54 protein-coding genes and 2 tRNA genes (2 of these 56 cut by a window edge) are annotated in these 56,288 nt (G+C 66.7%); 20 read left to right on the top strand and 36 right to left on the bottom strand.

Annotated features, from left to right (window positions below; all coding sequences use genetic code 11):
- The 14 genes from HND92_RS07335 to HND92_RS07270 all read right to left on the bottom strand — a co-directional run.
- Positions 1–380, bottom strand: partial view of an enoyl-CoA hydratase/isomerase family protein gene (locus HND92_RS07335; protein WP_172206633.1) — the start only. It extends 712 nt beyond the left edge of the window; the window shows 380 of its 1,092 coding nt (coding positions 1–380); the start codon lies at positions 378–380; the stop codon falls past the left edge of the window.
- On the bottom strand, positions 377–1,261 hold the full coding sequence (locus tag HND92_RS07330) for a DMT family transporter (RefSeq protein WP_088887079.1): 885 nt from the start codon (positions 1,259–1,261) through the stop codon (positions 377–379). Before HND92_RS07330 ends, HND92_RS07335 begins: the two co-directional genes overlap by 4 nt.
- A gap of 208 nt (positions 1,262–1,469) precedes the next feature.
- Entirely contained in the window at positions 1,470–3,299 is a 1,830-nt protein-coding gene (typA, locus tag HND92_RS07325; protein ID WP_011805753.1) for a translational GTPase TypA, read from the bottom strand.
- A complete protein-coding gene (gene truB / locus HND92_RS07320; RefSeq protein WP_011805754.1) occupies positions 3,296–4,297 on the bottom strand; it encodes a tRNA pseudouridine(55) synthase TruB in 1,002 nt (333 codons plus the stop codon). Before truB ends, typA begins: the two co-directional genes overlap by 4 nt.
- Positions 4,294–4,671, bottom strand: a complete 378-nt coding sequence (gene rbfA, locus HND92_RS07315) for a 30S ribosome-binding factor RbfA (protein ID WP_011805755.1) — start codon at positions 4,669–4,671, stop codon at positions 4,294–4,296. Before rbfA ends, truB begins: the two co-directional genes overlap by 4 nt.
- Before the next feature lie 12 nt (positions 4,672–4,683).
- Entirely contained in the window at positions 4,684–7,515 is a 2,832-nt protein-coding gene (gene infB / locus HND92_RS07310; RefSeq protein ID WP_172206632.1) for a translation initiation factor IF-2, read from the bottom strand.
- 24 nt (positions 7,516–7,539) lie between these two features.
- A complete protein-coding gene (nusA, locus tag HND92_RS07305; protein ID WP_172206631.1) occupies positions 7,540–9,024 on the bottom strand; it encodes a transcription termination factor NusA in 1,485 nt (494 codons plus the stop codon).
- A 69-nt stretch (positions 9,025–9,093) separates the two neighbouring features.
- Positions 9,094–9,687 (bottom strand): ribosome maturation factor RimP, encoded by a 594-nt coding sequence (gene rimP / locus HND92_RS07300; protein ID WP_172206630.1) that lies wholly within the window; start codon positions 9,685–9,687, stop codon positions 9,094–9,096.
- Positions 9,688–9,875: 188 nt separating this feature from the next.
- Entirely contained in the window at positions 9,876–10,265 is a 390-nt protein-coding gene (locus HND92_RS07295; protein ID WP_047350596.1) for a thioredoxin domain-containing protein, read from the bottom strand.
- A gap of 10 nt (positions 10,266–10,275) precedes the next feature.
- Positions 10,276–11,550 carry a cytochrome c gene (locus tag HND92_RS07290; protein WP_172206629.1) on the bottom strand — a complete coding sequence of 425 codons (1,275 nt, stop codon included), beginning with the start codon at positions 11,548–11,550 and terminating at the stop codon, positions 10,276–10,278.
- The gene (locus HND92_RS07285) at positions 11,547–12,233 is read right to left on the bottom strand and encodes a cytochrome c4 (protein ID WP_172206628.1); all 687 of its coding nucleotides are present in this window, start codon (positions 12,231–12,233) and stop codon (positions 11,547–11,549) included. The genes HND92_RS07290 and HND92_RS07285 overlap by 4 nt, the downstream gene beginning before the upstream one ends.
- A 43-nt stretch (positions 12,234–12,276) precedes the next feature.
- Positions 12,277–13,032, bottom strand: a complete 756-nt coding sequence (locus tag HND92_RS07280; protein WP_047350557.1) for an SDR family oxidoreductase — start codon at positions 13,030–13,032, stop codon at positions 12,277–12,279.
- A gap of 41 nt (positions 13,033–13,073) precedes the next feature.
- Positions 13,074–15,368: a ribonuclease R gene (rnr, locus tag HND92_RS07275; RefSeq protein ID WP_015912875.1), complete on the bottom strand. Its 2,295-nt coding sequence runs from the start codon at positions 15,366–15,368 to the stop codon at positions 13,074–13,076.
- Positions 15,369–15,414: 46 nt separating this feature from the next.
- The gene (locus HND92_RS07270; protein ID WP_231403305.1) at positions 15,415–16,533 is read right to left on the bottom strand and encodes an IS630 family transposase; all 1,119 of its coding nucleotides are present in this window, start codon (positions 16,531–16,533) and stop codon (positions 15,415–15,417) included.
- Positions 16,534–16,539: 6 nt separating this feature from the next.
- Here HND92_RS07270 and HND92_RS07265 point away from each other — a divergent pair.
- From HND92_RS07265 to HND92_RS07255, 3 genes are all read left to right on the top strand, one after another.
- Positions 16,540–16,638, top strand: a tRNA-Leu gene (locus tag HND92_RS07265).
- 180 nt (positions 16,639–16,818) lie between these two features.
- A tRNA-Leu gene (locus tag HND92_RS07260) sits at positions 16,819–16,903 on the top strand.
- A 117-nt stretch (positions 16,904–17,020) separates the two neighbouring features.
- Entirely contained in the window at positions 17,021–17,395 is a 375-nt protein-coding gene (locus tag HND92_RS07255; protein ID WP_011805764.1) for a hypothetical protein, read from the top strand.
- A 57-nt stretch (positions 17,396–17,452) separates the two neighbouring features.
- Here the strand turns inward: HND92_RS07255 and HND92_RS07250 are convergent, their stop codons facing one another.
- The 16 genes from HND92_RS07250 to rpsB all read right to left on the bottom strand — a co-directional run bounded on the left by HND92_RS07250 (position 17,453) and on the right by rpsB (position 32,628).
- Entirely contained in the window at positions 17,453–18,235 is a 783-nt protein-coding gene (locus HND92_RS07250; RefSeq protein WP_172206627.1) for an RNA methyltransferase, read from the bottom strand.
- 30 nt (positions 18,236–18,265) lie between these two features.
- Positions 18,266–18,895 carry a ribonuclease HII gene (rnhB, locus tag HND92_RS07245; RefSeq protein WP_011805766.1) on the bottom strand — a complete coding sequence of 210 codons (630 nt, stop codon included), beginning with the start codon at positions 18,893–18,895 and terminating at the stop codon, positions 18,266–18,268.
- A complete protein-coding gene (lpxB, locus tag HND92_RS07240; protein ID WP_172206626.1) occupies positions 18,870–20,027 on the bottom strand; it encodes a lipid-A-disaccharide synthase in 1,158 nt (385 codons plus the stop codon). Before lpxB ends, rnhB begins: the two co-directional genes overlap by 26 nt.
- Positions 20,028–20,042: 15 nt before the next feature.
- On the bottom strand, positions 20,043–20,834 hold the full coding sequence (gene lpxA, locus HND92_RS07235) for an acyl-ACP--UDP-N-acetylglucosamine O-acyltransferase (RefSeq protein ID WP_011805768.1): 792 nt from the start codon (positions 20,832–20,834) through the stop codon (positions 20,043–20,045).
- A 17-nt stretch (positions 20,835–20,851) separates the two neighbouring features.
- Entirely contained in the window at positions 20,852–21,292 is a 441-nt protein-coding gene (gene fabZ / locus HND92_RS07230; protein ID WP_011805769.1) for a 3-hydroxyacyl-ACP dehydratase FabZ, read from the bottom strand.
- 15 nt (positions 21,293–21,307) lie between these two features.
- Positions 21,308–22,288 (bottom strand): UDP-3-O-(3-hydroxymyristoyl)glucosamine N-acyltransferase, encoded by a 981-nt coding sequence (gene lpxD / locus HND92_RS07225; protein ID WP_172206625.1) that lies wholly within the window; start codon positions 22,286–22,288, stop codon positions 21,308–21,310.
- 24 nt (positions 22,289–22,312) lie between these two features.
- The gene (locus HND92_RS07220; RefSeq protein WP_015912870.1) at positions 22,313–22,834 is read right to left on the bottom strand and encodes an OmpH family outer membrane protein; all 522 of its coding nucleotides are present in this window, start codon (positions 22,832–22,834) and stop codon (positions 22,313–22,315) included.
- On the bottom strand, positions 22,834–25,131 hold the full coding sequence (gene bamA / locus HND92_RS07215; RefSeq protein WP_011805772.1) for an outer membrane protein assembly factor BamA: 2,298 nt from the start codon (positions 25,129–25,131) through the stop codon (positions 22,834–22,836). The genes HND92_RS07220 and bamA overlap by 1 nt, the downstream gene beginning before the upstream one ends.
- Positions 25,132–25,176: 45 nt before the next feature.
- Entirely contained in the window at positions 25,177–26,541 is a 1,365-nt protein-coding gene (gene rseP / locus HND92_RS07210) for an RIP metalloprotease RseP (protein WP_015912868.1), read from the bottom strand.
- 119 nt (positions 26,542–26,660) lie between these two features.
- Positions 26,661–27,833: a 1-deoxy-D-xylulose-5-phosphate reductoisomerase gene (gene ispC / locus HND92_RS07205; protein ID WP_103738360.1), complete on the bottom strand. Its 1,173-nt coding sequence runs from the start codon at positions 27,831–27,833 to the stop codon at positions 26,661–26,663.
- Positions 27,830–28,684, bottom strand: a complete 855-nt coding sequence (locus HND92_RS07200; RefSeq protein ID WP_103738359.1) for a phosphatidate cytidylyltransferase — start codon at positions 28,682–28,684, stop codon at positions 27,830–27,832. The genes ispC and HND92_RS07200 overlap by 4 nt, the downstream gene beginning before the upstream one ends.
- 33 nt (positions 28,685–28,717) lie before the next feature.
- Positions 28,718–29,452, bottom strand: coding sequence for a polyprenyl diphosphate synthase (gene uppS / locus HND92_RS07195; protein ID WP_172206624.1), 735 nt, complete (start codon positions 29,450–29,452; stop codon positions 28,718–28,720).
- A gap of 28 nt (positions 29,453–29,480) precedes the next feature.
- Positions 29,481–30,041, bottom strand: a complete 561-nt coding sequence (gene frr / locus HND92_RS07190) for a ribosome recycling factor (protein WP_011805777.1) — start codon at positions 30,039–30,041, stop codon at positions 29,481–29,483.
- Positions 30,042–30,089: 48 nt separating this feature from the next.
- Complete coding sequence (gene pyrH, locus HND92_RS07185; RefSeq protein ID WP_011805778.1) at positions 30,090–30,812, bottom strand: UMP kinase; 723 nt, start codon at positions 30,810–30,812, stop codon at positions 30,090–30,092.
- 57 nt (positions 30,813–30,869) lie between these two features.
- Positions 30,870–31,766 (bottom strand): translation elongation factor Ts, encoded by an 897-nt coding sequence (tsf, locus tag HND92_RS07180; protein WP_011805779.1) that lies wholly within the window; start codon positions 31,764–31,766, stop codon positions 30,870–30,872.
- Positions 31,767–31,875: 109 nt separating this feature from the next.
- Positions 31,876–32,628: a 30S ribosomal protein S2 gene (rpsB, locus tag HND92_RS07175; protein ID WP_011805780.1), complete on the bottom strand. Its 753-nt coding sequence runs from the start codon at positions 32,626–32,628 to the stop codon at positions 31,876–31,878.
- Positions 32,629–32,828: 200 nt separating this feature from the next.
- Here rpsB and HND92_RS07170 point away from each other — a divergent pair, with 200 nt between their 5' ends.
- The 4 genes from HND92_RS07170 (at position 32,829) to HND92_RS07155 (ending at position 37,651) form a co-directional block, all read left to right on the top strand.
- Positions 32,829–34,175, top strand: coding sequence for an amidase (locus tag HND92_RS07170; protein WP_172206623.1), 1,347 nt, complete (start codon positions 32,829–32,831; stop codon positions 34,173–34,175).
- Positions 34,176–34,226: 51 nt separating this feature from the next.
- The gene (locus HND92_RS07165) at positions 34,227–35,474 is read left to right on the top strand and encodes an FAD-dependent oxidoreductase (RefSeq protein WP_172206622.1); all 1,248 of its coding nucleotides are present in this window, start codon (positions 34,227–34,229) and stop codon (positions 35,472–35,474) included.
- Between the two features lie 309 nt (positions 35,475–35,783).
- Complete coding sequence (locus tag HND92_RS07160) at positions 35,784–37,301, top strand: NAD(P)H-hydrate dehydratase (protein WP_172206621.1); 1,518 nt, start codon at positions 35,784–35,786, stop codon at positions 37,299–37,301.
- A gap of 176 nt (positions 37,302–37,477) precedes the next feature.
- Positions 37,478–37,651: a hypothetical protein gene (locus HND92_RS07155; protein WP_011805784.1), complete on the top strand. Its 174-nt coding sequence runs from the start codon at positions 37,478–37,480 to the stop codon at positions 37,649–37,651.
- 67 nt (positions 37,652–37,718) lie between these two features.
- On the opposite strand, the gene HND92_RS07150 is transcribed toward HND92_RS07155, so the two are convergent.
- The 4 genes from HND92_RS07150 to HND92_RS07135 all read right to left on the bottom strand — a co-directional run bounded on the left by HND92_RS07150 (position 37,719) and on the right by HND92_RS07135 (position 40,799).
- Positions 37,719–38,399: a hypothetical protein gene (locus HND92_RS07150; protein WP_103738354.1), complete on the bottom strand. Its 681-nt coding sequence runs from the start codon at positions 38,397–38,399 to the stop codon at positions 37,719–37,721.
- Entirely contained in the window at positions 38,396–39,406 is a 1,011-nt protein-coding gene (locus HND92_RS07145) for an MlaD family protein (protein ID WP_172206620.1), read from the bottom strand. The genes HND92_RS07150 and HND92_RS07145 overlap by 4 nt, the downstream gene beginning before the upstream one ends.
- Positions 39,407–39,421: 15 nt before the next feature.
- Complete coding sequence (locus HND92_RS07140; RefSeq protein WP_011805787.1) at positions 39,422–40,231, bottom strand: ABC transporter permease; 810 nt, start codon at positions 40,229–40,231, stop codon at positions 39,422–39,424.
- Positions 40,232–40,340: 109 nt separating this feature from the next.
- Positions 40,341–40,799 carry a MerR family transcriptional regulator gene (locus tag HND92_RS07135; RefSeq protein ID WP_103738352.1) on the bottom strand — a complete coding sequence of 153 codons (459 nt, stop codon included), beginning with the start codon at positions 40,797–40,799 and terminating at the stop codon, positions 40,341–40,343.
- Between the two features lie 40 nt (positions 40,800–40,839).
- Here HND92_RS07135 and HND92_RS07130 point away from each other — a divergent pair, with 40 nt between their 5' ends.
- The 13 genes from HND92_RS07130 to HND92_RS07070 all read left to right on the top strand — a co-directional run bounded on the left by HND92_RS07130 (position 40,840) and on the right by HND92_RS07070 (position 53,910).
- Positions 40,840–42,861 carry a cation-translocating P-type ATPase gene (locus tag HND92_RS07130; RefSeq protein WP_172206619.1) on the top strand — a complete coding sequence of 674 codons (2,022 nt, stop codon included), beginning with the start codon at positions 40,840–40,842 and terminating at the stop codon, positions 42,859–42,861.
- A 2-nt stretch (positions 42,862–42,863) separates the two neighbouring features.
- A complete protein-coding gene (locus tag HND92_RS07125) occupies positions 42,864–43,277 on the top strand; it encodes a DUF3703 domain-containing protein (protein ID WP_371814872.1) in 414 nt (137 codons plus the stop codon).
- Positions 43,278–43,424: 147 nt separating this feature from the next.
- The gene (locus HND92_RS07120; protein WP_011805791.1) at positions 43,425–44,051 is read left to right on the top strand and encodes a YitT family protein; all 627 of its coding nucleotides are present in this window, start codon (positions 43,425–43,427) and stop codon (positions 44,049–44,051) included.
- 75 nt (positions 44,052–44,126) lie between these two features.
- Positions 44,127–44,528: a hypothetical protein gene (locus HND92_RS07115; RefSeq protein WP_172206617.1), complete on the top strand. Its 402-nt coding sequence runs from the start codon at positions 44,127–44,129 to the stop codon at positions 44,526–44,528.
- A gap of 103 nt (positions 44,529–44,631) precedes the next feature.
- Complete coding sequence (locus tag HND92_RS07110; RefSeq protein ID WP_172206616.1) at positions 44,632–44,979, top strand: hypothetical protein; 348 nt, start codon at positions 44,632–44,634, stop codon at positions 44,977–44,979.
- On the top strand, positions 44,976–46,409 hold the full coding sequence (locus HND92_RS07105) for a TolC family protein (RefSeq protein WP_172206615.1): 1,434 nt from the start codon (positions 44,976–44,978) through the stop codon (positions 46,407–46,409). Before HND92_RS07110 ends, HND92_RS07105 begins: the two co-directional genes overlap by 4 nt.
- A gap of 1 nt (position 46,410) precedes the next feature.
- On the top strand, positions 46,411–47,799 hold the full coding sequence (locus tag HND92_RS07100) for a multicopper oxidase family protein (protein WP_172206614.1): 1,389 nt from the start codon (positions 46,411–46,413) through the stop codon (positions 47,797–47,799).
- Positions 47,800–47,816: 17 nt separating this feature from the next.
- Positions 47,817–48,299, top strand: a complete 483-nt coding sequence (locus HND92_RS07095) for a plastocyanin/azurin family copper-binding protein (RefSeq protein WP_172206613.1) — start codon at positions 47,817–47,819, stop codon at positions 48,297–48,299.
- 67 nt (positions 48,300–48,366) lie between these two features.
- Positions 48,367–48,828 (top strand): DUF411 domain-containing protein, encoded by a 462-nt coding sequence (locus HND92_RS07090; RefSeq protein WP_172209192.1) that lies wholly within the window; start codon positions 48,367–48,369, stop codon positions 48,826–48,828.
- 23 nt (positions 48,829–48,851) lie between these two features.
- Positions 48,852–49,235 carry a copper-binding protein gene (locus tag HND92_RS07085; RefSeq protein ID WP_041836328.1) on the top strand — a complete coding sequence of 128 codons (384 nt, stop codon included), beginning with the start codon at positions 48,852–48,854 and terminating at the stop codon, positions 49,233–49,235.
- A gap of 55 nt (positions 49,236–49,290) precedes the next feature.
- A complete protein-coding gene (locus HND92_RS07080; protein WP_172206612.1) occupies positions 49,291–51,501 on the top strand; it encodes a copper-translocating P-type ATPase in 2,211 nt (736 codons plus the stop codon).
- 55 nt (positions 51,502–51,556) lie between these two features.
- Positions 51,557–52,570 carry a P1 family peptidase gene (locus tag HND92_RS07075; RefSeq protein WP_011805800.1) on the top strand — a complete coding sequence of 338 codons (1,014 nt, stop codon included), beginning with the start codon at positions 51,557–51,559 and terminating at the stop codon, positions 52,568–52,570.
- A gap of 2 nt (positions 52,571–52,572) precedes the next feature.
- On the top strand, positions 52,573–53,910 hold the full coding sequence (locus tag HND92_RS07070) for a TAXI family TRAP transporter solute-binding subunit (protein ID WP_123676556.1): 1,338 nt from the start codon (positions 52,573–52,575) through the stop codon (positions 53,908–53,910).
- 29 nt (positions 53,911–53,939) lie between these two features.
- Here the strand turns inward: HND92_RS07070 and HND92_RS07065 are convergent, their stop codons facing one another.
- Entirely contained in the window at positions 53,940–56,168 is a 2,229-nt protein-coding gene (locus tag HND92_RS07065) for a DUF1631 family protein (RefSeq protein ID WP_172206611.1), read from the bottom strand.
- Between the two features lie 57 nt (positions 56,169–56,225).
- On the bottom strand, positions 56,226–56,288 hold the 3' portion of the coding sequence (gene ettA, locus HND92_RS07060) for an energy-dependent translational throttle protein EttA (RefSeq protein WP_015912846.1). Its footprint extends 1,599 nt past the window's final position; 63 of the gene's 1,662 nt are visible here — the last part of the coding sequence; its start codon lies beyond the right edge, outside the window; the stop codon is at positions 56,226–56,228.

Raw genomic sequence — 56,288 nt, 5'->3', positions numbered from 1 at the left:
CCCTGGCTGATGCCCATGCCGCCCCCCATGACGATGCCGTCCATGAAGGCGATGTAGGGCTTGCCGAAGGTGTGGATCAGATGGTTGAGGGCGTATTCCTCGGTGAAGAAGTCCTCCAGTTGCGGATTGCCCGTGCTGCCCGCGGCGTGCAAAAAGCGGATGTCGCCGCCCGCGCAGAAGGCGCCGAAGGGCCCTTCGCGGCCGTTGCCGCGGATCGCCACGGCCAGTACCTTGTCGTCATGCTGCCAGGCCAGCAGCGCCGCCATCAGGTCGCGCACCATGCCCAGCGACAAGGCATTCAGCGCCTTCGGGCGGTTCAGCGTGATGCAGCCGACCTGGCCGCGCACCTCGGTCACGACTTCCGCCGTCATCTCCGTCATTGTTGCTCCTTCCATCCAAGCAGTTCATTGAAAACGAGCGCGCCGATCACCAGCGCGCCTCCCATCAGCACGGCCGGGGCTGGGCGCTCTCCAGCGCCCACCCAGGCCAGCAGAATGCCAAAGATCACTTCCAGCAGGCCCAGCAGCGCAATCTCAGGCGCCTTGAGCACGCGCGCGCAGTACACCACCAGCACGCAGGGGATCGCCAATTGGACCAGACCCAGCAGGGCCAGAAGGGACAAATCACGCGCCGTGGCCTGGAACGGCCACGCAAGCGGCAGCGTGGCCAGGGCGGACAGCGCCGCCCCCAGCAGCACGGCGGGCACCAGGTCCACCGCATGGCCCTGGCGCTGCGAGTGCTGCACCACCACCCAGTTCACGGCCGCCGCGACCGGCACGCACAAGGCAACAAGCACGCCCACCACGGACAGGCCGGAGATGCCCGAGCCATACATCCACCCGATGCCTGCGCCCGCCAATGCAATCGCGCACCAGGTGCGCGGCGCGATGTGGTGGCCAATGAAGGCCCGCGCCAGCAATGCCGTGAGCAGCGGTCCGATGGCCATGGTGACCAATACGCTGGCCACGGGGATGAGCAATATGGCGATCATGAAGGCCGTGAACATCACGCTCCAGCACACGCCAGAGATCCACACCGCCCGCCCCCCGCGCCGCAGATTGGCCAGCAACGCCCTGCCCTGCAGCACCGGCAGGATCACGCACAGCGACAGCAGCATGAAGAAGCTGCGCCAGAAGGTCACTTCAAAGCTGCGCGCCTGGTCCAGATGGCGCGTGACGACGCCCGCGATGGACCACATGAAGGTGACGGCCACCATCAGCCAGACCGCCCGCGCGTGGCCGGGCAAGGCATTCGCGGTCATCGCTGTCTCCTCCCTGTGGATTTCTTGTGTCGTCGGCATGTGCTACCCACGCATGCCGTGAGGCCCGCATGTTAGCGGCTGGCGCCATACCGCGCTGCCTCAGATGCGCGAAGGGCGAACCCTCCTAGCGGATGGGCTCACCCTTCGTCGGCTCGCAGCGCCTTGGCTGCCGCAGCCAAGCCGGTTCAGGCAGAACAGGCCTTGCCGATCACGCGCCTTCGCGGCTGGCGCGCTTGCGCTCGTGCTCCTTGAGGTGGCGCTTGCGCAGGCGAATGCTCTTGGGCGTGATCTCCACCAGTTCATCGTCCTCGATGAACTCCACACCGTACTCCAGCGTGAGGTCGATCGGGGGCGTGATCTTGATCGCGTCTTCCTTGCCGCTCACGCGGAAGTTGGTGAGCTGCTTGGTACGCGTGGCGTTCACCACCAGGTCGTTGTCGCGGTTGTGCACGCCGACGATCATGCCTTCGTACACCGGGTCGCCTGCCTTCACGAACATGCGGCCACGGTCGTCGAGCTTGCCCAGGGCGTAGGTGAAAATTTCACCATCGTCCATGGAAATCAGAACGCCGTTCTTGCGGCCGCCAATGTCGCCCTTATGCGGCTCATAGCTGTCGAAGATGTTGCTGATGAGGCCCGAGCCGCGCGTCAGGTTCAGGAATTCGTTGGTGAAACCGATCAGGCCACGGGCCGGGATGCGGTACTCCAGGCGCACGCGGCCACGGCCGTCAGGCTCCATGTTCACCAGTTCACCCTTGCGCTCGCCGAGGGCCTGCATCACACCGCCTTGGTGCCCTTCCTCGATATCAGCGGTCACCAGTTCGATAGGCTCGCAGCGCTCGCCGTCGATGTCGCGGTACACCACACGCGGCTTGGAGACGGCCAACTCGTAGCCTTCACGGCGCATTTCTTCCAGCAGGATGGTCAGGTGCAGTTCGCCGCGGCCGGACACCTCGAAGATGCCGTCCTCGTCGGTTTCCTTGACGCGCAGGGCCACGTTGGAACGCAGCTCCTTCTGCAGACGGTCCCAGATCTGGCGGCTGGTCACGAACTTGCCTTCACGGCCCGCCAGCGGCGAGGTGTTCACGCAGAAGTTCATCGTCAGCGTGGGCTCGTCGATCTTCAGCATGGGCAGCGGCTGGGGGTTGGCGGGGTCGGTGAGGGTCTCGCCGATACCCACGTTCTCGATGCCGTTGATGAGCACGATCTCGCTGGGGCCGGCTTCGCTCACCTGCACGCGGTCCAGGCCCTGGAACTGGTGGATCTGGTTCACGCGGCCCTTGTAGCTGGCGCCATCGGGGCCAGCCATGACCAGCACGTCCTGCCCGGCCTTGAGCGTACCCTGGGTGATGCGACCCACGCCAATGCGGCCCACGAAGGTGGAATAGTCCAGCGCCGATACCTGCATCTGCAGGGGTGCCGTGGCGTCACCCTTCACGGACGGCACATGCTTGAGGATGGTCTCGAACAGCGCCGACATGTCGGGGCCCCATTGCTCGCCGGGGTTGCCCTGCTCCAGGGAGCTCCAGCCGTTGATGCCCGAGGCGTAGACCACGGGAAAGTCCAGTTGCTCGTCGGTGGCGCCCAGCTTGTCGAACAGATCGAAAGCGGCGTTCACCACGTAGTCGGGGCGCGCGCCGGGCTTGTCCACCTTGTTGACCACCACGATGGGCTTGAGGCCCAGCGCCAACGCCTTCTTGGTCACGAAGCGCGTCTGGGGCATGGGGCCTTCCTGCGCGTCGATCAGCAGCACCACGCCGTCCACCATCGACAGTGCACGCTCCACCTCGCCGCCGAAGTCCGCGTGGCCGGGCGTGTCCAGGATGTTGATGTGCGTGCCGTTCCAGCTCACGGCGCAGTTCTTCGCCAGGATGGTGATGCCGCGCTCGCGCTCGATGGCGTTGCTGTCCATCACGGTGTCCACGACCTTCTCGTGCTCGGCGAAGGTGCCGGACTGGCGCAGCAGTTGGTCCACCATCGTGGTCTTGCCATGGTCGACGTGGGCGATGATGGCGATGTTGCGGATTTGTTTGCTCATAGCGTAGTTGCTTCCAATGTGCCGCGTTCAGCCCGCGGCGAGCTCTCCAGAATCTGTTGAATTTCAAGGGGGCTGAGCAGCCGGTCTGGAATCAGCTCTCCTCCCCGCACATGCCCGACCCCCAGCAGCACGCGCGGGCGCGCCCCGAACACGGCCACGGCGGGCGCGTCGGGCCAGGGGCCGCGCCGGCGCATGCCCGAGAGGAAACGCCCGGCATTGTCATCGTCCAGCGTGACAGCCGTGTGCTGCGCCAGCAAGGTCTCCACCGGGTGCACGCAGGCCATGCGCGCATCCTCGTCCATGGCCTGCAGCGCCTCCAGCGTCACGCATCGCTCCACGCCGATACCGCCCGTGTCGATACGGCGCAGGAACGTGAGATGCGCGCCGCAGCCCAGCGCCTGGCCGATGTCTTCGCCCAGGGTGCGGATGTAGGTACCTTTGCTGCAGGTCACTACTATTTTAATAGCTGGTTGCGCTTGCTCCGTATGCGTTAGCGCCAGTTTCAATGCATGGATCGTGACATCACGCGCCTCGCGCTCCACGGCAATGCCGGCACGCGCGTACTCGTACAGCGCCTTGCCGTCTTTCTTGAGCGCGCTGTGCATGGGCGGCACCTGGCGGATGGGGCCAGTGAACTGCGCCTGTACCGCCGCCAGCCGCTCGGGTGTGAGCATGGCCGGATCGACCGCGCACTGCGCCAGCACCTGACCCTCGGCGTCACCGGTGGTTGTGGTGGTACCCAACAGTGCGACGGCTTCATAGGTCTTGGGCGCTTCCAGCTGCAACTGGCTGAACTTGGTGGCGGCACCAAAGCACAGCGGCAGCACACCACTGGCCAGCGGGTCCAGCGTGCCCGTGTGGCCAGCCTTCTCGGCGCGCAGCAGCCACTTCACCTTCTGCAAGGCGTCATTGCTGGACAGGCCCAGGGGTTTGTCGAGCAGCAGCACTCCGTGCACCGGGCGCCGCTGCACCCGGATGCGGGGAGCGCGTTCGGTCATGCTGCGTCGTCGTCTTTGGAACGAGAGGCCACCGCGCGCGCGATCAGCGCATTCATGTCGGCCGCCTTCTCGGTGGTGCGGTCGTACACGAAGTGCAGCGTGGGCACGGTGTGGATGTGCAGGCGCTTGAACAGGCCGTTGCGTAGAAAGCCAGCCGCCTGGTTCAAGGCCTCCTCGGAGGCCTCACCATCACCGATGAGCACACTGAAGAACACCTTGGCGTGCGCATAGTCCGGCGTCACCTCGACCCCTTGCAGCGTCACCATGCCGATCCGCGGATCCTTGAGATCGCGGATCAGCTCGGTGAGGTCGCGCTGGATCTGATCCGCGACCTTGAAGCCGCGGTTGGGGGAAGAGGATTTCTTGGCAGCCATGTCGTGCGGACCTTACAGCGTGCGTGCGATTTCCTTGATCTCGAAGAACTCCAGCTGATCACCTTCCTTGATGTCGTTGTAGTTCTTGAGCTTGATACCGCACTCGAAGCCTTCCTTGACTTCCTTGACGTCGTCCTTCATGCGGCGCACCGATTCCACATCGCCCGTGTAGATGACGATGTTGTCGCGCAGCAGGCGGAACTTGCAGTTGCGCGTGACCTGGCCCGACGTGATGTACGAACCCGCCACGGTACCGATCTTGGAGGCCACGAACACGGTACGGATCTCGGCCGTGCCGATGGCTTCTTCGCGCTGTTCGGGCGCCAGCATGCCGGACATCGCTGCCTTCACTTCATCCACGGCGTCGTAGATGATGTTGTAGTAGCGGATGTCCACGTCGTTGCCTTCGGCCGTTTTGCGGGCCTGCGCATCGGCGCGCACGTTGAAGCCAATAACGATGGCCTTGGAGGCGATCGCCAGGTTGACGTCCGACTCGCTGATGCCGCCCACGCCGGAGTACACGATCTGCACGCGGATCTCTTCGGTGGAGAGCTTGAGCAGCGAAGCCGCCAGCGCCTCTTGGGAGCCCTGCACGTCCGCCTTGATGATCAGCGGCAGGGTCTGCACCTCGCCCGCCCCCATCTCGGCAAACATGTTCTCCAGCTTGGCCGCCTGTTGCTTGGCCAGCTTGGTGTTGCGGAACTTGCCAGCGCGGTACGTCGCGATCTCGCGGGCGCGGCGTTCGTCCTGCAGCACCATGAAGTCGTCGCCCGCCTGGGGCACTTCGTTCAGGCCTTGGATCTCCACCGGGATCGACGGGCCGGCTTCCTTGGTCTGCTTGCCGTCTTCGTCCAGCATGGCGCGCACGCGGCCGAAAGTCTGGCCTGCCAGCACCACATCGCCCACCTTGAGCGTACCGGACTGCACCAGCACGGTGGCCACGGACCCGCGGCCCTTGTCCAGCTGGGCCTCGATGACGATACCCTTGGCAGCCGCATCGACGGGAGCCTTGAGTTCCAGCACCTCGGCCTGCAGCAGAACCTGCTCCAGCAGAGCATCAATGCCCATTCCCGTCTTGGACGACACGGCCACGAACGGCGAATCGCCGCCATATTCTTCAGGCACCACCTGCTCGCCCACCAGTTCCTGCTTGACGCGCTCGATGTTGGCCTCGGGCTTGTCTGCCTTGGTAAGCGCCACCACGATGGGAACACCAGCCGCCTTCGCGTGCTTGATGGCTTCCTTGGTCTGGGGCATCACGCCGTCGTCTGCCGCACACACCAGAATCACGATGTCGGTGGCCTGGGCGCCGCGCGCACGCATGGCCGTGAAGGCCTCGTGGCCCGGCGTGTCCAGGAACGTGACGATACCGCGTGGCGTCTCCACATGGTAGGCGCCGATGTGCTGGGTAATGCCGCCAGCTTCGCCAGAGGCTACCTTGCTGCGCCGGATGTAGTCCAGCAGCGAGGTCTTGCCGTGGTCCACGTGGCCCATCACCGTCACCACGGGGGCGCGGGACAGTTGTTCGGCATCCTGGCTGGACACTTCCTCGGCGGTGAAGGCTTCCGGATCATCCAGAGCGGCCACCTTCGCGGTGTGGCCCATTTCCTCCACCACGATCATGGCGGTGTCCTGGTCCAGCGGCTGGTTGATGGTGACCATCTGGCCCATCTTCATGAGCGACTTGATCACTTCGGAAGCCTTGATGGCCATCTTGTGCGCCAACTCGGCCACCGTGATGGTCTCGGGCACATAGACCTCGAGCACGCGGAACTCTGTGGCTGCCTGCTGCTGGCGCTGGTCGTCGCGGTCATTGCCGCGGCGGCCGCGGGGGCCGCCACGCCAGTTGTTGCGCCCCACGCCGCCACTGCTGTCGCCGCGGGTCTTGATTTCCTTCTTCTTGGTCGTGTCGTTGGCCCAGCTGGACGACAGCTTGGCCGACTTGACCTCCTTGCCCGCCCCGCCTGGCGCCGATGGCGCAGCGGTGCGCGCGCCCGTGCCGGAACCGGTGGCGGGTTTGTGCAGCGTACCCTTCTTGGCTTCCCCGGAAGCTCCCGCCTTGGCGGCAGGCTTGGGTTCCTCGGGCTTCTTCGCCACGAGCACCTTCTTGGGGGCAGCCATCATTGCGCGAATGGCCTCGGCCTCGGCAAGCGCCTTGCGGCGGCGCTCGTCCAGGTCGGCCGCACGCGCGGTTTCTTCCGCCGCGCGTGCCTTGGATTCTTCATCGGCCTTTGCCCGGGCATCGGCCTGCGCCTTCGCACGTTCTTCGGCCTCCACGGCAGCTTCGCGCTGCGCCTCGGCACGCTCCGCAGACTCCTGCGCCTTCTTTTCCGCCTGCTGGGCGGCATAGGCGGCAGCGCGTTCTTCGGCTTCGCGCTCGCGGCGCTCGCGCTCTTCACGCTCGCGGCGTGTCAAGGCCAACTCTTCCTCCTGGCGGCGAATCAGCTCTGCCTGACGGCGCGCCTCTTCCTCGCGGCGCACGAGCTCGAGATCCTCCGCCGAAGGAGCGGATTCAGTCGCATCGGAAGGCGCGTCGACACTGTCGTCACGCTTGATGAAAGTACGCTTCTTACGCACTTCGACCTGGATCGTGCGTGCCTTGCCAGAAGCGTCGGCCTGCTTGATCTCGCTGGTGGACTTCTTGACCAGGGTGATCTTTTTGCGGTCACCCCCCGCAGTGCCATGACTGGCCTGCAGGTGGGCCAGCAGCTTTTGCTTGTCGGCTTCGTTTAGAACGTCCGACGGCGACGCCTTGACCACACCGGCGGACTTCAGCTGGTCCAGCAAGGTTTCAGGCGATTTCTTGAGCTCTGCAGCGAACTCAGCAACAGTGTTACTCGACATATTGTGTTCGAACCTCCCTGACCCTTACTCTTGCCCCGTGAACCAGTGCTCGCGCGCCTTCATGATCAAGGCGGTCGCATCTTCGGCAGACTGGCCGGTCAGCTCGGTCAGTTCGTCAATGGCCAAATCGGCCAGGTCGTCACGCGTATGCACGCCGCCTTCCGCCAACTTGGCGATCAGTTCGGGCGTCAGACCTTCGAGGTCACGCAGGTCTTGCGATACGCTTTCCACGCTTTCTTCACGAACGATTTCCATGGTGAGCAGCGCATCCTTGGCACGTGCGCGCAGCTCGTTCACCGTGTCCTCGTCGAAGCTCTCGATCTCCAGCATTTCCTGCAGCGGCACATAGGCCACTTCCTCGAGGCTGGCAAAGCCCTCCTCGATCAGGATGTTGGCGATCTCCTCATCCACATCCAGCTTCTCCATGAACAGGCGACGCGCGGCATCGGTTTCATTGGCCTGCTTCTGCGCGGATTCGGCCGCATCCATGATGTTGATCTTCCAGCCCGTGAGGTCGGACGCCAGGCGCACGTTCTGGCCGCCGCGTCCGATGGCGATGGCGAGGTTTTCCTCGTCCACCACGACGTCCATGGCATGCTTCTCTTCGTCGACCACGATGGAGGTCACGTTGGCCGGAGCAAGCGCGCCGATCACGAACTGCGCAGGGTCGTCGGACCACAGCACGATGTCCACGCGCTCCCCCGCCAGTTCGTTGGTCACGGCGTTCACACGCGTTCCGCGCACGCCCACGCAGGTGCCGATGGGGTCCACGCGCTTGTCATGGCTGAGCACAGCGATCTTCGCGCGGCTGCCGGGGTCACGGGCACAGCTTTTGATCTCCAGCAGGCCCTGCTCGATCTCGGGCACCTCGTTGCGGAACAACTCGATCATGAACTCCGGCGCGGAGCGCGAGAGGATGATGGGTGCTCCGCGCAGCGTGAGGTCCACCTCCATGATCAGGGCGCGCACACGGTCTCCATTGCGCAGGTTTTCCTTCGGGATCATCTCGCCGCGACGCAGGCGCCCTTCCACCCGGCCGCTCTCGACGATGATGTCGCCCTTGTCCATGCGTTTCACCGTGCCGGTGAAAATTTTCTCGCCGCGTGACATGAAATCGTTGAGCAGCATCTCGCGTTCGACATCGCGGATCTTCTGCAGGATCACCTGCTTGGCCGCCATGGCCCCGATGCGGCCGATCGGCACCGACTCGACGGCTTCCTCGATGTACTCCCCCACCTCGATATCGGCCACCCGTTCGCGGGCATCCATCAGCAGCTCTTCGGCGTCGGGGTTCTGCAATCCGGCATCGTCGGGCACCACCAGCCAACGACGGAAAGTCTCGTATTCGCCGCTGTCGCGATCAATCGACACGCGGATGTCCACTTCACCCTGGTAGAGCTTCTTCGTGGCCTGTGCCAGAGCAGACTCCACAGCGCCCAGGACCACATCGCGCTCCACGTTCTTTTCGCGCGAAATGGCTTCTACCAACATCAACAACTCGCGATTCATGCGACGGCTCTCCTGTTTCTCAATTCCTGACGAACTGCCCGTTCAGAGGACAGTCCGGTTATGCAACCTTCAGCCCGGCTCCCCAGGCTTGGTCCCTCGTCCTTTGAAATCCACGATCGGCGCAAGCCGCGCCTCGCGCAACTCATCCAAAGTGAAACCAAGGGCCTGCAAAGGCGCTGGCACGCGCTTCTTGCTGATGCGCTGCCCCGGCTTCACGGGCGGCTCATCGCTCCAGACAATCTGCCAACCGCCCGAATCGGCACGCTCGAGTGCTCCCCGGAATTTCTTGCGGTTGGCATGCACTTGCCCTCCCGCCGCAGCGCCCATGGGCTGCTTGAGGGTGATGTCGATCACCTCGCCCTCGAAACGCTTGAAGTCCGCCTCGTTGCGCAACAAGCGGTCGATCCCAGGAGATGAGACTTCCAACCGCGTGTAGTCCACCCCTTCCACCTCCAGCGCGAACTGCAACTGACGGGTGACCTTTTCACAATCCTCTACGGTAATGAATTGCTCGACGCCTACGACAGCGGACACCTCATCCGTGGGCGGCACCCAAACCAGGTCAATGGTAATGCGCAGCAACCCTCCGGCGGAGCGCTCAATCTCCACCAGGTCATAGCCCAGCCCGGCCACGGTTTGTTCAACGATTTGCTGCAATGCCACGTGCGTGCGCTCTATCCAATTCCAAGTGAAGGCCCCGCCGGGGCCGGCAAGGCTGCAAAAACCAAAATCAAACGCCCAAAAAAAAGGGCGGTAAGTACCCGCCCGTTTTGGTCGTGAAGCCAGTATTGTAGCCAATATGCGAGGCACCTGCAAAGATCAAAGGCACGTATCTTGCGTTCGGGCGGGAATCAACCCTGGCGGCTTGACCGTATTCTCTCAAAAAGGTCCTGCGCTGCGCTGTCCATCGTGGCTACTTGGGAAGCCTGCTGCATGCTTTGAAGCATGCGCCCCAACACTGTGGCCTGAGGCAATAGGGGTCCCAGAAACCGTGCAGCCCTGCCATCGGCAATCAAGACAGTAGGAAAAGTCTCTACATCCAGGTCGCCGACCACTTCTTCCTCATCCTCCACATCCACCCATTCAAAGCGCATTTGCGGCCAAGCGCGCGCAGTTTGGTCGAAGGCTTGACGGTATTCACGGCATACACCGCACCATTGTGCGCACAGGCACACAACCCACCACTGCGGCGTTGCGCTGGCATGTGAAGCAGCATCCGGCAAAAAGGCTTCGGAGTCCATGAGAAGTTCCTTAAGAATCACGCCCCTCACGGGTCCGATGGACATCGATCGTATCGACCCTGGAAGCCGCATTACCCCAGGCGTTACGAATATATGAAAGCACATCCGCCACTTCTGCGTCACTCAAACGCTGCAGGAATGGCGGCATGCCATGGGGTTGCGGATTACCGCCGGTGGCTGGCAGATACCCGCCCCGCAGCACCATATGCACCAGATTGACAGGATTTTCCAGCATCACCGCCCGATTGCCTGCCAGCGGAGGAAAGGCCTCAGGATCGCCCTGGCCCTCGCCTCCATGGCACTGCATGCATTGACGCTCGTACGTGGCCCGCCCACGCTGCATCGACGCAGGTGAAGGGGGCCGCCGAGGCGCGGCGACCTTGTCCGTTGGCGGCAGCGCTTGCAGATAGTCCGCCATCGCTTGCAGATCGGCATCGCTCAAATACTGAAGGCTGTGGTAGACCACCTCCGCCATGGGGCCGGATACCGCGGCCCGGGGTGAGCGCCCCGCCCCCAGAAGCATGACCACATCCTGCCTGGGCCATTCCGCCACACCTCCTTCATTCGAGGTGGTGAGCGCTGGGGCGTACCAGCCTGCCGCCATCCCCCCGCTCAAACGCCCGTCTGTAGATACCGCCCCCATCGCGTTGCGCGGCGAATGGCATGCAGCACAGTGCCCGAGCCCCTGCACGAGATAGGCGCCTCGATTCCATTCCGCAGAGCGGGACGGTACGGGCTCGAATACACCAGGCCGAAAATACAACGCTCGCCACACTGCCAATGCCGCTTGGGTATTGAACGGGAAGCGCATGCGCGACGGCACGCTGGGTTGCACCACCGGCGGCAAGCTTTGCAAGAAGGCAAAGATGGCATCCGAGTCTTCACGGGTGACGCGCGTATAGCTGGGATAAGGAAAGGCCGGCGAAAGCAGCCTGCCATCGCGCGAACGGCCATTGTGCAGGGCACGCCAGAATTCCGATGCAGACCACGCTCCGATACCCGTTTCCCGGTCGGGTGTCAGGTTGGGGGCGTAAATCACGCCAAAAGGCGTCTCTATCCCACGGCCCCCTGCGAATGCCACGCCTCCTTGCCGGGTGTGGCAGGCGAGGCAGTTACCAGCACGTGCCAAGTACCGGCCTCTGGCAATGTCGAGAGAGGCCGTGGTGGTCACGCGTTCGGCGTGCGGCAGCGGAGCCTCATCCAGCCGGTTCAATACCCAGATCCCTCCCGCAACCAGCGCTACGGAAAGCCCCGCCGTCGCAAGCCTTTTGCGCCAAGCACTCATTGCACCTGCTCCGCGCCAGCCCGCAACGCCGGAGAATCCATGCCGCCACAGGGTATTGGCAGCGGCGCCTTGATTGCCGGCGCCGGTGTGAACCTTGAGGGAACAGGACGGGAGGACAGCCACGCCGCGATGGAACTTATATCGGCAGCGGTCAGTTTGCTGGCGATGCGCGCCATGCAATCTGGCGCATGGGCGCGCCGCAGACCGGTCTGCCAGGCCCCCAACTGGGCGCTCACATAATCGCGAGACAGTCCCAGCAACCCTGGAATGAAAGGCGCGACGCCCGCCAGAGCATCGCCATGGCACTGCACGCAGGCCGGCAATTGGCGGCTCGCATCCCCCCACAGCACAAGCCTCTCTCCCTGCGCCAGTGTGGCTGCTGATACAGCTGCAGCCACCGGTGGCGCATAAGGCAGGTCCAATCTTGCGAAGTAGTCCGCCATCTCCCGGAGATAGTCGTCCGTCAGATGCTGCAGCAAGTACGCCATCTGCGGATAGCTGCGCCGGCCATCCCGGAAATTGAGCAGTTGGTTGTGCAGATATCCCGCCGGCTTTCCCGCGATGCGAGGGAAATAACCGTCAGGAGTGGCACGCCCCTGCTTGCCATGGCACGCGGTGCAGGCCTGCACACGCGGCGCCATATCCACGGCCGGCGCGGCGGCCACCGAGGCAGCGAGCAGCATGCACAGCGCCCCTGCCGCGTGCAGCAAGGCGCGTATGAATTTCTCAACCACGTCCGACAAAAGGCATTTTGGTCGCCATGACGGTATGGAACAACACATTGGCCTCCAGCGGAAGATTGGCCATGTAAAGCACGGACTGCCCCACGATGTCCACGTCCATCAGAGGTTCCGCCGCAATCTGGCCATTGGCCTGTTGCACGCCCTGCGTCATGCGCTGGGCCAGCTCGGTCTGGGCGTTGCCGACATCGATTTGTCCCACCGCAATATCGTACTTGCGCCCATCGAGAGCCGCTGTCTTTGTCAGGCCCATCACCGCATGCTTGGTGGCGGTGTAGGCAATGGAGTTGGGCCGCGGGGCGTGCGCTGAAATCGAGCCGTTATTGATGATGCGCCCGCCCCGTGGCGACTGCGTCTTCATGACCCGAAAAGCGTTCTGCATGCAAAAGAACATGCCATTGAGGTTGACGTCGACCACCTGCCGCCACTGCTCCACCGCCAGATCCTCCAGCGGCACGGCGGGAGCACTCACGCCCGCATTGTTAAACAACAGATCCACGCGCCCGAACTGAAGCACAGCCCGGTCAAACAGCGTGCGCACCGCAGCGGGGTCGGACACATCGGTGGGAACGGCGAGCGCACGCACCCCACCCTCGGATTCGCCCACGACATCCTGCAATAGCGACTCACGCCGCCCAGCGAGAACAACGCTCCATCCATCGCGCAGCAGCGCCAAAGCCGCCGCCTTGCCAATCCCTGACCCAGCCCCCGTAACGATGGCCACCTTCGATGCTTTAACCATATGCGACGCTTGTCTCCTGTCCTTCTTACCCATCAATCTACTCAACCGCGGGATTTGCGGCCCTTAGAAGGGTTCTTGCCACCTGCCGCTTTTTTGCCGGCCAAGGCCTGCTTATGCGGGCGCCGCCGGCTCCCCTCCTCTCTGCTTTCCCGGGCCGTGGGCACCGAGGCGGATCGACCATCCAAGGCCGCTGCCGAGGAACCGCGTTTCGCGCCATCCCTGGACTTGGGGCCTTTGGTGGAGAAACCGTCGCCGGCTTCGTGCACCAGCCGGAAGTCGATCTTGCGGCCATCGAGGTCGACGCGGCTGACCTGAACACGCACGCGTGCACCAATCGCATAGCGGATACCCGTGCGCTCCCCCCGCAGTTCTTGCCGCGCCTCATCGAACTTGAAGTACTCCCCACCCAGTTCCGTGATGTGCACCAGCCCTTCCACATAGAGGGCATCAAGCGTCACGAAGATGCCGAAGCTCGTCACCGCGCTGACGACACCGCTGTACTCCTCACCCAGATGCTCACGCATGTACTGGCATTTGAGCCATGCTTCCACGTCACGACTGGCCTCGTCCGCACGGCGTTCGTTCGCACTGCAGTGCAGTCCCGCGGCCTCCCACGCCTGCGTCTCCCGGACGCTGATAACGCCACCCGTCTTGGAAGGGCGTGCAGAGGATTCCCCCCCCTTGGAAGCCAGACGCTTGGCCAGCTTGAACTGAGCCTCCCCCGGCGTCGGCAGCGCGGGCAGCACATATTTTGTGCCGCTCAAGATGGACTTGATCACGCGATGCACCAGCAGATCCGGGTAGCGGCGAATAGGACTGGTGAAGTGTGTATAGGCTTCGAATGCCAAACCGAAGTGACCGCTGTTGACAGGCGTGTAGATCGCCTGCTGCATCGAACGCAGCAGCATGGTGTGGATCTGCTGCGCATCCACCCGGTCCTTGGTGGCCTCGGCAATCGCCTGGAATTCTGCCGGCCGCGGGTCGTCCCCGATCGACATGCCAACACCCATGGCTTTGAGATATGCACGCAGGATCTCTTGCTTCTCCGGCGTAGGCCCCTCATGAACGCGATACAGCCCCGCCCGGCCGGCATGACCGATGAAATCGGCGCTGCAGACGTTGGCGGCGAGCATCGCCTCCTCAATCAGGCGGTGCGCCTCGGTGCGTACACGCGGGACGATTTTCTCGATACGGCCATTGTCATCACAGACGATTTGCGTCTCGGTCGTCTCGAAGTCCACGGCGCCGCGCGCCTGCCGCGCGGCCAGCAATGCGCGGTAGACCTCGTAGAGATTGAGCAGGTTGCCCACGCGCTCTTGATGCTTCAGCGCTTCCGGGCCGCGCGTATTGGCCAGCACCGCAGCCACCTCGGTATAGGTAAGCCGCGCGTGGCTGAGCATGACCGCAGGATAGAACTGATAGGCGTGAATTTCACCTTTGGCGGTAACCATCATGTCGCACACCATGCACAGGCGCTCGACATGGGGGTTCAGCGAGCACAGCCCGTTGGAGAGCTTCTCCGGCAGCATGGGGATAACGCGCCGCGGGAAATAAACGCTGGTCGCCCGGTCGTAGGCGTCAATATCGATGGCGTTGCCCGTCTCCACATAGTGGCTCACGTCCGCGATGGCCACGAGCAGGCGCCACCCCTTGGCGCGCCCGATCTTGGCGGGCTCGCAATACACCGCGTCGTCGAAGTCGCGCGCGTCTTCACCATCGATGGTGACCAGGGGGACATCTGTCAGATCAACGCGTCGACGCTTGTCCTGAGCGCGCACCTTGTCCGGCAGCGCCTTCGCCTGGTCAAGGCACGCTTCGGAGAATTCGTGCGGAACCCCGTATTTGCGCACGGCAATTTCCACCTCCATCCCGGGGTCATCTACCTCCCCCAGCACTTCGACCACCCGCCCCACGGGTTGCCCAAACAAAGCCGGCGGCTCGGTCAGTTCCACCACCACGACCTGTCCCGTCGCAGCAGCCCCCGTAGCACCCTTGGGAATCAGCACGTCCTGGCCGTACCGTTTGTCCTCAGGAGCGACCAGCCAGACACCGCTCTCCTGAAGAAGGCGCCCGATGATGGGTTGGGGCGGGCGCTCCAGAATCTCAACCACGCGGCCTTCAGGCCGGCCGCGCCGGTCCTGGCGCGCGATGCGCACGCGCACCCGGTCCTTGTGCAATACCGCCCGCATTTCATTGGCAGGAAGGTAGATGTCAGGCTGGCCGTCATCGCGCAGGACGAAGCCATGCCCGTCGCGGTGTCCCTGGACGGTGCCTTCGATCTCGTCCAGTGAAACTTTGGCGACGGATGATTCAGAGTGATTTTTTTTGATATACAATCTATGACTTTCCTGAAATGCCCAGGTGGCGGAATTGGTAGACGCACTAGTGTAGTGTTGCATTCTGTTTGGAACTTAATCGGCTATTGGCGCGGATGACCTTTTGCAGGATGTCGCGAGCGTTCTTGGTCCAGATGAACGGCTTGGGGTTGGTGTTGTGATGCGCGATGTACTCATCGATGGCCGAGACGAGTTCGGGCACGCTGGTGAACACCCCGCGGCGTAGCCGGTTCTCGGAGATGTCGCGAAAGAAGCGCTCGACCATGTTCAGCCACGATGCCGAGGTCGGCGTGAAGTGCATGTTGAATCTGGGGTGCTTGGCCAGCCACTCCTGCACAGCTGGATGCTTGTGCGTGGCGTAGTTGTCGGCGATCAGATGCAGCGTCTTGTCCTTGGGCGTCTCCCGATTGATTTGACGCAGGAACTTCAGCCACTCGATGTGGGTGTGGCGCTGCTGGCACTGGCCGATGACCTGACCGTTGAGCACGTTGAGCGCAGCGAACAAGGTGGTTGTGCCGTTGCGCTTGTAGTCGTGCGTCATGGTGGCCGCGCGCCCCTTCTTGAGCGGCAGCCCGGGCTGCGTTCGGTCCAGCGCCTGCACCTGGCTCTTTTCGTCGCAGCACAGCACCAGCGCATGCTCGGGCGGCGACATGTAAAGCCCCACGATGTCTTCGAGCTTTTGCACGAACTGCGGATCGCGCGAGACCTTGAAGCCGCGCACGATGTGAGGCTTGAGACCGTGGGCCTGCCAATGGCGCATCACGGTGCTGGCGCTGACGCCCAACTCAGCGGCCATCGTGCGCGTGCTCCAGTGCGTGGCCGCCTCGGGCTTGGTCTGTGTGGTTAGCTTCACAAGCTTGGCCACATCCACCTTCACCGGCGGTGCGCCGCGCGGCAAGTCGCGCTCGATACCTTGCAGCCCCAATTGCAGGTAGCGTTCACGCCAGCGCGCCACCTGCACGCGCCCAATGCCAAGCTGCTCGGCAATATCCTTGTTTTGCAGCCCCTGCGCGGCCAGCAGCACGATCTGGGCGCGCTGGGCCAATCTGACGCTGGTGCGCTTGGAGCGCGCCAGCCGGCTCAGCTCGCTTTCCTCTTCATCCGTCAACACAATCGTCGGGGCAACTCGCAATTTTTCACTCCAATGCAAACCGTAGTAGAGCATTGGAGCGTGGTTGCTCAATTAAGTTTCATTAAGAATCAAACACTACACTAGTTTCAGGTACTAGCGAGTAACATCGTGGAGGTTCGAGTCCTCTCCTGGGCACCAAGTTTAACGAGAACCCGCCAGGGTTCTGACAGCAAAGGCCGCTTCATTTGAAGTGGCCTTTTTTGTTATCTGCGTCTCAACAATGTGGGCATGTTGGAGCAGCGCGAGGGATACATAAAATTTTTGGAAATGCCGTTCAGGCGATCAAAAAGGCTCCTATAATCTGAGCTTCCCTGAAATGCCCAGGTGGCGGAATTGGTAGACGCACTAGTTTCAGGTACTAGCGAGTAACATCGTGGAGGTTCGAGTCCTCTCCTGGGCACCAAAGACAAGCAAAAGCCGCTGATTTTTTCAGCGGCTTTTTTGTTTGTAACGCCCCTGCAGGCCCGAGATTCAGTGCTGGCACAGCGAGCCACACAATAAACATTACCGGAGGAGAATCATGAAGCGACCCACTTTCGCCCTGCTGGGACTGATGCTCACACTGAGCGCTCCACATGCCCTGGCCCAAGATGCCGTGATCGGCCGGTATGGCCATCATGTGTATGTGATGGTGCCGACCGACAAGGCGGGCAACCGCGCCTATGTGCAGCGCGCCGCGGCCAATGCCTGCGAAGGCAAGAGCCTGTGCCATGCCTCCGTGTGGGCCGAGAGCCTGGACCGCCCCGAAGGCGCGCCGCCCCATCCGCGCTACGAAGAGAACAAGCTGGCGGCATTTCAACGCAACCGCAACGCCGGCGTGGAAGCAAGCCACTCGATCAATTGCCGGCTGTTCGCGCGCGACATCAATGTGCCCTGTCTCGCGGGCACTGAGTAGGCTCTCCCACCGATTCGCCCTACCGCCGGCGGACGTGCGGCCAGGGCCGTGAACGCCTCAGCCAGCCGAGTCGCGCGCCGCAGCGCTGGCATGGAGGCAGATGGCCGCGGCGGCCCCCACGTTGAGCGACTCCTCGCCCCCGGGCTGCGCAATGCGGATGTGGCGCCTCGCACGCTGCTGCAGGGCGGGCGAGACGCCCTGCCCTTCGTGGCCCATGATCCAGCCACACGGCCAGGGCAAGGCTGCGCGATGGAGGAAGTCGCCCTCGTGCGAGCTGGTTGCCAGCAACGGGACCTCCAGCCGGTCGATGTCTACGGGCGCCAACCCCTCGACCAGCCGCAGGGCGAAATGGGCGCCCATGCCCGCGCGCAGCACCTTGCCACTCCAGAGCGCAGCGGTGCCTTTCAGCGCCGCCACTTGAGTGAACCCGAATGCCGATGCGCTGCGCAGGATGGAGCCCACGTTACCCGCATCCTGCAGGCGGTCGAGCACGACAGTCGGCATCCTGCCGTCCAACCCCTCCGCTTCAGGCAGCGGCAACACAAACCCCATGGGCGCCGGAGATTCCAGAGCGCTGATGTCACTCCAGAGCACATCAGCGATCACTACATTTTTCGTAGCTGCTCGCGCATATTCAGCGGGCGCTTGGGGCCAAAATGACTCCGAAAACACCGCTACCGCTGGCTTTTGTCCACGCGCCAGCGCAGCGCTGCACAGATGATCTCCCTCCAGCCACACACGGCCCTGCTTGCGGTATGCGGAACTGTCCTGCGACAGGCGGCGCAACTCCTTGAGCAGTGCGTTGTCGCGCGATTGGATGAAAGCAGGCGTGGCGTGCATAGGAAACGCAAAGGGGGATAGCGATCTGACTCAGGCGGCGACGGGCGCCTGCAAGGCGCGCGCCACCGGCGCGAACGAGCGCCGGTGCTGGGGACAGGCCCCATGCACTTCCAGCGCGGCCAGGTGCTCTGCCGTGCCGTAGCCCTTATGGCCGGCAAAGCCATACACCGGGTATTGCTGGTGCAATTGCGCGCACCAGCGGTCGCGCGTGACCTTTGCAAGGATGGAGGCGGCTGAGATCGACGCGACCAGCGCATCGCCCTTGACGATGGCCTCCGCCGGAACGTCCAGCGGCGGCAAGCGATTGCCATCCACCAACACCCGCACCGGCTTCAGCCGCAGCCCCAGCACCGCACGGCGCATGGCCAGCATCGTGGCTTGCAGGATGTTGTGTTGATCGATCTCCTCCACCGATGCTTCCGCAATGCTGCAGCACAGCGCCTTGGCGCGGATCTCGTCGTAGAGTTTCTCGCGCCGTGCGGCCGTAAGCACCTTGGAGTCGGCCAGGCCGGCGATGGGCTGCAGGTCGTCCAGGATCACCGCAGCCGCCACCACGGGGCCGGCCAAGGGCCCGCGCCCGGCCTCATCCACGCCGGCGACGAGGCCGGGCGGATGCCAGTCCAGGGCGGCCTGTTCAAGCAAGGAGGTTCTGGATCGCATGGGCAGCCAGTCGCGGGGTATCGCGCTGCAGATCGTCGTGCAATGCCGTGAAGCGCTGTTCCAGCCGTTGGATACGGCCCGGATCCTGCAACCGCGCGTCCAGCCAGTCCTGGACCGCGGTGGCCAGTGCGTCGGGCGTCGCGGCGTCCTGCAACAGCTCGGGCACCACGAACTCCCTGCACAGGATGTTGGGCAAGCCCACCCAGGGCTGCAACTGCTTGCGGCGCATGAGGCGCCAACTGATCGGATGCATGTGGTAGGAGATGACCATCGGCCGCTTGAACAGCGCGGCCTCCAGCGTGGCAGTGCCACTGGCGATCAGCGTCACGTCGCAGGCCGCGAGCACCAGGTGCGATTGGCCCGTGACGATGGTCAGCGCATCCAGCACCCCGCATTCGCGCGCGATCTGCTCGATACGAGCCCTCAGGGCAGGCACCGCGGGTACTACTATTTTTATAGCTGGTCGCGCTTTTTTGATAAGCGCTGCAGCCTGAAAGAACGGCTTGGCAATGTAGGCCACCTCCGCCGAGCGACTGCCCGGCAGGATGGCCAGCACTTCATCGTGTACCGCCAGGCCCAGCTGTGCGCGTGCAGCCGCCTTGTCGGGCACCCGGGGGATGACACTGGCCAATGGGTGGCCGACATAGGTGGCGGCGATGCCCTGGCGCGCGAGCAGTTCCGGCTCAAACGGAAAGATGCACAGGACATGGTCCGCGCTGGCACGAATCTTCTCGACCCGATCGGCGCGCCACGCCCAGATCGAAGGGCAGACGAAGTGCACCGTCTTTATGCCGGCGGCACGCAGGTCCGCCTCCAACCCCAGGTTGAAATCGGGCGCATCCACGCCGATGAAGACGTCGGGCTTGTCCGCCAGCAATCTGGCACGCAGCTGCCGGCGAATCCGCAGAATGCCCAGCAGGCGCCGCACCAGCTCGACGCTGTAGCCGTGCACGGCCAGCCGTTCGCTGGGCCACCAGGCCTGAAAGCCCCGTTCCTGCATGCGGGGCCCGCCGATGCCCATGCTGGCCACGGCGGGCCACCGCGCACGCAGGCCGTCCAGTAGCAGGCCGGCCAGCAGGTCGCCGGAGGTTTCGCCAGCCACCATTGCGACGCGGGGAGACTCAGCCACCATGGCGCCAGTGGCGTCTCAGCGCGCGATACCGCGCTGCGACGCGATCACGAAATCACGCAGCAGGGCGATATCGCCTTCCGCCTCGGGATGCGAATGCGGCACGTCGGCCATGGCCGACAGCGCGGCCTCCAGCGTGAGGCCCTGGCGGTACAGCAGGCGGTAGGCCTGCTTGATGCCCGCCATGCGCTGCGCGGAAAAACCCCTCCGGCGCAGCCCTTCCAGGTTCAGCCCGCGCACGGCCAGCGGATTGCCGTCCACCATCATGAAGGGCGGAACATCTTGCGAGATGCGGCTGGCAAAGCCCGCCATGACGTGGGCGCCGATGCGTGAAAACTGGTGCACGCCGGTCAAGCCGCCGATGATGGCCTGGTCACCCACCTGCACATGTCCGGCCAGCGTGGCGTTGTTGGCCAGGATGGTCTGGTTGCCCACCACGCAGTCGTGCGCGATGTGCACATAGGCCATGATCCAGTTGTCGTCCCCGATGGTGGTGACGCCCCGGTCCTGCACGGTGCCGACGTTGAAGGTGCAGAACTCGCGGATGGTGTTGCGGTGGCCGATCTCCAAACGCGTGGGCTCGCCCGCGTATTTCTTGTCCTGCGGAGCTGCTCCCAGCGAACTGAACTGGAAGATGCGGTTGTCTTCGCCAATGCGCGTATGGCCCTCGATCACGCAGTGCGCGCCAATCGACGTGCGCGCGCCGATTTGCACGTGGGGGCCGATAACCGCATACGGCCCCACCGTAACAGTAGGGTCCAACTGCGCGGCCGCATCAACGAGGGCCGTGGAATGGATGTTGGGCGCCAAGCGAAATCCTCGGCCCGTCAGGCCACCGTGCGCATGGTGCACATGATCTCGGCCTCGCACGCGACGCTGTCGCCCACGCGCGCGACGCCCTTGAACTTGTAGATGCCGCCCTTGATGCGGTCCAGTTCCACGTCGAGGATGAGCTGATCGCCTGGCTCCACGGGGCGCTTGAAGCGCGCACCATCGATCCCGACGAAGTAAAAAACCTTGTCGTCGCCCGGCGCCTCACCCATCATGTCGAACGACAGCAAGCCCGCCGCCTGCGCGAGTGCTTCGAGAATCAACACCCCCGGCATCACCGGGCGTGCGGGGAAGTGCCCCGTGAAAAACGGCTCGTTGATGGTCACGTTCTTGATGGCCAGGATGCGCTTGCCGCGTTCGAGCTCATTCACCCGATCCACCAGCAGGAACGGATAGCGGTGGGGCAGGAGTTTGAGAATTTGGTGGATATCCATCATTTTTCTGTGAGCGGCCTAGCCGTCTTTTCGTGTTTGTTCGAGAGCCTTGATGCGTTCACGCAGCCGGTACAGCTGCCGCAGCGTGGCCGCGTTCTTTTCCCACTTCGCATTGTCGTCCATGGGAAACACCCCGGTGTACTGCCCCGGTTGCGTGATCGAGTGCGTCACCACCGTGTTGGTGGAGATGTGCACATTGTCCGCCAACTGCAGGTGCCCCACGATGGACGCGGCCCCTGCAATCGTGCAGTGCGCGCCGATGCGGGTGCTGCCCGCCACCGCGGAACAGCCCGCCATGGCGGTGTGGCGGCCGATGTGCACGTTGTGCGCAATCTGGATCAGGTTGTCGAGCTTGACGCCGTCTTCGATGACCGTGTCGTCGAGCGCTCCGCGGTCGATGCAGGTGTTCGCACCGATCTCCACATCGTTGCCGATGCGCACCGCGCCCAGTTGCTCGATCTTGATCCATTCGCCGCGCTGCTGCGCAAAGCCGAAGCCGTCGGCCCCGATGACCACGCCAGGGTGCAGGATGCAGCGCTCGCCAACCGTGCAACGCTCGCCGACCGTCACCCGCGACTTGAGCACCGTGTGCGCTCCAATCACTGCGCCGCGCTCGACCACGCACAGGGGACCGATGGAGGCCGTCGGGGCCACCCGGGCTTGAGGATCAACCACGGCGCTGGGGTGAATGCCCGCAGGCGCACCTTGGCCATGCGCGCGCACCCACAGCTGCGTCACGTGTGCAAAGTACGTGTAGGGCTGCTCCACAACGATGCAAGCGCCGCGCTCCAAGGCTGCATTGCGCATCGCGGGGGCCACAATGACACAGGCCGCCTGGGAGGCGGCCAGTTGTGACTGGTAGCGCGGATTGCTCAGGAAGGACAGGTCACCCGGGCCGGAGGATTCCAGCGGGGCGATGCGGAGGATTTCGGTATCCCTGTCCCCTCCTTCCAGGCTGCCCCCAAGTGCATCGACGATCTGCCCGAGTCGCAAGCTCACGCGCTACTGCCTCGTGCCGGTGCTTTACTTGCCGCCGTTGGCAGCGTTCATCGCCTTGATCACCTTGTCGGTGATGTCGTGCTTGGGATTGATGTAGACGGCCTCCTGCAGGATCACGTCGTACTTCTCCTGCTCGGCCACCTGCTTGACGACGCGGTTCGCACGCTCGAGCACCTGGCCCAGTTCCTCGTTCTTGCGCGCGCCCAGGTCCTCCTGGAATTCGCGGCGCTTGCGCTGGAATTCGCGGTCCTGGTCCACCAACTGGCGTTGCCGTGCGGTGCGCTGGCTCTCGGCCATCGTGGGCGCCTCACGCTCGAACTTCTCGGTGGCGGACTTGAGCGAATTGCCCATGTCCACCAGTTCTTTCTCCCGGCGGGAGAACTCCTGCTCCAGCTTGGCCTGCGCCGCCTTGGCGGTGTTGGCTTCGCGGAAGATGCGGTCGGTATTCACAAAGCCGGCCCTGAACTCCTGTGCCTGTGCAGGCACGGCGGCAGCCAGGGAGCCCAACAGGACGACCAGGGGAATGTGGCGGGAAAGGGATTTCATTAGAAAGACGTTCCGATCTGGAATTGCAGTTTCTGGATTTTATCGCCGGCGAACTTGCGCACCGGTTGCGCGATGGCGATACGTAGCGGGCCCAGCGGGGAAATCCAGCTCAGGCCCAGACCAGCCGAGACGCGCATGTCGCCCAGCTCCCAGCTCTCATCCTCGCCGTACACGTTGCCCGCGTCCACGAAAGTGAACCAGCGCAGCGTGCGGTCGTTGCCGGCGCCGGGGAACGGCGCGATGAGTTCGGCATTCAGCGTGATCTTCTTGGGGCCGCCCAGCGACGCACCGGTCACGTCCCGCGGACCCAGTGTGCCCTGGTCGAAGCCGCGCACCGAGCCCAGGCCGCCGGAGTAGAAATTCTTGAACACCGGGAAGGGACGGCCATTCATGCCCTTGCCTAAGCCCAACTCGCCGTTGAAGGCAATGGTGAACTGCTTGTTCAAGGGAATGTACTGCTGGTATTGGTAGTTGGCTCGCACATAGCGCGCATCGCCGGCCACGGACCATTCGGAGTTCAGGCGCTGGTACCGCCCGGAGTTCGGTGCCAACGCACTGTCACGGTCATCGCGCGACCAGCCAATGGTGAGCGGCACGGATAGGCTGGTTTCACCAAACTGCTGCGCATAGGCGAGGTAGGCGGCGGGGATATTGGTACCGGCCTTGATGCGCGTCTGCTCCACTCCCCCCCCGAAGAACACGGTGTCGGTCTCGCTGAAGGGTATGCCCAAGCGCACACTGGTGCCCGCGGTGACCAGCTCATAGTTGCCGCCCTGGTCTTCGTAGGGCTTGGCCGTGCGGTAGTACACGTCGAAGGTACGGGAGATGCCATCCTGCGTGAAGTACGGATCGGTGGTGGAGAACACCAGCGTGCGACGGTACTTGCTGGTGTTGACGTCCACGCCAAGGTAGTTGCCTGAACCGAAGACGTTCTCCTGCTTGATGGCAAACGACACCGAGACCTTCTCGGCGCTGGAAAAGCCCGCCCCCAGTTGCAGCGATCCCGTAGGCTTCTCGGCCACGTTCACCACCAGGTCCACCTGGTCGGGCGCGCCCGGCACCTCCTGGGTTTCCACATTCACCTCAGTGAAATAGCCCAGGCGGTCCACGCGGTCGCGCGACAGCTTGATCTTGTCGCCGTCGTACCAGGAGGCTTCAAACTGGCGGAATTCGCGGCGGATGACTTCGTCGCGGGTGCGGTTGTTGCCGCTCACGTTGATCCGGCGCACATAGGCGCGGCGCGAGGGCTCTGCACGCAGCACCAGGGCCACGCGGTTGTTCTCGCGGTCGATCTCGGGCACGGCCTCCACACGCGCGAAGGCGAAGCCGAAGTTCCCGAAGTGGTCAGTGAAAGCCTTGGTGGTTTCGGCCACCTTGTCGGCGTTGTAGGGCTCGCCAGGGCGGATGGTGATGAGCGACTTGAACTCGTCATCGCGGTCCAGGTAGTTGCCTTCCAACTTCACTCCTGAAACCACATAGCTCTGGCCTTCGTTCACGTTGACGGTGATCGAGATGTCCTGCTTGTCGGGCGAGATTGCCACCTGCGTGGACTCGATGCGGAACTCCAGGAAGCCGCGCGCCAGATAGTACGAGCGCAGCGTCTCCAGGTCTGCATTGAGCTTGGCGCGCGAATAGCGGTTGGATTTGGTGTACCAGCTCATCCAGCCGCCCGTGTCCTGGTCGAACAGCCCCTTGAGCGTGGATTCGCTGAAGGCCTTGTTGCCGACGATGCGGATTTCCTTGATCTTGGCGGGCTCGCCCTCGGTGACGGTGAAGGTGAGGTTGACGCGGTTGCGCTCGATCGGCGTGACGGTGGTCACCACCTCCGCGCCGTACAGGCTGCGGTTGATGTACTGGCGCTTGAGTTCCTGCTCGGCGCGGTCGGCCAGGGCCTTGTCGAAGGGGCGCCCCTCGGTCAAACCCACGTCGCGCATGGCCTTCTTGAGGGTGTCCTTGTCGAACTCCTTGGTGCCGGCGAAATCCACGTCGGCGATGGTCGGGCGCTCTTCCACCACCACCACCAGCACGTTGCCGGAAGCCTCCAGGCGCACGTCCTTGAACAGGCCAAGGGCAAACAGCGCGCGGATGGCTGCTGCACCCTTGTCGTCGTTGTACTCGTCACCCACGCGCAGCGGCAACGACGCGAAGATGGTGCCCGGCTCCACACGTTGCAGGCCTTCCACACGGATGTCCTGCACCTTGAACGGCGCCAGCGCCCATGCGGCTTGGGAGGCAAAAACCATGGCTGCGAGGGCGGATGCCGTACGCACGCCCAGGCGATTGATATGTTTTCTCATGGATGAAGCTGGAGCCGACAGTGCAGCGCAACGGCGGCGAAAAGGTTAGCCAAAAAGCCGGGTGAGGTCGTTGAACAGGGCGATGGACATCATGAGGAGAAGCACCGCGACGCCTGTGCGCTGCAGCCGCTCCATCCAGGCTTCGGACACGCCCCGTCCCGTCACCCCCTCCCAAAGATAATACATCAGGTGCCCACCATCCAATACGGGCAGCGGAAGCAGGTTCAACACTCCCAGGCTCACGCTGATGAGTGCGAGGAAGCTGAGGTACTGGGTCAGCCCCATGCTGGCGGAACGGCCTGCGTAATCGGCGATGGTCAGCGGCCCGCTGAGGTTCTTGAGCGAAGCCTCACCGATCACCATGCGGCCCATCATGCGCAGCGTGAGGACCGACACCTCCCATGTGCGCACCGTGCCTTTCCAGAGCCCTTCCAAGGGGCCGTAGTGCACGTTCACCATCTCGGGCGGCGCGCCCACATAGGCGCCGACGCGTCCCACGGCGCCGCCCGCCTCCTGTGCCACTTCGGGCGTGACTTCCAGGTCGCGCGGCTGACCGTCGCGCTCGATGCGCCAGACCTGCGTGAGCGGCTGGCCCGCCTGCACGGACGCGCGTATCAGCTCGCGCAGTTGCACGCCATCCACCACCGCCGCACTGCCCAGGCGCAGAACCACATCGCCAGCGCGCAGCCCCGCACGCGCAGCCGCGCCGCCTGGCACGACCTCGCCCAGCACGGGTCGCGTCCAGGGCGCGGTGATGCCGATGCGGCGATACAGCTGCACATCGGCCTCGCGCACGTCCAGCTGATCTATGCGCAACAGCACCTCGCGCGGCGTCGAGCCGCGCTCAGGCTGCAGCAGCAGCCGCACGTTCTGCCCGTCCAGCGCGCCGCGCGTGAGCGTCCAGCGCAGGTCTTCGAACGAGCGCACGGGCTCGAAATCGCCCTCGCCCAGCCCGGCGGACACCACCAGTTCGCCGCCGCGCAGGCCCGCCTGCTCGGCCACCGAGCCCGCTACAGGGCTGGCCAGGTAGGCCTTGGGCTCGTCCACGCCGCTCCAGTTGACGGCGGCATACAACAGCACCGCCAGGAGCAGATTGGCCAGCGGCCCCGCGGCAACGATGGCGGCGCGCGAACGCAGGGGCTGGGTATTGAAGGCCAGGTGGCGTTCATGCGGCTCGACGGGCGCCTCGCGCTCGTCCAGCATGCGCACGTACCCTCCCAGCGGAAAGGCGCCGATGACGAATTCCGTGGGTGAGCCCTTGGGCTGCCAACGCAGCAAAGGCTTGCCAAAGCCGACCGAGAAGCGGAGGACCTTGACACCGCAGGCCACCGCCACGCGGTAATGGCCGTACTCGTGCACGGCGATCAGCACGCCCAACGCGACGATGAAGGCAACGACAGTCAGCAGCATGCCTGGGGTTTCCTACAAAAATCAGAGCGCCTTGCGCTTATCCAGCAATGGTTTGAATATAAAACGCACCTGTAACCCTTGTGTGACAAGCGCAAAACGCTCACCTTTTAAGAGCATCCTCACAAGCGCACCATCAACTCCGCGGACCGCGCACGCGTGCGCGCATCCAGCGCCAGCAGTGCGTCCAGCGAGTCCGGGTTGGACGGTTCGACGGCTTCCAAAGTTGCAAGGTTGAGCGCATGGATCTGGTCGAAACGTATGCGCTGCTCCAGGAAAGCCGCCACTGCCATCTCGTTGGCGGCATTGAGCACGGCCGTGGTGCCGGGCGCCGCGCGCAACGCCTGCCAGGACAGGTGCAGCCCGGGAAAGCGCGTGGCATCCGCTTCTTCGAAGGTCAGCGCCGCCAGTTGCGTGAAATCCAGGGGTGCCGCGCCGCTTTCCACCCGCTCGGGCCAGGCCAGGCCACAGGCGATGGGCACGCGCATATCGGGCGTGCCCAACTGGGCAATGATGGACGCGTCCACGAACTGCACCATGGAGTGGATGATCTGCTGCGGGTGGATGACCACCTTGATCTGCTCGGGCGCCAGGTTGAACAGCCAGCGCGCCTCGATCACCTCCAGCGCCTTGTTCATCATCGTGGCCGAGTCGATGGAAATCTTGCGGCCCATCGAGAAGTTGGGATGCGCGCAGGCCTGCGCCGGCGTCACGTCGCGCAGCGTGGCCGGGTCGCGCGTGCGAAACGGCCCGCCCGACGCGGTGAGCAGCACGTGGTCCACGCGCCGCGGCCAGGTGGCGGGGTCTTCGGGCAGGCTCTGGAAGATGGCGGAATGCTCGCTGTCGATGGGCAGCAGCGTGGCGCCGCCTTCGCGCACCGCGGCCATGAACACCTCGCCCCCGACGACCAGCGCCTCCTTGTTGGCCAGCAGCAGGCGCTTGCCCGCACGCGCGGCCGCCAGGCACGGCGCCAGGCCCGCCGCGCCCACGATGGCCGCCATGACCGCGTCCACCTCTTCGTGGGAGGCAATGGCTTGCAGCGCATCGGGTGTTTGCAGCACCTCGGTGGGCAAGCCACTCTGCTGCAGTTTGTCTGCCAGCTGCCGCGCATGCGCACTGCTGGCCATCACCGCATAGCGCGGACGGAACTGCGCGCACTGCGCCAGCATCAGGTCCACCTGCGTGGCCGCGCTCAGCGCAAAGACTTCGTAGCGATCGGGGTGGCGTGCCACCACGTCGAGGGTGCTGGTGCCGATGGATCCCGTGGAACCCAGCACCGTGAGACGTTGTTTCATGCGGATGCGAAATGAGAAAGCATCATGGCCAGGGGCAGCGTGGGCAGCAGCGCATCAATGCGGTCCAGTACGCCGCCGTGGCCGGGCAGCAGGCCGCTGCTGTCCTTGACACCGGCGCTGCGCTTGATGAGCGACTCCACCAGGTCGCCTACCACGCTCATTGCGGCCATGAACAATGCGCCAACGACCAGCAGCCATACGCCCTGGGCTGCCAGGCGTGAGTACAGGCTGGGCACGCTGGCCTGCCAGGCCCCATCGGCCGCGGTCCAGGCCGCGGCCAGCACCAGCACACCCAGCATGCCACCCCACACCCCTTCCCAGCTCTTGCCGGGGCTGATAGAGGGAGCCAGCTTGTTGCGCGTGAAGCGCAGGCCAAAAGCGCGGCCGGCAAAGTAGGCAAAGATGTCGGCCGCCCACACCAGGGTCAGAACCGACAGAAGGAAATTGACCCCCACCACGCGCGCCTGGGCCACGGCCAGCCAGGCCATCCACAGCGCCAGCACGCCGCCGGCCACGCGCAGCCCGCGCGGCAGCTGCGGCCAGCCGGCCACGCCGACGCGCAGCAAGGCGGCCCCACCCAGCACCCAGGCAGCGCCGCCCACCAGCCACAGCCAGGGCAGCGGCTGGTGCAGCCAGCCCGCGGCCCACCCGAGGCCGCACAGCACTACACACGCCGCCCCCAGGCCGATGCTGGCGCCGCCGCCGAGGCCGTTGAGCCGACCCCATTCCCACGCCGCCGCAGCCATCATGACCAGCGTCACCACGGCAAAGGGCACGAACGAGGGATAGAACAATGCCGGCAACAGAATGGCCAGCAGGACCAACGCGGTGATGACACGTTGCTTGAGCATCCAGGCCCCTTCAGCGATGTGCGGTGGACGGAATCAGGCACGCAGCGAACCGGGCTGCTGCGCTTGTACCTGGTCGGAGGTTTGGCCAAAGCGGCGCTCGCGCGCCGCGAAGTCCGCGATGGCTTCATCCAGTGCGGCCTCGTCGAAATCGGGCCACAGGCGGTCACTGAAATACAGTTCGGTATAGGCGGCCTGCCACAGCAGGAAGTTGCTGATGCGCCGCTCGCCACCGGTTCGGATCAGCAGATCCGGATCGGGCACATGGGCCATGCCCATGGCGGCATGCAGGCTGGCCTCGGTGATGGGCTCGCCCCGCGCTGCAAGCGCAGCTGCGGCCTGCGTGATGTCCCAGCGGCCGCCGTAGTTGAAGCAGACATTGAGCACCAGGCGCTGGTTGCTTGCGGTGGCCGCCTCGGCACGCTGGAGCCCTTCGCGCACCTGCGCCGAAATGCCCGACTTTTCCCCCACGAAGTGCACCTGCACGCCATCCCGGGCCAGTTGCGGCACCTCACGTGTCAGCGCCTTGGCAAGCAGATCCATGAGACCGGACACCTCGTCCGCCGGACGGTTCCTGTTCTCGGAGGAAAACGCGAACACGGTAAGCACGCCCACGCCGCGTTGGACGCAGGCATGCACGCAGCGCCGCAGCGATTCCACGCCCTGCCGATGCCCCGCCAGGCGCGGCAGGAAGCGGCGCGTCGCCCAGCGGCCGTTGCCATCCATGACGATGGCAATGTGGTGGGGAATGGCTCCCTGCACGGTGGGCATGAATCCAGGATCGATCCGCAAAACCGGATCAGATCGCCATGATTTCCTGCTCCTTGGCCGCCACCAAGGCATCGATCTCTGCAATGTGCTTGTCGGTGGTTTTCTGCACATCGGCCTCGGCGCGCTTTTGGTCGTCCTCGGAGGCGAGCTTGTCCTTGACCAGCTTCTTGACGCCCTCATTGGCGTCGCGGCGCAGGTTGCGGATGGCCACCTTGGCGCCCTCGCCTTCGCTGCGCGCCAGCTTGGTCATCTCCTTGCGGCGCTCTTCACTCATCGGCGGCATGGGCACGCGGATCAGGTCGCCCATGGAGGCCGGGTTCAGCCCCAGATCGCTTTCACGGATCGCCTTCTCGATCTTGGCACCCATGTTCTTTTCCCAGGGCTGCACACTGATGGTGCGCGCGTCGAGCAAGGCCACGTTGGCCACCTGGGACAACGGCACCATGGATCCGTAGTACTCGACATGGATCGTGTCGAGCAGCTGCGGGTTGGCGCGGCCGGTGCGGATCTTGGCCAGGTTGTTCTTGAAGGCGGCGATGGACTGGTCCATCTTCGCCTCGGTCGTCTTCTTGATGTCGGCAATCGTCATGTGTGGTTCCTCTGCAAGCGGGCAATCAGGCCAGGCGCGGCAAAGCCATCAAGCGTACACCAACGTGCCTTCGTCTTCGCCCATCACCACGCGCTTCAGCGCGCCATGTTTCACGATGGAGAACACGCGGATCGGCAGCTTCTGGTCGCGGCACAGGGCAAAGGCCGTCGCGTCCAGGATGCCCAGGTTGCGGCTCATGGCCTCGTCGAACGTGAGCTTGGCATAGCGGGTGGCCGACGGGTCCTTCATCGGATCGGCCGTGTACACGCCGTCGACCTTGGTCGCCTTGAGCACCACCTCGGCGCCGATCTCGGCGCCGCGCAGCGCGGCGGCCGTGTCGGTGGTGAAGAACGGGTTGCCGGTTCCGGCGGCGAACACCACCACTTTGCCCTCTTCGAGGTACTGCAGCGCCTTGGGACGCACGTAGGGCTCCACCACCTGCTCGATGCCGATGGCGGACATCACGCGGGCCGTCAGCCCCTGCTTGTCCATGGCGTCCGCCAGGGCCAGCGCGTTCATCACGGTGGCCAGCATGCCCATGTAGTCGGCCGTGGCGCGGTCCATGCCCACGGACCCGCCCGCCACACCGCGGAAGATGTTGCCCCCGCCGATCACCACCGCCACTTGCACGCCCAGGCGGGTGACCTCGGCGATCTCCTCGACCATGCGCACGATCGTGGCACGGTTGATGCCGAATGCGTCATCGCCCATGAGCGCCTCACCAGACAACTTGAGCAGGATGCGCTTGTGGGCTGGCGTGGCGAGGGTCATGGGCAATTCTCCGTAAGGCTGGACTGGGGGGATGAAGGGCGTGGGCGGCAGGCGCTATCAGGCGCCCGACTTGGCGGCAGCGACTTGCGCAGCCACCTCGGCGGCGAAATCGTCCACCTTCTTCTCGATGCCCTCGCCCACCACGTACAGGGTGAAGCCCTTCACCGTGGTGTTGGCGGCCTTGAGCATCTGGGCCACGGTCTGCTTGCCATCGGCGGCCTTCACGAAGACCTGGTCGGCCAGCGAGACTTCCTTGAGGTACTTCTGCACCGAGCCTTCGACCATCTTGGCGGCGATATCGGCCGGCTTGCCGGACTCGGCGGCCTTGCCCTCGGCCACGGCACGCTCCTTGGCGATCAGGTCGGCAGGCACGTCGGCGCTGGTCAGCGCCACGGGCTTCATGGCGGCCACATGCATGGCCACGTCCTTGGCGGCCACGGCATCGCCGTCGAACTCCACCACCACGCCGATGCGCGAGCCGTGCAGGTAGGCGGCCAGGTTGGAGCCGCTGAAACGCTTGAAACGACGGAAAGACATGTTCTCGCCGATCTTGCCGATCAGGCCCTTGCGCACATCTTCCAGGGTGGGGCCGAAGCCATCCTGCTCATAGGCCAATTGGCCCAGGGCTTCGATGTCCGCGGGGTTGTGCTCAGCGACCAGCTTGGCGGCGGCGTTGGCCATGGCGATGAAGCTGTCGTTCTTGGACACGAAGTCGGTTTCGCTGTTCACTTCGATCAGCGCACCCACGTTGCCGTTGATGAACGATGCCACCACGCCTTCGGCCGTCACGCGGGAAGCGGCCTTGCCGGCCTTGGTGCCCAGCTTGACGCGCAGCAGCTCTTCGGCCTTGGCCATATCGCCGTCGGCCTCGGTCAGGGCCTTCTTGCATTCCATCATGGGGGCATCGGTCTTGCCACGCAGTTCGGCAACCATGCTTGCGGTAATTGCAGCCATCGTGTTTCTCCAGTTCTTGAGTTCAGTTCGTTACAGGATCAGAAGCTAAAAAAAAAGGGGGCTCACCAGGGGCCCCGCTTTTTTTGCGACGCATCGCGCGGCCCTTGACTTAGGCGGCGTTCTCGTCCACTTCCACGAATTCGTCGGAGCCTTCGGCAGCCACAGCCTTGGCCACTTCCGTCACGGCGTTGGCACGGCCTTCAAGGATAGCGTCGGCGATGCCGCGAGCGTACAGAGCCACAGCCTTGGCCGAGTCGTCGTTACCCGGGATCACGTAGTCAATACCCTCGGGCGAGTGGTTGGAATCCACCACACCGATCAGCGGGATACCCAGCTTCTTGGCTTCGGACACGGCGATCTTGTGGTAGCCCACGTCGATCACGAAGATGGCATCGGGCAGCGCAGCCATGTCCTGAATGCCCCCGATGTCCTTCTCGAGCTTTTCCAGCTCGCGCGAGAACATCAGCTGCTCCTTCTTGCTCATGGACTCCAGGCCGGCTTCCTGCTGTGCCTTCATGTCCTTCAGGCGCTTGATGGAGGTCTTGACGGTCTTGAAGTTGGTCAGCATGCCGCCCAGCCAGCGCTGGTCGACATAGGGCACGCCAGCGCGCTGGGCCTGCTCGGCTACCAGTTCGCGGGCCTGGCGCTTGGTGCCGACCATCAGGATCGTGCCGCGGTTGGCAGCCAACTGCTTGGCGAACTTCTGCGCCTCCTGGAACATCGGCAGCGACTTTTCCAGGTTGATGATGTGAATCTTGTTGCGATGGCCGAAGATGAAGGGGGCCATCTTGGGGTTCCAGAAGCGCGTTTGGTGACCAAAGTGGACACCGGCTTCCAGCATTTCACGCATGGTGACGGACATGAGGTTTCTCCGAAGGTTGGGTCTAAAATCCAGCCTCAATACTTGCCCACTGAATCGCTCTTGCGTGGAACTTGCAGTCCCACGAGAGGGCAGAGGGCAACACCTTGAGAGGGCTGGTTTGCGATTAAGTTCTGCATGGTGCCTGGCAGCACGGCGGCGGCGCAGCTCTCAGCAAAACCCAAAGATTCTAGCATATCCCCATGTTGGCTGACCTCGTCTCCACCCGCAGCCACGTAGCTGCCGGGCATAGCAGCGCACGCGATGAAATCGAGCGCTGCATCGCCGCCGCCGAAGGGCCCACCTGCGCCCATGTGTTCCGCCAGACCAGCTTCGACCAGGCCCGCGCAGCAGCCGCCGTGCCCTGCGTGGAGCGTCTGCCGCTGGCGGGCCTTGCCGTGTCGGTCAAGGATCTGTTCGACATCCAGGGCATGACCACCGCCGCGGGCTCCACCGTGTTGCGGGATGCGCCGCCCGCGCCGGCCGACAGCCCGGCCGTGGCGCGCCTGCGCCGCGCGGGCGCAGCGTTCATCGGCCGCACGCACATGGTGGAGTTCGCCTTCTCCGGCGTGGGTGTGAATCCGCACTTCGGCACGCCCGCCGCATTTGACGCCCGCCACGGCGCGCTGCCCGGCCCGGCGCGGGTGTGCGGGGGCTCATCGTCGGGCGCCGGGGTGTCGGTGGCCACGGGCGCGGCCTTCATTGGCCTGGGCTCCGACACGGGCGGCTCGATCCGTATCCCGGCCGCGCTGAACGGCATCGTGGGTTTCAAGAACACCGCGCGCCTCGTGCCCACCGAAGGCGCCGTCCCCTTGTCCACGACGCTGGACACGGCCTGCGCACTCACCCGCACGGTGCGCGATGCCGTCGTGGCGCACGAGATCCTGGCGGCACGGCGCGTCACGCGCAGCCCCGCACCGCTGTCGGCCTGGCGGCTGGCCGTACCCGCCACACTGTTCCTGGACGGACTGGACGCCACCGTGACACGCGCCTTCGAGCGCACGCTGTCACGCCTGCGCGCGGCCGGCGCCCAGATCACCGAGATTGCCTTAACAGAAACCGCCCAGTTGGCCGATGTGAACGCCACCGGCGGGTTTTCCGCCGCCGAAAGCTACGCCTGGCACCGCACGCTGCTGGCGCAGCACGGCAACGCCTACGATCCGCGCGTGAAGAGCCGCATCGAGCGCGGCGCTGGCATGTCCGCCGCCGACTACATCGATCTGCTGCACGCGCGGCGCGCCTGGATCGCACGCATGCAGACCGCCATGGCCGACTTCGACGCCCTGCTCTCGCCCACTGTGCCCATCGTGGCGCCCCCCATCGCATCGGTCGCGCCGGGCAGCGAGCGCGACGCGGAGTTCTTTCGCGTCAACGGATTGCTGCTGCGCAACACCAGCGTGGTCAACATGCTGGACGGCTGCGCCCTGTCCCTGCCCTGCCACGAAGCGGGCGAACTGCCCGTGGGCCTGATGGTGTGGCACGGCGCACTGCGCGACGACCCGGTGCTGAACATCGGCCTGCTGATCGAACAAGAACTACAAAAACAATAGCTACTAGCGCTTATCCTACGGGCGCTAGAGGCATATTTCGCTTCAATTTTCATGCACATCATCATCGTGGGCGCCGGCATCGTCGGCGCGGCCACTGCTTATGAACTGGCCGCGGACGGCCATCAGGTCACCGTGGTCGAGCAGCGCGGCGCCGCGGCAGAGGAGGCGAGCTTCGGCAGCTCCGGCCTGCTGGCGCCCTCGCTACTCATGCCGTGGGCGGCGCCGGGCCTGGGCGGGCCGCTCGGCCGCTGGCCTTGGAGCCGCGATGCCACGCTGCGCCTGGTACGCGGCGCCGGCATGGCAGGCCGGCGCTGGCGCTGGCGCTGGTCCCAGGCGGGTCGCCGGCCCGAGACGGCGGCGCGGCTGGCCGCGCTGGAAGGTCTGGGCCGCTACAGCCTGGCACGCACGCGCGAACTCATCCACCAATGGGACGTGGACCTGGAAACCAGCCGCGGCACTCTGGTGCTGCTGCGCCGCCCCGAAGATGTGGAGCGCCTGCAGCCCGCGTTGAAGGTGCTGCGCGACGCGGGCGTGGGCCTGCGCGATGTGGATGCCGACACCGCGCGGCTCATCGAGCCCGGCCTGTCCACCGACGTGCCGCTGGCGGGCGCCGTGCATGTACCGGATGGCGAGTCCGGCAACTGCCGGCTGTTTGCGCAGATCCTGCGCCACGCGGCGCAGGAGCGCGGCGCACAGTTCGTGTTCGGCGCGCATGTCCGCGCTCTCAGCGCATCGCCGCCCGGCGTCCACGTCGTAGGCGAAGCCGCCCCGCGCCAGGCCGACGCCGTGGTGCTGTGCGCCGGCGTGGCCAGCGCCGCGCTGCTGCGCCCGCTGGGGCGCCACCTGCCCCTGGAGGCCGTACATGGCTACACCGTCAGCGCGCCGGTGCGCGAGGACAGCCATGCACCCCAGGGCTCGGTGATCGATCCGCTGCACCGCATCACCATCACCCGCCAGGGTCAGCGCGTGCGTGTGTCCGGCGGCGCCGAGATCGGGCACAGCAACGGCAGCCACCACGCGCCCACGCTGCAGACGCTCTACCTCGCGCTGTCGGGCTGGTTCCCGGGCGGCGCACTCACCTCGTCCCCGCAAGTGCAGGTCTGGCGCGGCGCGCGCCCCACGCTGACCGATGGCGCCCCCGCCATCGGCGCGAGCGATGTGTCCGGCCTGTGGATCAACACCGGCCATGGCGCTTGCGGCTGGGCCCAGGCCTGTGGCAGTGCCCGCGCCCTGGCGGACCTGATCGCCCAGCGCAGTCCGGCGATTGACCTGCAGCCCTTTGCGCCGCAGCGCTTCTAGGGCCTGTTCACACTATTTTTGCCAGTGCGAATGGCGTGAAAACCGCGCCAATCTAGGCGCGTGACGACGCCAAGGCCGGGGCCTTGGCTAGGAGGGCAACGACGAATGGCGCGGTTTTCACTCCGTTCCCTCCGGGTTGCGATCAAAAAGGGCCATTCGCGGCGTTGCCAAGCCTCGCTGGGGTAGCACCCCAGCTTCGTTTGGCGCCTTGCGCCTGGCCCTTTTTGATCGCAACGCATCTGGCAAAAATAGTGTGAACAGGCCCTAGCGCGCTTCGCACGGCCCCCGCCCGGCGCCACAATGCCGGGCATGCAGCGCATCGCACCTGACCGGCCCCATCCCCTGTTCGACACCGCGGCCACGCGCCGCCTGGAGGCCAGCGCCGCCGCTGCCCTCGCGCCCCACACGCTGATGCAGCGCGCCGGCCAGGCCACGGCCCGGTTGGCGCTCGCGCTGGCTCCACATGCGCGCACCTTCTGGTTCGCCTGCGGCGGCGGCAACAACGGCGGCGATGGGCTGGAGGCCGCCCTGCTGCTGCACCGCGGCGGCCACCCGGTCGTGGTGACTTGGCTGGGAACGCCCGAGACGGCGCCTGCCGACGCGCGCCAGTCCTGGCAGCGCGCACAAGAGGCCGGTGTGCCGTTCGCGGCTGAGCCACCCTTTCTCGGTCCGCAGGACCTGTGCGTGGATGCGCTGCTGGGCATCGGCCTGAGCGCCGATCCGCGCCCCCGCAGGCCCGACGCGCGGCTGCTGCAATGGCTGGCCCGCATGCACGCCTGCGCGGCACCCACGCTGTGCGTGGACCTGCCCTCCGGCCTGGTAGCGGAATCAGGCCAGTACATCCCGGGGCTGGCGCCGGCCCAACCAGGTGCCACGGCGGCGCGCCACACGCTGAGCCTGCTCACGCTCAAGCCAGGCCTGTTCACCGGCCAGGGCCGCGACGCAGCGGGCAGCGTGTGGTTTGATGACCTGGGCGCGCCGGCATCAACCGAAACCCCTTGCGCCTGGCTCGCCGGCCCCCCCGCCCCGGCCGTACGCGCCCATGCCAGCCACAAGGGCAGCTACGGCGACGTGGCCGTCATCGGCGGCGAAGGCCTGCAGGCGCGCGGCATGGGCATGACGGGTGCGGCCCTTTTAGCCGCCAGCGCGGCGTTGCACGCCGGCGCGGGCCGCGTGATGGTGGCGCTGCTGGACGCCGGCGCACTCCCCGCCCTGCCGCAGCAGCCTGAACTGATGCTGCGCCGTTGTGACGCGCTGGCGCTGGACCACGCCACCGTGGTCTGCGGCTGTGGCGGCGGCGCGGCCGTGGCGGCCGTGCTGCCAGACGTCCTGCAGCAATCGGCACGCCTGGTGCTGGACGCAGACGCGCTGAACGCCGTGGCCGCCGACCCCCATCTGCAGCATCTGCTGCGCGAGCGTGGCCGGCAGGGCCGCCCCACCGTGCTGACTCCGCACCCCCTGGAGGCCGCGCGGCTGCTGGCCGGCACCACGGCCGCCGTGCAGGCCGACCGCCTGGCCGCCGCGCGCACGCTGGCCGATCAGTACGGCTGCACCGTGCTGCTCAAGGGCTCGGGCAGCGTGATTGCCGCACCGGGGCGCACGCCCCTCGTCAACCCCACGGGCAACGCACGCCTGGCCACGGGCGGCACCGGTGACGTGCTGGCCGGCCTGGTGGGGGCGCGCTTGGCCGCGGAGCCTGCACAGGCCGGTGCGGCATTTGCGGCGGCGGGCCGCGCCTGCTGGGAGCACGGCGCTGCCGCCGACCGCTGGCCCACCGGGAGGTCCCTCACCGCGGGAGCGCTCGCACGCGCACTGAACGCTGGGTGACCGCGCAGCATGCCGCGCGGTCCGGTCGCCGCACGATTGCATCCAACGGTAACGGTGGTTTCCAAGCTGCGCATATCTACCTTGTCTTACAGACGGTATGCGGACTGAAGCGCTTTAATCGCTCCATGTCCTGGTATGCATGCATACCGTGTGTTCCACCCACCTGAGGTACTGCCATGAAACGCCATTTCCGCCCCGGATCGCGCGCCTACGCGGCCTTTGTGGTCACCGTGGTCCTGGCCTTCGCGGCCAGCGTCATGACCCTGGTGCCCCACCAGACGACCCAGGTGGCCGACTCGCAGGTGCACAGCCAGCTGGAGCAACTCGTTCCCGCTGGCGTCTTCGACTGAGCTCCCTCTCACTCCTCCCCTCCAGCCGCCTTCGGGCGGCTTTTTTGCGGGCCGCCCGGGCCGGGCTTCAGGGCACGGCGCTGGCGGGTGCGCCGCCGCTTTCCACCACAGCGACGCGCCGCCGCAGCGCGGCCTCCAACGCGGTATCGCCCGCCGCACCCGCCCGTTCGGCGCGCAGCAGCAGCCAGGCCATCAACGGGCGGCGCCATCCCTGCGCCGAGGCGGTGTCGGTGGCCAGCACCATGACTTCCGGCGTAGCGCGCCCGGCGCGCACGGCCGCACCCGCTGCCACCAGGCGCGCCAAGGGGTCGGCAATCCCGGCAATGGACTGGGGGCTGGCTGCGGCGGCGCGTTGTGCCTCGGGCAGCAGCGCCGCCTGCGCGGGCGTGGCGCGGCCTGCGAGGTAGTCGGCATAGGCCTGCTCCGGCGGCGCCGCATCGGCGCGCAACGGCTCGAAAGCCGTGCAGGGCTGCAGTTGCAGGCTGGCGACCTGCGCGGCGCAGCGCATCAGCTCCACGCGCGCCAGCAACTCGGGCCGGCCGGTGCGTGCCACCTCGGCGCGTGCACGGGTCCATTCCTGGTCGGCCACGCGGGTGTTGCCGGACAGGTAGGCCTCGGTCGCCCGCTCGGCCGCGCCGTGGGCATTCATCTGCCAGTCGGGCACCGGCGCCTTGCCGGCGCAGGCCGACAGCACCACGGCCAGCGCGGGTGCCAAGCCCCGGCACAAGAGAAGCTGCAGGGAGGTCATGGCAGTTTCAGCTCCGTTTCGCGGGCAAAGGGCCACTTGCGGTTGATCTCGTTCACCAGCGCATCCACCTTGCGCAGGCTGCCTTCCACCTCGGCGCGCAACGTGCCCAGGTCGGTCGTGGCCTCGCGCGCGTTGGCGCCCACGGCCTGGGCCTCGGCCAGCACGGCGTCCACCTTGGTGAGGCTCTGGCGCGCGTCGGCCAGCAAACCGTTGAGCTGCACCACGGCGGCCCGCACCTCGGGCACCAGGCCGGGGTCGCCCTGCGCACCGAAGACCTGCCTGTCCGCCTTGGCGGCCATGCCGTCGATGCGCGCAAGCAGCTGGTTGGTGCGCTCCAGCGTGGTGAGGATCTTCTTCGCGTCCGCCTCGTTGCCCATGAGCACGCCCAGGGCGCCGCTTGGCGCGTTGAGCCGCTCGGTGAGTGTGCGCACCTGGGCCATGGCGCCACCCAGGGCGGACTCTGCGCCGGTCATGGCGTTCAGGTTGTCCAGCAGCTGGCGTGCCGATGACATGAGCTGCGGAATCTCCGCCGTGGCGTCGCCGCGCAGCACGGGTCGCTCGGCGCCGTCCTCCAGCGGCGGGTCGGCCAGCATGCCGCTGTAGGCCTTGATGGTGGTGCCGCCCACCAGTCCGCTGACCAGGGTGAACACGCTGGAGGTGCGCAGCCAGTGCGCGTCGCGCTGGGCCACGTCGATGAGGATGCGCACGTTGCCGGTCTCGGCCAGTTCGATGCGCCGCACCCGGCCGATGGGAAAGCCCGAGAACGTCATGTCCATGCCCACGACCACACCCTCGGAATCTTCGGCCGTGAGCACCAGCCGCTGCGTGGGCTCGAACGCGCCGCGCGCGTACAGCAGGTACAGGCCCGCACCCAGCACGAGCACCAGCGTGAACAGCAGCAGCGCCGCCGCCTTGCGCTCCAGATGGGCCACGGGCCGCAGCAACTCTACCGGCGCGTTCGCCGGCGGTTCGGACAGCGGGGGTTGGGGACGTTGCGGATCGGTCATCGCGTGGCCATGAAATCAGTAGTAATTGCCCATCAGCGAGATCACCTCGATGAGCAGCAGCACAGCGAACATGCGCGCCAAGCCGCCCAGCTCGGAGTCGGGCTGCTGGGCCTGGCGTGCGTCGCCGCTCTCGTAGAGCCCCGAAGCCATGGGAATCAGCGCCACGGCCAGGCTGAAGAACACGGTCTTGAGCACGAACACCAGCGTGATCTGCGGCGCGAACACATGGCCGAACATGCGCGTGTACACCGGCAGCCCCGCCGTGTTGAGCCCATACACGCCCAGGTAGGCCATGACCAGCGCCACTACGCACGACAGCGCCGCCAGCGTGATGCTGGCATACACGCCGGCCACCACGCGCGGCAGCAGCTCCATGCGCACGGGGTCGGCGCCACGCTGGCGCAGAGCCTGAAGGTGGCCCGACTGGCGCATCAGCGCCAGCTGCGTGCCGTTGGGAATGGTGGCGCGCATCGCCACGAACAGCGCGGCGGTCAGCGGGATCAGCTCCAGCACCAGCACGCGGATCACCATCTCCAGCGCATAGCGCGACAGGCCGTAGCTGAGCGCGGTGACGACCACGATGCGCGTGATGACCAGACTGATGAGTGCCGCCAGCACCGTGAAACCCAGCAGGATGGGCGCGGTGTCCTGGTACATGTGGCGCGCCAGCCGCCAGCGCGTGGCGCGGCCGTAGCTGGACGGCGAGAGCATCAGCACCATGACCACGGCGCCCAGGTAGATGATGCGCCACCACGCCACGGCCCAACGCCGCGCCTGGGCCCACAGGCGCCGGGGCACGATGGAAGGGTGCAGGCTGGCGTTCATGCGCGGATCATAGGCGAAGGCTGCATTCGATAAGTAACAAATTAGCCGCTAGCGCTTATGCAGCAAGCGCTAGCAGCTATTAACACCATAGCAACCTGTGCCATGGGCCTCATACATGCCTGCGGGTCGCCGGCCCTGCGGGCGGCACGGGATCGGCATCGGCGCGTGCATGCAACGCCTCGATCACGTGGCACTGCCCTCCCGTGCCGTCGCAACGGCTGCGCAGCGACAGCAGTTCCTGCTCCAGCGTCGCCAGCTCGGCCATGCGCGTGCGCACGTGCGCCAGGTGCTCGTCCAGCGTGACGCAGGCGGCATGGCCGTCGGCGGTACTGCAGGCGTCCAATGCCAGCAGGCCGCGCACCTCCTGCAGCGACATGTCCATGGCGCGGCACAGCCGCACGAAGCGCATGCGGTGGACCTCCTCGTCGCTGTAGAGGCGGTAGCGGTTGTCCGCGCGGGTCTGCGCGGGCAGCAGGCCTTCCTTTTCGTAATAGCGGATGTTGGCTGGTGGCACGCCCGAGAGCCGGGCGGCATCACCGATACGGTGGCGGGGGCTTTGTCGCAGCATGGCTTGACCTTGGAGTGGCTTCAAGGTTTCCAATCATGGCATGAGCCAAAGCCATCCCTCCCATTCCGCGTCCCATTCCCATGGCCCGGGCGCGGCAAACCTGCCTCCTTCGCCTGCATCCGCATGCAGCGGCTGCGCCTGCAGCACATCGGCGGGCGACGGCCACGACCACGGCACCCTGCCCGGTTGGCCGCGCATCGCCGCGGCGCTGGCCCTGGCCACGGGCGCCGAGGCGGCGCACTGGATGCAGCAGGACCACGCCGGCATGGCCCTGGCCGTGGTGGCGATTGCACTGTCGGGCCTGGGCGTGTACCGGGTGGGCCTCAAAGACCTTGCGCGCCTGCGCCTGGGCATCCACGCGCTCATGGCCGTGGCGGTGACGGGCGCCTTCCTCATCGGCCAGTGGCCCGAGGCAGCGATGGTCATGGCGCTGTACGTGGCGGCCGAGCGCATCGAGGACGGCGCCATGGACCGCGCGCGCCATGCCATACGCCAGCTGCTGCAACTGGCGCCCGCCACGGCCGACGTGCTGCAGCCGAATGGCAGCACCCTGAGCCTGCCCGTGGACCAGGTGCCGCTGGGTGCCACCGTGCGCATCGCCCCGGGCGCGCATGTGCCGCTGGACGGCACCGTCACCCACGGCAGCAGCAGCGTGAACCAGGCCCCCATCACCGGCGAGAGCCAACTGGCCGACAAGGCCGCCGGCGACCCGCTGTACGCGGGCAGCGTGAACCAGCAGGGCGAGCTGCTGATGCAGGTGAACACCCCGCCCGGCGACACGCTGATTGCGCGCATCGTGCGCACGGTGGAGCAGGCGCAGGCCAGCAAGGCCCCCATCCAGCGCTTCGTGGACCGCTTTGCCGCCATCTACACGCCCGTCGTGTTCGCACTGGCCGTGCTGCTGGCGCTGCTGGCCCCCCCGCTGATGGGCTGGACCTGGACGCAGTCCACCTACCAGGCGCTGGCGCTGCTGGTCATCGCCTGCCCCTGCGCACTGGTCATCTCCACGCCGGTCACGGTGGTCAGCGCGCTCACGGCCGCCGCGCGGCGCGGCATCCTCATCAAGGGCGGCAGCGCGCTGGAGGCCGCGCGCGGCCTGCGCGTGGTGGCGCTGGACAAGACCGGCACGCTGACCACTGGCAGCCCTGCCCTGGTGCAGTGGCGTGCCCTGAACGGCGCCGATGCCGACGCCGTGGCAGATGTGGCCTGGCAGTTGGCCAGCCGGTCTGAGCACCCCGTCTCGCGCGCCATCGCCGCCGGCCTGCCCGCGGCCACCCACAACGGCGTGCAGAACCTGCAGGCCCTGCCCGGTCGCGGCGTGCAGGCCGAGGTGGGCGGCCAGCGCTGGTGGCTGGGCAACCTGCGCCTGATGCGCGAACAAGGCCTGGCCGACGCTGCGCTCGAAGACGCCCTGGCCCAACAGGAGCGGCAGGGCCGCACCGTCACCTTGCTGGCCGACGCGCAAGCCGTGCGCGCGCTGTTCGCCGTGGCCGACCCGCTGCGCGGCCACGCGCGCCAGGCCATCGCCGAACTGCGCGCGCTGGGCGTGCACCCGGTGGTGTTGAGCGGCGACAACCCGGCCACCGCACAGGCCATCGCGGCCGAGGCGGGCATTACCGACGCGCAGGACGCGCTCGGCGGCCTGCTGCCGCAGGACAAGCTCGACACCCTGGCCGCGCTGCAGCGCACGCGCGGCCCCACCGCCATGGCGGGCGACGGCATCAACGATGCGCCCGCGCTGGCCCAGGCCGACGTGGGCTTCGCCATGGGCGGCGCACACAGCACCGGCATGGCCATGGAGACGGCCGACGTGGTACTCATGAACGACGACCTGCGCCGCATTCCCGACACCGTGCGGCTGGCACGCCGCGCACACGCCGTGCTGTGGCAGAACATCACCCTGGCACTGGGCATCAAGGCCGCGTTCTTCACCCTGGCGCTGCTGGGCATGGCCAGCATGTGGATGGCCGTGGCAGCCGACATGGGCGTGAGCCTGCTGGTGGTGGCCAACGGGCTGCGCCTGCGCCGCGGCGCCTCTATCGCGGCGAAGGAGGCCGCATGACCATGACCCAATCACCACAAAGCCGCCAGCGCGCCGCCTACGACTACCTGCTGCAGCGCTGGCGCACCAGCGTGGACGCGCCCGCGGAACAGCGTTGGCGCTACCTGGAGGCCGCCCATGTGGTGGGCCAGAACCGCCTGGGCCTGCACTGGCGCGCGCACTGGCAGATGCTGCGCTTTGCGCGCCAGTTGGGCGACGCGCCGGAGGCTCGGGGCCAATGGGCGCGGCTGGGCCTCACGCTGGTGGGCCACCTGGTGCGCCGGCTGCCGCAGGGCAACATCGGCCGTGCCAGCGTGCCCGCGCTGCGGCCCATGGTGCCCAGCGTGGCCGTGCGCGCATGCATCACCGAAGCCATGCAGGCCACCCAGCCCCCCGGCACGCCGGGTGCGCCAGAGATGAGTCAAATCGACCTCTAGCGCCCGCCTGACAAGCGCACACAGCTCACTTTTTAGGAGCATCACACCACCCAGACACGGGAATTTGACCCAGCGCAAGACACAGCGACCGATGCCGTGGTGCAATCGCGCCCCCGCCGGTCACCACGGCGCCTGCCGATCCCGCCCATGTCCACCACCACCGCCAACGCCGCTCCCGCCATGGTCCCGCACACCCGCACCGAAGACGCCGTGGCGATTGGCGTCGGCGTGACGCTGATCTCCGTGGGCGTGGCCTTCCTCGCCAGCGCCGGGCTGCTCACCGGCGGCATGGCGGGGCTGGCCTTCGTGCTGCACTACGCCACGGGCATCGGCTTCGGCAAGCTGTTCTTCGCGCTCAACCTGCCGTTCTACTGGCTGGCGCTGCGCAAGCTGGGCCTGGCCTTCACGCTCAAGACCTTCGCGGCCGTGGCGCTGCTGTCGGTGCTGTCGGAGCTGCAGTCGCAGTTCCTGCAGATCAGCGAACTGCAGCCGCTGTATGCGGCCATCACCGGCGGGCTGATCATGGGTATGGGCTTTTTGGTGCTGTTCCGCCACCGCTGCAGCCTGGGGGGCGTGGGCATCATGGCGCTGTACCTGCAGGACCGCTTCGGCTGGCGCGCCGGCAAGGTGCAGATGGCCGTGGACTGCTGCATCGTGCTGGCGGCGCTGGTCACAGTGGAGCCGCTGCGCGTGCTGTGGTCGGTCATCGGCGCCGTGGCGCTCAACCTGGTGCTGGCCATGAACCACCGGCCAGGGCGCTACATGGCGGTCTGACGGCACGCGGACGGGCCATCGCCCGGCGCTCGCTCTGGCGGGAACTTCCTGCACCGCGCCGGTATCATTCGCTGCATGCGCCACGCCGTTGCCATGATCCTGGGTCTGCTGCTGGTCCTGCGGGGCCTGCTGGGCGACGCCATGGCCATGGGCATTGCACCGGCCACGCCCGCGCAGCCCACCATCGCGGCAGCCGCTACCCGCCACGCTATGGCAAGCGACACGCACGACCACGGTGGTCATGACGGCGACCATGCCAGCGCATCAGCACAGCCGCACTGCTGCGATACCGGCGGGGCGGTCCACGCGGAACACCCCGCCGGCTGTTCGGCCTGCGGCGCCTGCCATTCGGCCTTCTACGCGCCGGTCTGGGCGCCCGCCTTCCATGGACGGCACGACAGCAGGTTGCAACCGCACCCTGGCACCCCCTTTGCCAGCGCCACGGCTGCGCAAGCCATCAAGCCACCCATCTCCTGAGCACTGACGCCCGAAGTGCGTCCGCAATCGGCGGCATGTCCCCCGACGGGGCCGCAGCCGAGTGTCGCGGACGCGGTTGTGTCATGTTTGACGGGAGACTCCCATGCGCTTCGCGCACCCCACCAGCCCTGCGGCCATGATGGCCCTGGCGGCCCTGGCCGGCATCGCACCGCCGACCTGGGCGCAGGTTGACAATGTTCCTGCCGCCCCATCGCAGACCGCCACCGCCGACTCGGCACAGGCCCCCAGTCTGCCCTTGCGCCACCAGCCCCTGCTCCCCAGCGGCGACGTGGCTGAGGCCGACATCGGCTGGAAGGCCGCCAACACCGCCGTGGGCGCCTTTCCCGGTGGCCACTCCGACATCGTGCGTTGGGAAGCCGGGCAGGCACGCGCCGCGCCGCCCAGCCCTGCCATGCCCACCCCGAAACACCACCACGGAGGCCGGCCATGAGGCGCCCTCCGCTTGCCCTGGCTGCGCTGGCCGCCGCACTGGTGTTGGCCGGCTGCGCCAACGTCGCCCCCGATGGGCTGCGCGGCGACGTGCAAAGCCATGTCCAGCCCCGCCTGCCCGACGGCGCGCAACTGCCCGCGCCCGATACGCAAAGCCGCGGGGACGCGCAGGCCCAGATCACCGAATGGCTGCGCCTTCCCGTGGATGCGGACACCGCCGTGCGCGTGGCGCTCTTGAACAGCCCCGCGCTGCAGGCCCGCCTGGCCAATCTGGCCGCGCAGGATGCGCAGCGCGCACAGGCGCTGACCCTGTTCAACCCCACGCTGACGCTGGGGCGATTCACCAGCGGGCATGAACGCGAGATCGAGCGCCAGCTCGGCTTCAGCCTGGTCAACGTGATCACCCTGCCCTGGCGCACGCGTTGGCAAGGCTGGCAGATGGAGCAGGCCACGCTGGCCGCCGCACAGGACGTGCTGCGCCTGGCCGCGGACACACGCCGCGCCTGGCTGCGCGCCGTGGCCGCCCGGCAGGTGCTGGCCGCGCGCGAACGCATGCACGAGGCGGCCGAGGCCGGCGGCGAGCTGGCGCGGCGCATGGCGCGCGTGGGCAACTTCAGCCGTCTGCAGCAGGCACGCGAAATCGCCATCACACAGGACGCGGCAGCACAGCTGGCCCGCGCGCGGCTGAATGCCGCGCTGGAGCGCGAGCAACTGGCGCGGCTGATGGGGCTGTGGGGCGCGCAGGCCGACTTCACACTGCCCGATGCGCTCCCCGCCTTGCCCACGGCGGATGCACTGCGCAGCGGCGACGACGCCGAAGCCACGGCCCTGCGCGAGCGGCTGGACCTGCGCGCGCTGCGCCGCGACCTGGACACCACCGCCGACCGCAGCGGCTGGGCCGGTGTTGGATCCGTGTTCGGCGACATCGGCCTGAGCTACAGCCGCAACACTGCCACCGAGCGCGCCTCCGGCCACCGCGAGACCACACGCGGCTGGGAGGTAGAGCTGCCTCTGCCGCTGTTCGACTGGGGCGGCGCCGCCACGGGCCGCGCGCGGGCCGAGCTGCAGCACAGCGCCGCACAACTGCAGGATGCCGCCATCCGCGCGCGCAGCGAGGCACGCAGCCACTGGCTGCGCTACCGCACCGCCTGGGAGCTGGCGCACCAGCAGCAGGCCGAGGCGCTGCCGCTGGCGCGCTTCATGCAGGACGAGGCCGTGCTGCGCTACAACGGCATGTTCATCAGCGTGTGGGAGCTGCTGGCCGAGGCGCGCCGCGCCAGCCAGGCCGTGGCTGCCGCCACCGAGGCGCAGCGCGACTTCTGGCTCGCCCAGACCGACCTGCAACTGGCTCTCACGGGCACATCGCCCGGCGCGCCCACCGGCCTGCCGTCCGCTCCCACCACCCCCAACGCTCCTTCGGAAGGCCACTGACATGCAGCGCCGCCATTTCTTCTCCGGCGCCGCCACGGCCGTGGTCGCCGCCTCCGCCGCATCGGTGAGCCGCGTGGCCTTGGCCGCGCTGCCCGAGGCGCCCTCGCAATCCTCTGCCGACACGGCCGCGCCGCTAACCCCGTCCAGCGGCCGGCCCTACCAGCCCGTGGTCACGCTCAACGGCTGGACGCTGCCATGGCGCATGAACGCCGGCGTCAAGGAATTCCACCTGGTGGCCGAGCCGGTAGTGCGCGAGGTGGCGCCCGGCTTCATGGTCAACATGTGGGGCTACAACGGCCAGAGCCCGGGCCCGACCATCGAGGTGGTGGAAGGCGACCGCGTGCGCATCTTCGTCACCAACCGCCTTCCCGAGCACACCAGCGTGCACTGGCACGGCCAGCGCTTGCCGAGCGGCATGGACGGCGTGGCCGGGCTTACCCAGCCGCACATCCCCGCGGGCAAGACCTTTGTGTACGAGTTCACGGCGCGCCGCCCCGGCACCTTCATGTACCACCCGCATGCGGACGAAATGGTGCAGCTGGCCATGGGCATGATGGGCCTGTGGATCACGCACCCGAAGGCGCGCCACCCCCTGATCGCTCAGGTGCAACGCGACTACGCCTTCCTGCTCAGCGCCTACGACGTGGAGCCGGGCAGCCTCACGCCCAAGGTCAACACCATGACCGACTTCAACATCTGGACCTTCAACAGCCGGGTGTTCCCCGCCATCGACCCGCTGGTGGCACGGCAGGGCGACCGTGTACGCATCCGCGTGGGCAACCTGACCATGACCAACCACCCCATCCACATCCATGGGCATGAGTTCGAGATCACGGGCACCGACGGCGGGCCGACCCCGAAGGCCGCGCGCTGGCCCGAGGTGACCACGGACGTCGCCGTGGGCCAGATGCGGCAGCTGGAGTTCATCGCCGACGAGCCCGGCGACTGGGCGCTGCACTGCCACAAGAGCCACCACACCATGGGCGCCATGGGCCACGGCGTGCCCACCATGATCGGCGTGGACCATCGCGGACTGGTCGGGAAGATCCAGAAAATCATTCCCGACTACATGGTCATGGGCGAGCGCGGCATGGCCGACATGGGCGCGATGGAAATGCCGCTGCCCGACAACACCTATCCCATGATGACCGGCACCGGCCCCTTCGGCCCGCTGGAGATGGGCGGCATGTTCACGACCCTGAAGGTCCGCCAGGGCCTGGCCGCCCAGGACTGGCGCGACCCGGGCTGGTACCAGCACCCGGCGGGAACGGTGGCGCACGAATGGGCCGGTGCGCCCTTGGACGCCACAGCCCCGCGCCAGACCCCGCCCGGCCGGGCCCCCGGCGCCCCCAGCGTGCGCAAGCCGGGCGCCGACCACGAACACCATTGAAACCCTCGGAGAAACCCATGAAATCTATCAAATTCATAGCTGCTTGCGCTTTACTGGCGGGCGCTACAGCCAGTTTTGGCCATGAGAACATGCACAACAGCCACCCTGCCGTCGCACCCCAGCAGCAGGAATGGGGGATTGCGGGAGAGGTCAAGGGCGCAAAGCGCACCATCACCTTGCGCATGACAGACGACATGCGCTTTACCCCGTCGCACTTCACCGTCAAGCAAGGCGAGACCGTGCGCCTGCGCGTGGAGAACCAGGGCCAGGTCATGCATGAGGTGGTGCTGGGCACACAGGGCACGCTGGACCAGCATGCGGCCATGATGCGCCAGTACCCCGACATGGAGCACGCCGAACCCCACATGGCACACGTGGCCCCGCGCGCCAAGGAAGACCTGGTCTGGCACTTCAACCGGCCCGGCCGCTTCGACTTCGCCTGCCTGATCCCCGGCCACTACGAAGCAGGCATGCGCGGCACCTTCACCGTCACGCCCTGAACAACACCACCACCCGCATCATCAGGAGTCCACCATGCGAATCACGCAACCCACCCGCCGCCAATGGATGACGGCCCTCGCCGCCGGCTTGGCCGGCGCTGCCCTGCCCGCCCTGGCCCGTGCCGCCGCCCCGCAGACTGCCGTGGAGGTCTGGAAAGACCCCAACTGTGGCTGCTGCAAGGATTGGGTGACCCACATGCAGGCCAACGGCTTCACGGTCACCGTGCACGAAACGGGCAACGCCGCCGTACGCGCCAAGCTCGGCCTGCCCACGCGCCTGGGCTCATGCCACACCGCGCTGGTGGGCGGCTACCTGCTCGAAGGCCATGTGCCCGCTGCCGACGTGCGCAAGCTGCTCAAGGACAAACCCAAGGCCCTGGGCCTCACCGTCCCGGGCATGCCGGTGGGCAGCCCCGGCATGGACGGGCCCGAGTACAACGGCCGCAAGGACCCGTACGACGTGCTGCTGGTCACCAAGAACCTGATGAACAGCGACGTCTCCACACGCGTATTCACCAGCTACCGTTGATGCACACCATGAAAGGCCACGCCATGCCATCGCACACCCTGCCTGCGCGCGCGCCGCGCATCGCCCTCGCACCCGTGGCCGCTCTGGCACTGCTGGGCCTGCCCGGCAGCTGGGCACATGCCCAGGGCTCGGACCACGACGCCCATCACACCGAGACGCCCGCCGCATCCGGCGACAGCACGCAGGATCTCAGCGAGGGCGAAGTCACGCGTTGGGATGCACGCAGCGGCAAGATCACGCTGCGCCACGGCGAGCTCAAGAACCTTGCCATGCCGCCCATGACCATGGTGTTCACGTTGCGCGACCCGGCACAGGCGGCCACCTTCAAGCCTGGCGACAAGGTGCGCTTTCGGGCCGAACGGGTGAAGGGCGTATTCGTCGTCACCCATATCGAACCATTGCGCTGACGCCCCACGGACCGGGCGGCAGTTGCCCGGCCCCTTGCCGCACCAAGGAGCCCTCATGCATTCCCACAGCACGCCGCCCGCGGCTGCCCCACACGGGCAGCACCTACACCACAGCCCCCACGTGCCCCGGCCATCGGCCGCTCCACCCGCCCCACCAACCGCCGACACGGTCTACACCTGCCCCATGCACCCGCAGGTGCGACAGAGCGGCCCCGGCCACTGCCCCAAGTGCGGCATGGCGCTGGAGCCGGTACTGCCCAGCCTGGACGCAGCCGATGACAACCCCGAACTGCGCGACTTCTCGCGCCGCTTCTGGTGGACGCTGCCGCTCACCGTGATCGTCACCACGCTGGCCATGGCCGGGCACCGGCTGGGTTGGGTCGGCATGGCCACGCAAAGCGGGGTAGAGCTGGTGCTGACGCTGCTCATCGTGCTGTGGGTCGGCGCGCCGTTCTTCGTGCGCGGTTGGCAATCCGTGGTGCAGCGCAGCCCCAACATGTGGACTCTGATCAGTCTGGGCACGGGCGCGGCCTTCCTCTACAGCGTGGTGGCCACCGTGGCGCCGGGCGTGTTCCCGGCCTCGCTCCAGTCCATGGGGCGCGTGGGCGTGTACTTCGAGGCGGCCGCGGTCATCATTTCGCTGACGTTACTGGGCCAGATGCTGGAGCTCAAGGCGCGATCACAGACCTCGGCCGCCATCCAGTCGCTACTGGGCCTGGCGCCCAAGACTGCGCGCCGCATCGCCGCCGACGGCAGCGAGGAGGACGTGCCGCTGGCCCACGTGCATGTGGGCGACCTGCTGCGCGTGCGTCCCGGCGAGAAGGTGCCGGTGGACGGCGTGGTCGTCGAAGGCAGCAGCGCCGTGGACGAGTCCATGCTCACGGGCGAGCCGCTGCCAGTGAGCAAGCGCACGGGCGACAAGCTGATCGGCGCCACGCTCAACACCAGCGGGGCGCTGGTCATGCGCTCCGAACTCGTGGGTGCGGCCACGATGCTGTCGCAGATCGTGCAACTGGTGGCGCAGGCCCAGCGGTCGCGCGCGCCCATGCAGCGCATGGCCGACCGCGTTGCGGGCTGGTTCGTATTGGCCGTGGTCGGCGTGTCTGTGCTCACGCTGCTGGGCTGGGGCCTGTTCGGGCCCGAGCCCAGGTGGGTCTACGGCCTGATCAACGCTGTGGCGGTTCTCATCATCGCCTGCCCCTGCGCGCTGGGCCTGGCTACGCCGATGTCCATCATGGTGGCCACGGGGCGCGGCGCCACGCAGGGCGTGCTGTTCCGCGATGCGGCCGCCATCGAGCATATGTGCCGCGTGGACACGTTGATCGTGGACAAGACCGGCACCCTGACCGAGGGCCGGCCGCGCTTTGAGCGCACCGTGGCCGCGCCCGGCTGGGGCGAGGCAGAGGTGCTGCGCCTGGCCGCCAGCCTGGACCAGGGCAGCGAGCATCCGCTAGCGGCGGCCATCGTCGCCGCGGCACGCCAGCAGGGGCTGGCGCTGGACGCGGCCGAGCAGTTCGACTCGGCCTCGGGCATCGGCGTGCGCGGCCGGATCGCGGGCCGCACCTTGGCGCTGGGTAACACGGTGCTGATGCAGCAGTCCAACGTGAATACGGGACCGCTGGCGCAGACCGCCGAGGCACTGCGCGGCGAAGGCGCCAGCGTGATGTTCCTGGCCGTGGATGGGCAACTGGCGGGCCTGCTGGCCGTCTCCGACCCCATCAAGGCCAGCACGCCCGACGCGCTGGCCGCCCTGCATGCGGCCGGCCTGCGCATCATCATGGCCACCGGCGACGGGCTGACCACGGCAGGTGCCGTGGGACGGCGCTTGGGCATCGACGAGGTGCACGGCGAGGTATTGCCCGCCGATAAGCTGGCCCTGGTCGAACGCCTGCAGGCCGAGGGACGCACCGTGGCCATGGCCGGCGACGGCATCAACGACGCGCCGGCACTGGCGCGCGCCGACGTGGGCATCGCCATGGGAACCGGCACGGACGTGGCCATGAACAGCGCCCAGCTCACCCTGGTCAAGGGCGACCTGCGCGGCATCGCCACGGCGCGCGCGCTGTCGCAGGCCACGGTGACCAACATGCGCCAAAACCTGGGCTTTGCCTTCGTCTACAACGCGCTGGGCGTGCCGCTGGCCGCCGGGCTGCTCTACCCATTCACGGGCTGGCTGCTGTCGCCGATGATCGCGGCGCTGGCCATGAGCCTGAGCTCGGCCTCGGTGATCACGAATGCCCTGCGGCTACGCCGCGCACGGCTTTGAGAGCACGCCGCAAGACGCGGGGACAGGTGCCGGTGCGGCACCATAATCGGCGCCCATGCAAGCTTGCTCCCTGCACAGCGCCTGCGGCGCCATCACCGACGTTGCCGGCATCGAGGTCGGCCACTTCACCGACCCACGCCGCCCCACCGGCTGCAGCGTGGTGATTGCGCGCGAGGGTGCCGTGGCAGGCGTAGATGTGCGCGGCGCCGCCCCCGGCACGCGCGAGACCGACCTGCTGGCCCCGGGCAACCTGGTGGAGCAGGTGCACGCCATCATGCTGGCGGGTGGCAGCGCCTGGGGGCTGGAGGCCGCCACGGGGGCCGTGCGCTGGCTGGAGGAGCACGGCGTAGGGCTGGACGTGGGCGTGGGCCGCCTGCCACTGGTGCCAGCGGCCGTGCTGTTCGACCTGCACGTGGGCGACATGAAGGTGCGTCCCGATGCGGCGGCCGGCTATGCGGCCTGCGCTGCCGCCACATGCGAGCCGCCAGCCGAGGGCAACGTAGGCGCCGGCGCTGGCGCCGTGGTGGGCAAGATGTTCGGCCTGCAGCACGCCATGAAGGGCGGCGTGGGCACAGCCTCGGTCACCGTCGCGGGCGTCACGGTGGGTGCGCTCATTGCCTGCAACGCCGTGGGCGACGTGGTCGACCCGGACACCGGGCGCCCACTGGCGGGCGCCCGCGCTGCCGACGGGCTGACGCTGCGCGATACACGGCACGCGCTGCTGCGCGGCGAGCCCCCTCATCCCCTGCTGGCCGGCAGCAACACCACGATCGGCGTGATCGCCACCGACGCGCGGCTGACCAAGGTTCAGGCTCAGCGACTGGCCGTCGCCGGCCATGACGGCCTGGCCCGCAGCATCAACCCCGTGCACACCATGAGCGACGGAGACACGCTGTTCACGCTGGCGACGGGCCACGTGCCGCACCACCCCGGCATGATGGTGTTGGCCACGATGGCGGCCGAGGCGGTGGCCCGCGCCACCGTGCGCGCCGTGCTCGCCGCGCGCACCCTGCGCACGGCCGAGGGCCTGGCACTTCCGTGCCATGCCGATCTGGCTGCCGGGAGCTAACCATGGGACAGATGTCACGCCGCCTGCGCACGGCGCTGCTGTCGCTGCGCGACCTGTTGGTGTCTGCCGGGCCGCTGGCGCTACTGGGCGCGGGCCTGGTGCTCCTGGCCTATTGGTGGCTCAACCCCACGCCGCCGCGCACGGTGACGCTGGCCACCGGCCCCGCGCAGAGCGCCTACGAGGCCTTCGGCCAGCGCTATCGCGACGCACTGGCGGCAAGCGGGATCAACGTGGTCTTGCTGCCCAGCGATGGCTCGTCATCCAACCTGCAGCTGCTGCGCGATGGCCACGCCGACCTCGCCTTCGTGCAAGGTGGCACGGGTGAGTTGCGTCCCGAGGACAGTGATGAGCTGGTCTCGCTGGGCAGCCTCTTCGTGGAGCCCATCTGGCTGTTCTACCGCGGCGATGTGGCGCGCCGCATCCACCGATCGGCCCGGCTGGAGGGGCTGCACCAGCTGCGCGGGCTGCGCGTGAACGTCGGCTCGCCCGGCAGCGGCGTACCAACGCTCATGGAGCGCCTGCTGGACGCCAACCACATTCCGCTGGATGCCCTGACGCTCACCCGTCTGGAGCAGACGCCCGCCACGGTGGCGTTCCTGGCGGGGCGGTTGGACGCCCTGGTGTTTGCCTCCGCCCCCGAGTCATTGATGGTGCAGATGCTGCTGCAAACGCCCGGCGTGCAGCTCATGCACTTCCCGCAGAACGAGGCCTACAGCCGCCGTTTTCCGTTCCTCACGCCGGTAGTGCTGCCACGCGGCGTGGTGGACCTGGCGGCCAACGTACCTCCGCGCGACGTACGGCTGGTGGCATCCACCACATCCCTGCTGGCGCGTGAAGGCACCCACCCCGCCCTGCTGCAGTTATTTGCCCAGAGCGCGCAGGGCATCCATGGCAATGCGGGCTGGTTCAACCGTGCGCGCGAATTCCCCAGCACCCGGCACGCGGAACTGCCCATTGCCAAGGAGGGCGAGCGCGCCATCAACGAACCGGCGCCGCTGATGCAGCGCTATCTGCCATTCTGGATCGCCAACCTCGTCGAGCGCATGTGGCTGGTACTGGGTATCTTGATTGCGGTCATGCTGCCGCTGTCGCGCGTGGTGCCGCCGCTGTACCAGTTCCGCGTGCGCTCGCGCGTGTTCCGCTGGTATGGGCATCTGCGCGACATCGAAGACGACATGGAACGAGGAGAGGCCACCCCCGACGCGCTGCGCGAACGGCTGGACCGCATGGAGGCGCAGGTGGAAAAAGTGAGCGTGCCACTGTCCTATGCCGACGAGCTCTACGCCCTGCGCAACCACATCCAACTGGTGCGCCGGCGCCTGCCACGCGCGGCAGGCTGAACGGCAGTCCCCGCGACCTGCGGAGCGCCCTAGCGCAGCTTGGCAGGCTTGGTGCGCACGGCGCGCAAAGCGCGGTCCACCACCGGCTGGTCGGAAATCAGGCGGAATGCCCCGTCAGAGGACAGTTTGTCGATCATGCGCCGCGTCATGGACTGCGTGCTCGCGTCGGCTCCGGTGAACAAAAACAGCGTGTTGTGCGGGCTGCACCAGGTGAGCTGGGTTCGCACCGCACGCTGGTTGGTGATGATTTCCACCCACTGGCCGATGCGCAATGCGGGCTGAGCCACTGCTCCGGCCATCGACGGGTCCGCCGCGGCGGCCGTATCGGAGGACAGCACATCGTCAGCGCGGGTTTCAGGGCTGACCTCTTCCGCCGGCGTGTCGCCGAAGACGCTCGCCGCTGCGTAGTTCAGCGCTTCACCCTGAAGCTGCGCCAAGCGCTGCGTCACTTCGGCAATACGCTCGATCGGGTGGTCAATGCTCTCCAGCCCACGCACCAACACCGGCACCATGTCGGCAATGGCCTGGCCCAGGCGCTCCGGGTCCGAGCGCAACTGCTCGGGCTGCGCGCAGCACAGCAGCAGCGGCACCAACGCCAAATAGCCTCCGGGGTCTCCGCCGGTTTCCTGGGGCTGGCTGCTTTGCGCCTGCGCCACCACGTCCGCCCACGGGCCGGTCACGAAGGCCAGCAGGTCGGCCGGTACCTTGTCCGCATCGGGCAGGCGGCGGAAGTCGGCGGCAATCTTCTCGGCCAGCAATTCCCGCTGCTCCCGCTGGAGCAGTTCGCGCTGCTGCGCTTCATGGCGCTCAAGCTGGCGACGCTCCTGCGCGGTCCAGGCCTTTTCCAGCGCCTTGAGCACTTGGGCGAACGGTGCGGCATCCCGGATCTCAATGGAAGCCAGGTGGCCTACGGCTTCGTTCACCAGCCGCATGAAGCGGCTGAAGGCGGGCCCATCCTCGGCGTTGAATGCCAGGCTGCGCTGGGTCAACTCGTCCAGCAGGCGCCGGGCGGGGTGCTGCTCATCCGTGAAGAACCGCGTGTCGTGCTGCACCAACTCCTTCAGCGCGGGCTCCAGGCTTTGCACGGCACGCTGCATGGGAGGCAGCAGCCGCGAATCCTGCGCAATGTTGTCCATCATGCGGCTCACGACCTCATGCGCCGTCCGCGTGGGGGATGCCGCCACCGGCGCATGTGCAGAGGTGCCGTTCCAGCCCGTCACCGGGACCGCAGCCCCTCCCGACAGACGGCCCACGATGCGTTCCAGCTGCGCAATGTCTTCCATTGCTTCCGCCGCGGCCGGCGTGACGTACGCGTTGGCCGGAGTAGCTGCCGCATAGCCGCCGCGTGCATCGTAGGCGAAAGGGTCACCACCACCGGCCAGCATCTGGCGCAGGATACCCACCGTCAGCAGCGCTTCTTCGGCCTGCGGCGCCAAGGCCACGTTGCCCGATGCGCCTCCCCAGCCTGCCCCGTAACCTTGGCCATAGGCGCTCGCGGCACCATATTCGCTGGCCGGCGCACCATAGGCGGAGGGCGGCGCGTAGCCCACGCCCATCTGGGAACTGTGGGCATATCCACCACCATGCCCGCTGCGCACACCCGGGGCTCCCGCCACCGCATAGCCCACGGGCTCGACGCCATGCTCGCGCAGGCTCTGGGCGGCGCGCTTATAGGCGCTTACCAGTTGCATGCCCAGCAGTTCGCGCATCTGGCTCATCCACAGCTGCCGCACTTCCCCACTTACACCGGTATCGCTCACCACTTGCTGCAGCGCGCGGATGTAGTTCTCAGGGCGAAAAGGGTTGCTCTCGGGTTGCACGCTGTGCAGGCCCTGCGCCGAACTGACGAGCGTGTTGAGTTCCGCCAGCGTTGCCTCTGTCGCCAGAGCGGCGATCTGCTGCGCCCGCGACAGCTCCACCTGGACCAGCACGTCGGCATCGTCCATGAGGGCGAGCTCGCCCAGGTCCATTCCGCCGGGCTGCCCGGCCCTCGTCTTCGCGGCCGAGGGGCCTTCGGCAAAAATCTCCAGCAAGGCCATGGGGTAGGCCTTGGGCAACGACGCCTCGTGCTGCTTGAGTAGGCGCAAGGCATCGCTGATCTGGGTACGCTTGTGAAGGTCGCGGGTGGAGGACTCCTGCGCCGTGAGCGCTTCGCGCGTACCAGTCACCAGCGCCTCCATCAGGGCCTCGCTGTCCCTGACGGCGTTGACAACGCAGGCGCGAAAAACCGTACGGGCGCGGGACGCGGAAAGGGACATGGTGGGGACGGACGAAGAATGGGCGGCGGTCCGCCCGATGCTACTACCTGTAAGTGCTTATTTGAGGGCCTTGTAGCGCATACGCTTCGGTTTCGCACCCTCTTCACCCAATCGTTTTTT

The sequence above is a fragment of the Diaphorobacter sp. JS3050 genome, assembly GCF_013154915.1.
GTDB lineage: Bacteria > Pseudomonadota > Gammaproteobacteria > Burkholderiales > Burkholderiaceae_C > Diaphorobacter > Diaphorobacter nitroreducens.
Note: the sequence above shows the minus strand (reverse complement) of the source record. Positions and strands in the feature narration are given on the sequence as shown.

Excerpts from the sequence above, each read along its gene's own strand:
- frr (WP_011805777.1), bottom strand. The coding sequence starts at position 30,041 with ATGACGATTGCCGACATCAAGAAGACGACCGAGGCGAAGATGGACCAG.
- typA (WP_011805753.1), bottom strand. The coding sequence starts at position 3,299 with ATGAGCAAACAAATCCGCAACATCGCCATCATCGCCCACGTCGACCAT.
- HND92_RS07330 (WP_088887079.1), bottom strand. The coding sequence starts at position 1,261 with ATGACCGCGAATGCCTTGCCCGGCCACGCGCGGGCGGTCTGGCTGATG.
- nusA (WP_172206631.1), bottom strand. The coding sequence starts at position 9,024 with ATGAATCGCGAGTTGTTGATGTTGGTAGAAGCCATTTCGCGCGAAAAG.
- truB (WP_011805754.1), bottom strand. The coding sequence starts at position 4,297 with ATGACCGAACGCGCTCCCCGCATCCGGGTGCAGCGGCGCCCGGTGCAC.
- HND92_RS07065 (WP_172206611.1), bottom strand. The coding sequence starts at position 56,168 with ATGTCCCTTTCCGCGTCCCGCGCCCGTACGGTTTTTCGCGCCTGCGTT.
- HND92_RS07080 (WP_172206612.1), top strand. The coding sequence starts at position 49,291 with ATGCATTCCCACAGCACGCCGCCCGCGGCTGCCCCACACGGGCAGCAC.
- HND92_RS07125 (WP_371814872.1), top strand. The coding sequence starts at position 42,864 with ATGACCCAATCACCACAAAGCCGCCAGCGCGCCGCCTACGACTACCTG.
- ispC (WP_103738360.1), bottom strand. The coding sequence starts at position 27,833 with ATGAAACAACGTCTCACGGTGCTGGGTTCCACGGGATCCATCGGCACC.
- HND92_RS07090 (WP_172209192.1), top strand. The coding sequence starts at position 48,367 with ATGACGGCCCTCGCCGCCGGCTTGGCCGGCGCTGCCCTGCCCGCCCTG.
- uppS (WP_172206624.1), bottom strand. The coding sequence starts at position 29,452 with ATGCCCACCGTGCAGGGAGCCATTCCCCACCACATTGCCATCGTCATG.
- HND92_RS07085 (WP_041836328.1), top strand. The coding sequence starts at position 48,852 with ATGCCATCGCACACCCTGCCTGCGCGCGCGCCGCGCATCGCCCTCGCA.
- fabZ (WP_011805769.1), bottom strand. The coding sequence starts at position 21,292 with ATGATGGATATCCACCAAATTCTCAAACTCCTGCCCCACCGCTATCCG.
- HND92_RS07120 (WP_011805791.1), top strand. The coding sequence starts at position 43,425 with ATGTCCACCACCACCGCCAACGCCGCTCCCGCCATGGTCCCGCACACC.
- rpsB (WP_011805780.1), bottom strand. The coding sequence starts at position 32,628 with ATGTCCGTCACCATGCGTGAAATGCTGGAAGCCGGTGTCCACTTTGGT.
- HND92_RS07160 (WP_172206621.1), top strand. The coding sequence starts at position 35,784 with ATGCAGCGCATCGCACCTGACCGGCCCCATCCCCTGTTCGACACCGCG.
- HND92_RS07170 (WP_172206623.1), top strand. The coding sequence starts at position 32,829 with ATGTTGGCTGACCTCGTCTCCACCCGCAGCCACGTAGCTGCCGGGCAT.
- HND92_RS07095 (WP_172206613.1), top strand. The coding sequence starts at position 47,817 with ATGAAATCTATCAAATTCATAGCTGCTTGCGCTTTACTGGCGGGCGCT.
- HND92_RS07255 (WP_011805764.1), top strand. The coding sequence starts at position 17,021 with ATGAAGCGACCCACTTTCGCCCTGCTGGGACTGATGCTCACACTGAGC.
- HND92_RS07110 (WP_172206616.1), top strand. The coding sequence starts at position 44,632 with ATGCGCTTCGCGCACCCCACCAGCCCTGCGGCCATGATGGCCCTGGCG.
- HND92_RS07280 (WP_047350557.1), bottom strand. The coding sequence starts at position 13,032 with ATGGTTAAAGCATCGAAGGTGGCCATCGTTACGGGGGCTGGGTCAGGG.
- HND92_RS07295 (WP_047350596.1), bottom strand. The coding sequence starts at position 10,265 with ATGGACTCCGAAGCCTTTTTGCCGGATGCTGCTTCACATGCCAGCGCA.
- HND92_RS07100 (WP_172206614.1), top strand. The coding sequence starts at position 46,411 with ATGCAGCGCCGCCATTTCTTCTCCGGCGCCGCCACGGCCGTGGTCGCC.
- HND92_RS07250 (WP_172206627.1), bottom strand. The coding sequence starts at position 18,235 with ATGCACGCCACGCCTGCTTTCATCCAATCGCGCGACAACGCACTGCTC.
- HND92_RS07220 (WP_015912870.1), bottom strand. The coding sequence starts at position 22,834 with ATGAAATCCCTTTCCCGCCACATTCCCCTGGTCGTCCTGTTGGGCTCC.
- HND92_RS07200 (WP_103738359.1), bottom strand. The coding sequence starts at position 28,684 with ATGCTCAAGCAACGTGTCATCACCGCGTTGGTCCTGCTGGCCATTCTG.
- lpxB (WP_172206626.1), bottom strand. The coding sequence starts at position 20,027 with ATGGTGGCTGAGTCTCCCCGCGTCGCAATGGTGGCTGGCGAAACCTCC.
- HND92_RS07070 (WP_123676556.1), top strand. The coding sequence starts at position 52,573 with ATGGGACAGATGTCACGCCGCCTGCGCACGGCGCTGCTGTCGCTGCGC.
- HND92_RS07135 (WP_103738352.1), bottom strand. The coding sequence starts at position 40,799 with ATGCTGCGACAAAGCCCCCGCCACCGTATCGGTGATGCCGCCCGGCTC.
- HND92_RS07285 (WP_172206628.1), bottom strand. The coding sequence starts at position 12,233 with ATGCTGCTCGCTGCCTCGGTGGCCGCCGCGCCGGCCGTGGATATGGCG.
- HND92_RS07075 (WP_011805800.1), top strand. The coding sequence starts at position 51,557 with ATGCAAGCTTGCTCCCTGCACAGCGCCTGCGGCGCCATCACCGACGTT.
- HND92_RS07140 (WP_011805787.1), bottom strand. The coding sequence starts at position 40,231 with ATGAACGCCAGCCTGCACCCTTCCATCGTGCCCCGGCGCCTGTGGGCC.
- HND92_RS07155 (WP_011805784.1), top strand. The coding sequence starts at position 37,478 with ATGAAACGCCATTTCCGCCCCGGATCGCGCGCCTACGCGGCCTTTGTG.
- HND92_RS07105 (WP_172206615.1), top strand. The coding sequence starts at position 44,976 with ATGAGGCGCCCTCCGCTTGCCCTGGCTGCGCTGGCCGCCGCACTGGTG.
- pyrH (WP_011805778.1), bottom strand. The coding sequence starts at position 30,812 with ATGACCCTCGCCACGCCAGCCCACAAGCGCATCCTGCTCAAGTTGTCT.
- infB (WP_172206632.1), bottom strand. The coding sequence starts at position 7,515 with ATGTCGAGTAACACTGTTGCTGAGTTCGCTGCAGAGCTCAAGAAATCG.
- HND92_RS07150 (WP_103738354.1), bottom strand. The coding sequence starts at position 38,399 with ATGACCTCCCTGCAGCTTCTCTTGTGCCGGGGCTTGGCACCCGCGCTG.
- rbfA (WP_011805755.1), bottom strand. The coding sequence starts at position 4,671 with ATGGCTGCCAAGAAATCCTCTTCCCCCAACCGCGGCTTCAAGGTCGCG.
- HND92_RS07290 (WP_172206629.1), bottom strand. The coding sequence starts at position 11,550 with ATGAGTGCTTGGCGCAAAAGGCTTGCGACGGCGGGGCTTTCCGTAGCG.
- HND92_RS07165 (WP_172206622.1), top strand. The coding sequence starts at position 34,227 with ATGCACATCATCATCGTGGGCGCCGGCATCGTCGGCGCGGCCACTGCT.
- HND92_RS07145 (WP_172206620.1), bottom strand. The coding sequence starts at position 39,406 with ATGACCGATCCGCAACGTCCCCAACCCCCGCTGTCCGAACCGCCGGCG.
- bamA (WP_011805772.1), bottom strand. The coding sequence starts at position 25,131 with ATGAGAAAACATATCAATCGCCTGGGCGTGCGTACGGCATCCGCCCTC.
- HND92_RS07270 (WP_231403305.1), bottom strand. The coding sequence starts at position 16,533 with ATGCTCTACTACGGTTTGCATTGGAGTGAAAAATTGCGAGTTGCCCCG.
- tsf (WP_011805779.1), bottom strand. The coding sequence starts at position 31,766 with ATGGCTGCAATTACCGCAAGCATGGTTGCCGAACTGCGTGGCAAGACC.
- HND92_RS07115 (WP_172206617.1), top strand. The coding sequence starts at position 44,127 with ATGCGCCACGCCGTTGCCATGATCCTGGGTCTGCTGCTGGTCCTGCGG.
- rseP (WP_015912868.1), bottom strand. The coding sequence starts at position 26,541 with ATGCTGCTGACTGTCGTTGCCTTCATCGTCGCGTTGGGCGTGCTGATC.
- rnhB (WP_011805766.1), bottom strand. The coding sequence starts at position 18,895 with ATGCGATCCAGAACCTCCTTGCTTGAACAGGCCGCCCTGGACTGGCAT.
- HND92_RS07130 (WP_172206619.1), top strand. The coding sequence starts at position 40,840 with ATGAGCCAAAGCCATCCCTCCCATTCCGCGTCCCATTCCCATGGCCCG.